Origin of the sequence: Mesorhizobium sp. M0761, assembly GCF_040320205.1 — a bacterium.
Classification (GTDB): domain Bacteria; phylum Pseudomonadota; class Alphaproteobacteria; order Rhizobiales; family Rhizobiaceae; genus Mesorhizobium.
The window spans coordinates 1-56398 of record NZ_JAMYPF010000024.1 but is presented as its reverse complement, the minus strand read 5'-3'; the positions used below and the strand labels follow the sequence as shown (position 1 = coordinate 56398).

51 protein-coding genes and 1 tRNA gene (1 of these 52 cut by a window edge) are annotated in these 56398 nt (G+C 63.5%); 27 read left to right on the top strand and 25 right to left on the bottom strand.

The window, feature by feature from the left end:
* Positions 1-493, bottom strand: partial view of a CobW family GTP-binding protein gene (locus NKI32_RS28035; RefSeq protein WP_023694718.1) — the 5' end (the start) only. Its footprint begins 563 nt before the window's first position; only the first 493 of its 1056 coding nucleotides appear in the window; the start codon lies at positions 491-493; the stop codon falls past the left edge of the window.
* A gap of 419 nt (positions 494-912) precedes the next feature.
* Between NKI32_RS28035 and NKI32_RS28030 the strand changes: the two genes are divergently transcribed.
* Positions 913-1383 (top strand): MarR family winged helix-turn-helix transcriptional regulator, encoded by a 471-nt coding sequence (locus NKI32_RS28030; RefSeq protein ID WP_023694717.1) that lies wholly within the window; start codon positions 913-915, stop codon positions 1381-1383.
* 26 nt (positions 1384-1409) lie between these two features.
* Here the strand turns inward: NKI32_RS28030 and NKI32_RS28025 are convergent, their stop codons facing one another.
* Positions 1410-2273 (bottom strand): AraC family transcriptional regulator, encoded by an 864-nt coding sequence (locus NKI32_RS28025; protein ID WP_023694716.1) that lies wholly within the window; start codon positions 2271-2273, stop codon positions 1410-1412.
* 44 nt (positions 2274-2317) lie between these two features.
* Here NKI32_RS28025 and NKI32_RS28020 point away from each other — a divergent pair, with 44 nt between their 5' ends.
* Complete coding sequence (locus NKI32_RS28020; protein WP_023808229.1) at positions 2318-2728, top strand: DUF2000 family protein; 411 nt, start codon at positions 2318-2320, stop codon at positions 2726-2728.
* On the opposite strand, the gene NKI32_RS28015 is transcribed toward NKI32_RS28020, so the two are convergent.
* Positions 2725-3513, bottom strand: a complete 789-nt coding sequence (locus NKI32_RS28015) for an alpha/beta fold hydrolase (protein ID WP_023689240.1) — start codon at positions 3511-3513, stop codon at positions 2725-2727. The two genes, NKI32_RS28020 and NKI32_RS28015, sit on opposite strands and share 4 nt — an antisense overlap.
* Positions 3514-3641: 128 nt before the next feature.
* Between NKI32_RS28015 and NKI32_RS28010 the strand changes: the two genes are divergently transcribed.
* The 5 genes from NKI32_RS28010 to NKI32_RS27990 all read left to right on the top strand — a co-directional run bounded on the left by NKI32_RS28010 (position 3642) and on the right by NKI32_RS27990 (position 8211).
* Entirely contained in the window at positions 3642-4607 is a 966-nt protein-coding gene (locus NKI32_RS28010; RefSeq protein ID WP_023689239.1) for a LysR family transcriptional regulator, read from the top strand.
* Positions 4608-4817: 210 nt separating this feature from the next.
* Entirely contained in the window at positions 4818-5648 is an 831-nt protein-coding gene (locus NKI32_RS28005) for a DMT family transporter (protein ID WP_502898007.1), read from the top strand.
* Between the two features lie 67 nt (positions 5649-5715).
* Positions 5716-6738 carry a LacI family DNA-binding transcriptional regulator gene (locus tag NKI32_RS28000; protein WP_023671355.1) on the top strand — a complete coding sequence of 341 codons (1023 nt, stop codon included), beginning with the start codon at positions 5716-5718 and terminating at the stop codon, positions 6736-6738.
* The gene (locus NKI32_RS27995) at positions 6735-7718 is read left to right on the top strand and encodes a 2-hydroxyacid dehydrogenase (protein ID WP_023671354.1); all 984 of its coding nucleotides are present in this window, start codon (positions 6735-6737) and stop codon (positions 7716-7718) included. Before NKI32_RS28000 ends, NKI32_RS27995 begins: the two co-directional genes overlap by 4 nt.
* 82 nt (positions 7719-7800) lie before the next feature.
* The gene (locus tag NKI32_RS27990; RefSeq protein WP_023683514.1) at positions 7801-8211 is read left to right on the top strand and encodes a hypothetical protein; all 411 of its coding nucleotides are present in this window, start codon (positions 7801-7803) and stop codon (positions 8209-8211) included.
* Positions 8212-8221: 10 nt separating this feature from the next.
* Here the strand turns inward: NKI32_RS27990 and NKI32_RS27985 are convergent, their stop codons facing one another.
* The gene (locus NKI32_RS27985; RefSeq protein WP_023703661.1) at positions 8222-8995 is read right to left on the bottom strand and encodes a gamma-glutamyl-gamma-aminobutyrate hydrolase family protein; all 774 of its coding nucleotides are present in this window, start codon (positions 8993-8995) and stop codon (positions 8222-8224) included.
* A 294-nt stretch (positions 8996-9289) separates the two neighbouring features.
* Between NKI32_RS27985 and NKI32_RS27980 the strand changes: the two genes are divergently transcribed.
* Complete coding sequence (locus NKI32_RS27980; RefSeq protein WP_023671351.1) at positions 9290-10399, top strand: TRAP transporter substrate-binding protein; 1110 nt, start codon at positions 9290-9292, stop codon at positions 10397-10399.
* A 251-nt stretch (positions 10400-10650) separates the two neighbouring features.
* Here the strand turns inward: NKI32_RS27980 and NKI32_RS27975 are convergent, their stop codons facing one another.
* From NKI32_RS27975 to NKI32_RS27960, 4 genes are all read right to left on the bottom strand, one after another.
* Positions 10651-11679 (bottom strand): zinc-dependent alcohol dehydrogenase family protein, encoded by a 1029-nt coding sequence (locus tag NKI32_RS27975; RefSeq protein ID WP_023694709.1) that lies wholly within the window; start codon positions 11677-11679, stop codon positions 10651-10653.
* Between the two features lie 33 nt (positions 11680-11712).
* Complete coding sequence (locus NKI32_RS27970; RefSeq protein WP_023815966.1) at positions 11713-13491, bottom strand: TRAP transporter large permease; 1779 nt, start codon at positions 13489-13491, stop codon at positions 11713-11715.
* A complete protein-coding gene (locus NKI32_RS27965; RefSeq protein WP_352510591.1) occupies positions 13488-14093 on the bottom strand; it encodes a TRAP transporter small permease subunit in 606 nt (201 codons plus the stop codon). The genes NKI32_RS27970 and NKI32_RS27965 overlap by 4 nt, the downstream gene beginning before the upstream one ends.
* Positions 14094-14290: 197 nt before the next feature.
* Positions 14291-15196, bottom strand: a complete 906-nt coding sequence (locus tag NKI32_RS27960; protein WP_023683518.1) for a branched-chain amino acid ABC transporter permease — start codon at positions 15194-15196, stop codon at positions 14291-14293.
* A gap of 89 nt (positions 15197-15285) precedes the next feature.
* Here NKI32_RS27960 and NKI32_RS27955 point away from each other — a divergent pair, with 89 nt between their 5' ends.
* The 10 genes from NKI32_RS27955 to NKI32_RS27910 all read left to right on the top strand — a co-directional run bounded on the left by NKI32_RS27955 (position 15286) and on the right by NKI32_RS27910 (position 27302).
* On the top strand, positions 15286-15897 hold the full coding sequence (locus NKI32_RS27955) for a CGNR zinc finger domain-containing protein (protein ID WP_353004593.1): 612 nt from the start codon (positions 15286-15288) through the stop codon (positions 15895-15897).
* Positions 15890-16420, top strand: a complete 531-nt coding sequence (locus tag NKI32_RS27950) for a hypothetical protein (RefSeq protein WP_023729725.1) — start codon at positions 15890-15892, stop codon at positions 16418-16420. The genes NKI32_RS27955 and NKI32_RS27950 overlap by 8 nt, the downstream gene beginning before the upstream one ends.
* Positions 16421-16640: 220 nt before the next feature.
* Positions 16641-20111 (top strand): indolepyruvate ferredoxin oxidoreductase family protein, encoded by a 3471-nt coding sequence (locus NKI32_RS27945; protein ID WP_353004591.1) that lies wholly within the window; start codon positions 16641-16643, stop codon positions 20109-20111.
* 91 nt (positions 20112-20202) lie between these two features.
* A complete protein-coding gene (locus tag NKI32_RS27940; RefSeq protein WP_023714564.1) occupies positions 20203-22518 on the top strand; it encodes a putative bifunctional diguanylate cyclase/phosphodiesterase in 2316 nt (771 codons plus the stop codon).
* Positions 22519-22685: 167 nt separating this feature from the next.
* A complete protein-coding gene (locus NKI32_RS27935; RefSeq protein WP_023683521.1) occupies positions 22686-23456 on the top strand; it encodes an N-acyl amino acid synthase FeeM domain-containing protein in 771 nt (256 codons plus the stop codon).
* 99 nt (positions 23457-23555) lie between these two features.
* Positions 23556-23705, top strand: coding sequence for a DUF3096 domain-containing protein (locus NKI32_RS27930; RefSeq protein ID WP_023671341.1), 150 nt, complete (start codon positions 23556-23558; stop codon positions 23703-23705).
* A gap of 164 nt (positions 23706-23869) precedes the next feature.
* Positions 23870-24094, top strand: a complete 225-nt coding sequence (locus NKI32_RS27925; RefSeq protein WP_023671340.1) for an aa3-type cytochrome c oxidase subunit IV — start codon at positions 23870-23872, stop codon at positions 24092-24094.
* 101 nt (positions 24095-24195) lie between these two features.
* Complete coding sequence (locus NKI32_RS27920) at positions 24196-25473, top strand: Re/Si-specific NAD(P)(+) transhydrogenase subunit alpha (protein ID WP_023689229.1); 1278 nt, start codon at positions 24196-24198, stop codon at positions 25471-25473.
* On the top strand, positions 25473-25898 hold the full coding sequence (locus tag NKI32_RS27915; RefSeq protein WP_032885960.1) for a proton-translocating transhydrogenase family protein: 426 nt from the start codon (positions 25473-25475) through the stop codon (positions 25896-25898). Before NKI32_RS27920 ends, NKI32_RS27915 begins: the two co-directional genes overlap by 1 nt.
* 6 nt (positions 25899-25904) lie before the next feature.
* Positions 25905-27302 carry an NAD(P)(+) transhydrogenase (Re/Si-specific) subunit beta gene (locus NKI32_RS27910; RefSeq protein ID WP_023671337.1) on the top strand — a complete coding sequence of 466 codons (1398 nt, stop codon included), beginning with the start codon at positions 25905-25907 and terminating at the stop codon, positions 27300-27302.
* A 92-nt stretch (positions 27303-27394) separates the two neighbouring features.
* Here NKI32_RS27910 and NKI32_RS27905 read toward each other — a convergent pair whose 3' ends face one another.
* A complete protein-coding gene (locus tag NKI32_RS27905) occupies positions 27395-28312 on the bottom strand; it encodes a membrane protein (RefSeq protein WP_023729730.1) in 918 nt (305 codons plus the stop codon).
* Between the two features lie 331 nt (positions 28313-28643).
* Between NKI32_RS27905 and NKI32_RS27900 the strand changes: the two genes are divergently transcribed.
* On the top strand, positions 28644-30089 hold the full coding sequence (locus tag NKI32_RS27900) for a hypothetical protein (RefSeq protein WP_031215118.1): 1446 nt from the start codon (positions 28644-28646) through the stop codon (positions 30087-30089).
* Positions 30090-30125: 36 nt separating this feature from the next.
* Here the strand turns inward: NKI32_RS27900 and gyrB are convergent, their stop codons facing one another.
* The 3 genes from gyrB to NKI32_RS27885 form a co-directional block, all read right to left on the bottom strand.
* Positions 30126-32597, bottom strand: a complete 2472-nt coding sequence (gyrB, locus tag NKI32_RS27895) for a DNA topoisomerase (ATP-hydrolyzing) subunit B (protein ID WP_023671333.1) — start codon at positions 32595-32597, stop codon at positions 30126-30128.
* 145 nt (positions 32598-32742) lie between these two features.
* A complete protein-coding gene (locus NKI32_RS27890) occupies positions 32743-35373 on the bottom strand; it encodes a caspase family protein (protein WP_353004588.1) in 2631 nt (876 codons plus the stop codon).
* A 76-nt stretch (positions 35374-35449) separates the two neighbouring features.
* The gene (locus tag NKI32_RS27885) at positions 35450-36019 is read right to left on the bottom strand and encodes an NADPH-dependent FMN reductase (RefSeq protein WP_023683526.1); all 570 of its coding nucleotides are present in this window, start codon (positions 36017-36019) and stop codon (positions 35450-35452) included.
* A 217-nt stretch (positions 36020-36236) separates the two neighbouring features.
* Between NKI32_RS27885 and NKI32_RS27880 the strand changes: the two genes are divergently transcribed.
* Positions 36237-37607, top strand: a complete 1371-nt coding sequence (locus tag NKI32_RS27880) for a cytochrome P450 (RefSeq protein ID WP_023671330.1) — start codon at positions 36237-36239, stop codon at positions 37605-37607.
* Positions 37608-37622: 15 nt separating this feature from the next.
* Here NKI32_RS27880 and NKI32_RS27875 read toward each other — a convergent pair whose 3' ends face one another.
* The 9 genes from NKI32_RS27875 to NKI32_RS27835 form a co-directional block, all read right to left on the bottom strand.
* Positions 37623-38603, bottom strand: coding sequence for a complex I NDUFA9 subunit family protein (locus tag NKI32_RS27875; protein WP_023695927.1), 981 nt, complete (start codon positions 38601-38603; stop codon positions 37623-37625).
* A gap of 104 nt (positions 38604-38707) precedes the next feature.
* Positions 38708-39160, bottom strand: a complete 453-nt coding sequence (locus NKI32_RS27870; RefSeq protein WP_023671328.1) for a DoxX family protein — start codon at positions 39158-39160, stop codon at positions 38708-38710.
* 197 nt (positions 39161-39357) lie between these two features.
* Positions 39358-39639 (bottom strand): hypothetical protein, encoded by a 282-nt coding sequence (locus NKI32_RS27865; RefSeq protein ID WP_023671327.1) that lies wholly within the window; start codon positions 39637-39639, stop codon positions 39358-39360.
* A 237-nt stretch (positions 39640-39876) separates the two neighbouring features.
* Entirely contained in the window at positions 39877-40878 is a 1002-nt protein-coding gene (locus NKI32_RS27860; protein WP_023695926.1) for an Ldh family oxidoreductase, read from the bottom strand.
* Between the two features lie 114 nt (positions 40879-40992).
* Entirely contained in the window at positions 40993-41802 is an 810-nt protein-coding gene (locus NKI32_RS27855; protein ID WP_023689221.1) for an ABC transporter permease, read from the bottom strand.
* Positions 41802-42515, bottom strand: a complete 714-nt coding sequence (locus NKI32_RS27850) for an ABC transporter permease (RefSeq protein ID WP_196813869.1) — start codon at positions 42513-42515, stop codon at positions 41802-41804. Before NKI32_RS27850 ends, NKI32_RS27855 begins: the two co-directional genes overlap by 1 nt.
* A gap of 161 nt (positions 42516-42676) precedes the next feature.
* On the bottom strand, positions 42677-43477 hold the full coding sequence (locus NKI32_RS27845; RefSeq protein ID WP_023671323.1) for a transporter substrate-binding domain-containing protein: 801 nt from the start codon (positions 43475-43477) through the stop codon (positions 42677-42679).
* Between the two features lie 54 nt (positions 43478-43531).
* On the bottom strand, positions 43532-44347 hold the full coding sequence (locus tag NKI32_RS27840; protein WP_023671322.1) for an ABC transporter ATP-binding protein: 816 nt from the start codon (positions 44345-44347) through the stop codon (positions 43532-43534).
* Between the two features lie 144 nt (positions 44348-44491).
* Positions 44492-44647, bottom strand: coding sequence for a hypothetical protein (locus NKI32_RS27835; RefSeq protein ID WP_353004615.1), 156 nt, complete (start codon positions 44645-44647; stop codon positions 44492-44494).
* On the opposite strand from NKI32_RS27835, the gene NKI32_RS27830 reads away from it, so the two are divergent.
* The 4 genes from NKI32_RS27830 to NKI32_RS27815 all read left to right on the top strand — a co-directional run bounded on the left by NKI32_RS27830 (position 44574) and on the right by NKI32_RS27815 (position 48556).
* A complete protein-coding gene (locus tag NKI32_RS27830; RefSeq protein ID WP_353004584.1) occupies positions 44574-45446 on the top strand; it encodes a dimethylarginine dimethylaminohydrolase family protein in 873 nt (290 codons plus the stop codon). The two genes, NKI32_RS27835 and NKI32_RS27830, sit on opposite strands and share 74 nt — an antisense overlap.
* Positions 45416-46084 carry a TetR family transcriptional regulator C-terminal domain-containing protein gene (locus NKI32_RS27825; RefSeq protein WP_352626383.1) on the top strand — a complete coding sequence of 223 codons (669 nt, stop codon included), beginning with the start codon at positions 45416-45418 and terminating at the stop codon, positions 46082-46084. The genes NKI32_RS27830 and NKI32_RS27825 overlap by 31 nt, the downstream gene beginning before the upstream one ends.
* Entirely contained in the window at positions 46081-47661 is a 1581-nt protein-coding gene (locus tag NKI32_RS27820; protein WP_023695923.1) for a 5-guanidino-2-oxopentanoate decarboxylase, read from the top strand. The genes NKI32_RS27825 and NKI32_RS27820 overlap by 4 nt, the downstream gene beginning before the upstream one ends.
* A gap of 187 nt (positions 47662-47848) precedes the next feature.
* On the top strand, positions 47849-48556 hold the full coding sequence (locus tag NKI32_RS27815) for an SDR family NAD(P)-dependent oxidoreductase (protein ID WP_023732645.1): 708 nt from the start codon (positions 47849-47851) through the stop codon (positions 48554-48556).
* Between the two features lie 137 nt (positions 48557-48693).
* On the opposite strand, the gene NKI32_RS27810 is transcribed toward NKI32_RS27815, so the two are convergent.
* From NKI32_RS27810 to aroA, 4 genes are all read right to left on the bottom strand, one after another.
* Positions 48694-49515, bottom strand: a complete 822-nt coding sequence (locus NKI32_RS27810) for an MOSC domain-containing protein (protein ID WP_353004581.1) — start codon at positions 49513-49515, stop codon at positions 48694-48696.
* Between the two features lie 248 nt (positions 49516-49763).
* A complete protein-coding gene (rpsA, locus tag NKI32_RS27805; protein ID WP_023671316.1) occupies positions 49764-51461 on the bottom strand; it encodes a 30S ribosomal protein S1 in 1698 nt (565 codons plus the stop codon).
* Between the two features lie 205 nt (positions 51462-51666).
* On the bottom strand, positions 51667-52311 hold the full coding sequence (cmk, locus tag NKI32_RS27800) for a (d)CMP kinase (protein WP_352626387.1): 645 nt from the start codon (positions 52309-52311) through the stop codon (positions 51667-51669).
* 240 nt (positions 52312-52551) lie between these two features.
* On the bottom strand, positions 52552-53910 hold the full coding sequence (aroA, locus tag NKI32_RS27795; protein ID WP_023695918.1) for a 3-phosphoshikimate 1-carboxyvinyltransferase: 1359 nt from the start codon (positions 53908-53910) through the stop codon (positions 52552-52554).
* Positions 53911-54116: 206 nt separating this feature from the next.
* On the opposite strand from aroA, the gene NKI32_RS27790 reads away from it, so the two are divergent.
* The 3 genes from NKI32_RS27790 to NKI32_RS27780 all read left to right on the top strand — a co-directional run bounded on the left by NKI32_RS27790 (position 54117) and on the right by NKI32_RS27780 (position 55611).
* Complete coding sequence (locus NKI32_RS27790) at positions 54117-54509, top strand: TIGR02300 family protein (RefSeq protein ID WP_023683538.1); 393 nt, start codon at positions 54117-54119, stop codon at positions 54507-54509.
* 173 nt (positions 54510-54682) lie between these two features.
* Positions 54683-54758, top strand: a tRNA-Ala gene (locus NKI32_RS27785).
* A 196-nt stretch (positions 54759-54954) separates the two neighbouring features.
* On the top strand, positions 54955-55611 hold the full coding sequence (locus NKI32_RS27780) for an outer membrane protein (protein WP_023688264.1): 657 nt from the start codon (positions 54955-54957) through the stop codon (positions 55609-55611).
* Positions 55612-56398 lie beyond the last annotated feature (787 nt).

Here is a 56398-nt window from a genome sequence, read left to right as displayed (position 1 = left end):
GCGTCACCAGGTCGGTCTTGTTGAGCACGACGACATCGGCGAAGGCGATCTGGTCCTCGGCTTCCTTGGAATCCTTCAACCGGAGCGGCAGGTGCTTGGCGTCGACCAGGGCCACGACAGCGTCGAGCCTGGTCTTGGAGCGCACGTCGTCGTCCATGAAGAAGGTCTGCGCCACCGGCACCGGATCGGCAAGGCCGGTGGTCTCGACGACGATGGCGTCGAAGCGGCCCGGGCGGCGCATCAGGCCTTCGACGACGCGGATCAGGTCGCCGCGCACCGTGCAACAGACGCAGCCATTGTTCATTTCGTAGATTTCCTCGTCGGATTCCACGATCAAATCATTGTCGATGCCGATCTCGCCGAATTCATTGACGATGACGGCATAACGCTTGCCATGGTTTTCCGACAGGATGCGGTTGAGCAGCGTCGTCTTGCCGGCGCCGAGATAGCCGGTGAGAACGGTCACGGGGATTTGCGTCTGTGCTTCGCTCATATCTTGCCTCGAAATGGCTGGGCCACGGAATTGCGGGCCGCAAGAAGGGATTGTTGGCCTGATATAGGATGTGTGCCGGCCTTTTGCACGAGGCAAACCGCCTGGGTGTTTGACCCAGGTTGACGAAGCGGGTGGGTAGACCGAGAGGCCGAGTGCGAGGGATGCCGACCATCAACGTGTCGCCGGAAACGCCTCTTCGTTGACCTGTGCTGAGCCGCGCCGCGTCAAACCGTTGCAATCGCCTTGGCGGAAACTCGTTTGTCATCTAACTGAAATAAACATCTGGCATCACCATTTCGAGCACCACAAATGCTTGCCGGCAAAGCTGTTTCGAAAGCCGGAATCTTTTGGATCGTCGATTGCCAACCGGCCGGCTGCGTCTATGCTGCACGCACCGGTACGGCCGAAGAGGGATCACCATGGCCAAGGCGGACAAGACTGCAACGATGAGCCGGCTGCATTCGGCGGCAAGGCTGGCAAGGACCGCGCTGGCGGCGCGGCTTCTGGCGCATGGCTTCTATGCCGGCCAGGACCAGATCATGCTGACGCTCGACCGCGAGGACGGCCAGACGCCCGGCAATCTCGCCGGCCGCCTCGGCGTGCGCCCGCCGACCATCACCAAGACCATAAACCGGCTGCAGGCCCAGGGCTTTTTGGAAAAGCGCGCCTCTTCCGCGGATGCACGCCAGGCGCATATCTTTCTCACCGACACCGGCCGCGAGATCATCCACGCCATCGAGAAGTCGGTTAAGAAGACCGAGAAGCAGGCGTTGAAGGGCCTCGACAAGAAAGAACAGAAGACGCTGTTCAAGCTGCTCGCCCGCATCGAGGCCAATTTGTCGAACGAGGAGCTGGTGCTCGTCGACGACGACGCCGACATCGACGACTGACCGGCACGGCGGCCGCGTGTCTTGAGCTAGGCCGCCACCGAAGGGCCGCGCACCAGCGCCGACCAGCGGCCGGGCGTCAGGCCGAATGCTTTCTTGAAATGTCTGTTGAAATGGCTCTGGTCGCTGAAGCCGGCGCCGACGGCAATCTCGGCCAGCGGTTCGCCGATCTCGATCATCCGTCTTGCCTTTTGCAGCCGGCGCATCAGCAGGAAACGATGCGGGCTGGTGGAATAGGTCGCGCGAAAATGGCGTGACAGCGCATAGCGGTCGAGCCCGGTGACGGCTTCCAGCTCATCGGAACGAACGGACCGCTCGGCATTCTCCTCGAGATAGCCGCGCGCCAGCGCTGCCGCACGCGAGGCCGACTTCCCCATCGGCTTTGCCTTCTGTCCCGCATGACGCCCCAGATGCCGCGCCAGCTCCGCAACGAAATCGGCGACGAACAGCTCGTTCAGTTCCTCATCGAGCGGCGACAGGGCCGAAAGCAGCGTGCCACGCAAGGCGGGATCGCTGACCACAGCATCCCTGACGAAAGGCAGCGGCGCGCCGTCGAGGCAGTCGAGCAGCAGAGACGGTTCCAGATAGAGGATCCGGTAGCGCAGACCATCCTCGGTCCCGGCGCCGCCATCGTGCACTTCGTCGGGATGCAGCACGATAACCTGGCCGGGCAGGCTGTGGTTGACAGTGCCCCTGTAGTGGAAGCGCTGCACACCGGAAAGCGTCACGCCGACGGCAAGTGTATCATGACGGTGCAGGTCGAAGGCGTTGCCATGGAAATGCGCCTCGATGCGCTCGATGCCAGCGGTAACAGGCGCCGACACGATCCGGTCCTCATCCGCGCACGAACGTTCAAGACCCTGCGTCGCCTCACCGTCTAGATCGTGCGTCATCACCTATCCCTGCCCCTTCATGGGCGTGCTCCGGAGTCCTCATTTTGGTATTCGATACGAAATTTGCAATCGTGCTGCGGGACGATCTCGCCGTCTGGCAAAAGCTCAACGTCACGGCCTTCCTGACCAGCGGCGTCGTCGCGCAATTCCCCGACATTATCGGCGAACCCTACCGCGACCGCGCCGGCAACCTTTACAATCCTCTGTCGATCCAGCCGGTCATCGTGCTTTCGGCCGATGGGCCGACGCTCAACTCCATCCACCGGAAGGCGCTGGAGCGGGGCGTGACGGCGTCAGCCTATGTCGAGGAGATGTTTGCCACCGGCTTCGATGCGGCCAACCGCGCCGTCTTCGCCGAGTTCGGCCCTGAGGACGCCAAGATCGTCGGCATCGCGCTGCGTGCCGACAAGAAACTCGTCGACAAGATCACCAAGGGCGCCCGCATGCACGCCTAATTCAGCAGGAAGCGTGTAACGGCGCTCATGAATTCAGTCGGCCGCTCGACGTTCAGCATATGGACGCCCGGAAGCAGTGTAAGCGTGGCGCCGGGGATGCTGGCTGCGATCGCCTCGCTGTGGCTTGCCAGCGTTACCTTGTCGTCTTCTCCACCGATCACCAGAGTGGGGGCGGTAATGAGGGAGACAGTCCGGCGCAGATCGCAATCGCGTACGGCGGCGAAGCATCCCGCGAGACCTTGGGGCGGCGTCGCCAGGACCATCGCGCGGAACGCGTCGACGGTTTCGTTTGGGCCGGCAAGCATCGAGGCGGGAAACCAGTTGTGCATGAACATGTCCGCGGCGGCCGACATGTTGCTCGCAGCAAGGACAGTACGGATCTGCTCGTCAAAGTAAGAAGCCGGCCCGAGATGTGGCGAGGTGTTGGAAAGGATGAGACGCTCGATGCGGTCCGGGGCATGGATACCCAGCCACTGCCCTACGAAGCCGCCCAGCGACAGCCCGCAGAAATGCACGCGGGCGATCTGAAGCGCATCCAGCAACTCAAGGACGTCGCGGCCCAGCCGATCGAGCGAATAGGCTCCGGCCGGAGCATCGGAACTGCCGTGGCCGCGCAGATCATAGCGCAGCACCCGGAAAGATCCGGCAAATTCCGCAAGCTGCCGGTCCCACATATGCAGGTTCGTCGCAATGGAATTCGAGAGCACAAGCACAGGGCCGGCCCCCGCCAGCTGATAGGCGATCCGGCAGCCGTCGCCCGTCGTAAAATAAAGCGTGTCAGTCATCTGGTCCTCATCTCACCCTGGCGAAAGGAGTTCGATGCTCCCGCCGCCCTTTGAATGAGCCACCCTAGGCCTCGTAATTATCCAGGAAAATTACTATGATTGGACAATCTCAGTAGGTTTTGGCGATAATGAATGGTCTGAAACTCCACGACCTACGGTGCTTTGACGCCGTGGCAAGCGAGGGCAGCTTCCAGGCGGCCGCCCTTGCCTTGAACCGATCGCATCCATCCGTCTTCGCCGCTGTCGCACGCCTCGAGCAGTTGCTCGGGCTCACACTTCTCGACCGCAGCGGATATCGGGTGGGGCTGACGGAGGCGGGCCGCGAGTTTCACGCGCGAGCGCAGCTGACATTGCGCGAGCTCGACCATCTGCGAACCTATGCGGGCCAGTTGGCGAGTGGCGAGGAGACGGTCCTGCGTGTCGTGATGGGTGATCTCTGCCCGCGACCGCAAATCCTGCGTATGCTCAGCGGCTTCTTTGCCGAACGCACCGGGACACGCCTGCACCTGGAGTACGAGGCGGTCGGCGGTCCGCTCGAACGGTTGATGGAAGGCTCGGCTGACCTCATCTTCCATCGCGCGGATCCTTCCGATCCGCATCTCGAGCGGATCGATCTCTGCGCGGTGCCCCTCGTGCCGGTGGTGGCGCCTGGGTTCCTTCCGTTCGCGCCTGGCCGCGAGATTGCGCCGGAGCAGATGCGGCCCTTCACCCAGTGCGTGATCCGCGACACGGCGCGGCGGCCAGCGCCGGAGAGCTATTTCCTCATCGACGGTGCGCATCAGTGCTCGGCGCCGGATCATCTGATGAAGAAGGAACTGATCCTTCACGGACTGGCCTGGGGCCATCTGCCGGCATGGCTGATCGAGGACGAACTGCGGGATAGGAGGCTGATCTCGATCGCTGGTGCACATCTGCCCGGCCGGACGGAGATCCTGGCGGCGGTGCGCCGGCGCGACCGACCGCATGGACCCGTCGCCGAGGCGTTGTGGCTTCATCTCCAGGCGCAAGTGGCATCCGACGGCAAAGCACCGGATGTCAGAACGTCGCAGCGGAACGCAAAGCGCCTTAGCTGGCATCGGATCGGCCTGCGCTGAACCTGTCTCAGACGCCTGTTGTGCCAGTCGCTTTTGGCTTGCCGGGCGCAGGCGATTGCCGCAAAGGTTAAGCGTTGATCCTCCCTGCCCGGCCTGACATTTGAACGTTCCCGCAAAATCAGACGAAAGCGCAACGCCGCCCGCGGCGATGCTGTTCATGCTTCGACCTATGTCTTTTTCACCTTTCTCGACACCTCGAGCAAATATCTGGTGCTGGCCGGCGTCTCGGCGCTGATCGTCGCCTGGGCCCGCTTCACCGTCCATGTCCTGCTTGTCGGCGTCTTCCTGCGCGGCTGGCGCGAGCCGTCGCGCTTCCGCGCCAACAATTTGCCGGCCCACATCCTGCGCGGCGGTCTGCTGTTCGGCTCGACCATGTGCAACGTCATGGCGCTCAAAACGCTTCAACTGGCCGAGACCACCTCGATCTACTTCTTCGGGCCGATGGTGATCACCGCCCTTGCCGGACCGCTGCTTGGTGAATGGGCCGGCTGGCGGCGCTGGCTGGCAATCCTGTCGGGCTTTGTCGGCGTGCTCGTCATTACAAGGCCGGGCATCGGCGTGTTCGGCATCGGCCATCTTTTCGCGCTCGGCTCGATGCTGTCGAACAGTTTTTACGTCATCATGACGCGGCGGATGTCAGCCAGCGAAACCTCGGAAAGCCTGATCCTGTTTTCGGCGCTGGCGCCGGCCGTGCTGCTTCTGCCGATGCTGCCGTTCTCGCATGGGCTGCCGCAGGATGGCTGGCACTGGTTCATACTGGTGATGCTGGGCGTGTTCGGCGCCGGCGGCCACTGGCTGCTGGTGCAGGCCTACCGCCTGGCGACTACCACGGCGCTGGCGCCGTACCCCTATTCGCAGATGGTCTGGATGATCCTGTCCGGCTGGATCATCTTCCACCAGTTCCCCGACCGCTGGACGCTGGTGGGTGCTGCCATCATCGTCGCCAGCGGCCTTTACATCATCCATCGCGAGCACCGTTTGCGGCTGCGCAATCGCACGACCGTCGATGCCGAGGCGGAGGCGCTGGCGAAAAAACTTTGATTTGCTCCGAATCCGATGGCATAACGCCGCATTTAAAAAATTTTAAAAAAACTCGGGGAGCGAAGGGCTGGCACAAAAGATCAAGCTTTCGACGATCGCGGATGCGCTTGGCGTGTCCACGGCCACGGTCTCCCTCGCCTTGCGCGACAGCCCGCTGGTCGCCGGCGCCACGCGTGACCGCATCAAGGAACATGCGCGGGCCATCGGTTATATCTACAACCGCCGCGCCGCCTCACTGCGCACCTCGCGCTCGGGCATTGTCGGCGTCGTCGTGCATGACATCATGAACCCGTTCTTCGCCGAGATCCTGCGCTCGATCGAGAGCGAACTCGATCGCAGCCGGCAGACCTTCATCCTGTCCAATCACTACGACCAGCTGGAAAAGCAACGCACCTTCATCGACACGCTGCTGCAGCTCGGCGCCGACGGCGTCATCATGTCCCCGGCCATCGGCACGCCGGCCTCCGACATCGTCATGGCCGAGGAAAACGGCCTGCCGGCGGTGCTGATCGCACGCAGCGTGGAAGGCGCCGACGTGCCGGTGTTTCGCGGCGACGATGCCTATGGCACGGCACTTGCCACCAATCATCTGATCTCGCTCGGGCACAAGCGCATCGCCATGATCGGCGGCACCGACCAGACCTCGACCGGGCGCGACCGCTACCAGGGCTATCTCAACGCCATGGAGGCCGCCGGGCTTGAGGTCAGGCCATCCTGGCGCATCGCCGGGCCGCGCACCAAGCAGGGCGGATTCGAGGCGGCTGGACAGTTTTTGGCGCTTAAAGACAAGCCAACCGCCGCTTGCTGCTGGAATGATCTGGTCGCCATCGGCCTGATGAACGGCATTGCCCGCGCCGGCCTGGTGCCGGGCGCCGACATCTCGGTCACCGGCTATGACGATCTCGAGGAGGCGGCAATCGCGACACCGGCGCTCACCACGGTCTGGAATGGCCAGCGCGAGGTCGGCCGCCGTGCCGCCAGCGCGCTGCTCGACAAGCTGAACGGACAGGCGGTACGGCCGTCACAGGAACTGATCAAGCCGGAACTGCATGTGCGCCAGTCGACCGGCAAGCCGGTGGAGCGTGCATGACCAAGACTGATGCGTTGCAGACCGTCGCCGTTCTGGTGCCAGGACATTTCAACGACCATGCGGTCGAGCGCATCGACCGCACCTTCAAGCGGGTCAAGATAGAGCGAGCCGATCCCGCCCTGGTCACCGAGGAGATGCGCCATGACGTGCGCGCCATTGCGTCCTTTGCCGGCGTCAATGCGGCATTGATGGATGCATTGCCCAACCTCGAACTCATCGCCTCCTTCGGCGTCGGCTATGATTCGGTCGATGCCGGCCATGCGGCCAAGAAAAACATCATGGTCACCAACACCCCCGATGTTTTGACCGAGGAGGTCGCCGACACCACGATCGGCCTTTTGCTCAACACCGTGCGTGAACTTTACAACGCCGAGAAATGGCTGCGCGACGGCAGTTGGGTGAAGAAGGGCAACTATCCCCTGAGCCGGCTGACCTTGCGCGGTCGGCATGTCGGCATTTTCGGCATGGGCCGCATCGGCCTTGCCATTGCGCGCCGGCTGGAAGCGTTCGGGCTGCCGGTGGCCTACCACAACAGGCGCAAGGTCGAAGGTCTGGCTTATGAATACCACCCGACGCTGAAGGGCCTTGCCGAAGCGGTCGATACGCTGATTTCCGTAGTGCCGGGCGGCGCTTCCACGGAGAAGGCGGTCAATGCCGAAATCCTGGCGGCGCTTGGCGCCAACGGCGTTTTCGTCAACATCGGCCGTGGCAGCACGGTCGACGAGGCAGACCTCGCCGCAGCGCTTGCCAACGGCACCATCGCCGCGGCCGGGCTCGATGTTTTCGCCGATGAACCGAATGTGCCCAAGGCTTTGCTGGAGGCGCCCAACACCTCGCTTTTGCCCCATGTCGGTTCGGCCTCGCACCACACGCGCCGCGCCATGGCGGATCTGTGCGTCGACAATCTGGTATCCTGGTTCAGCGAGCGCCGGCCACTGACCCCGGTGCCGGAGACGGCGCAAGTCAAGCCACGAAGCTGAGCGGCTGTCTGCCACACTCGTTAACGTCGGCTTAACGCTTTGGAATCATTCTGCATCTGCGCCGGGGGGCGCGGAGTGCAAGATGACGAAACTTCCGGCATTGATTGCGGCAGCGGCACTTTTCGCCGGCTTTCAGCTGTTTCACGGCGGCAGCAGTGAAAGTTCGGCCAATGAAGCAAGGCCGGCAACCACCTTCAGGCTGGTCGCCAATGGCGACGAAGGCGACTGCGCGGTTAGCCGCGGCGCCGCGATTGACGATGGCCTGTCGCTGTTGACCGTGGCGCCGAACTGCCGCGGGCTGCTGCCGGGGATCGAGCGGGCAAAATTCTGGCGAGAGGGCGAGGACGGCACGATCGCGTTCAGCGCCGACGGCACCGACCCGATCGTCACCTTCTCGGTTGCGGATGGCGACGGCTACGAATCCTACGCTCCGGCCACGCCGCTGCTTTCGCTGGCGACAACCGGCGAACGGGATCAATCCGCCGGCAATTGATCGTCGGGATTTATTCCGCCGCCGCCCGCGCGCCGGCCTTCGCCGCCGCATGCAGGCGCACCGCATCGCCGAAGGCGCGGAAGATCTTGGCCGAGTTGCCGTCCGACTTGACCCAGTATTCGGGGTGCCATTGCACGCCGACGGCGAAGGCGCGGGCGTCCTTCACCGAAACTGCCTCCACCGTGCCGTCGCCGGCAACCGCCTCGACCTGCAGCTTCGAGCCGAGCCGGTCGATGCCTTGGCGGTGCAGCGAGTTGACCTTGATGTCGCCGGCGCCAAACACGCCGGCCAGGCAGCTGCCCGGCTTGATCGAAATGGTCTGGTGAATGGCGAAGCGTTCGTCCTGGTTGTCGCTCACCGGCGCGCGATGGTCGAGCGAGCCTTCGCGCTCCTGGATCTCGGTGCCAAGCGTGCCGCCCAGCGCAACGTTCAACTCCTGGATGCCGCGGCAGATGGCAAGCAGCGGCACGCCGCGCTCGATCGCCTTGCGGATTAGCGGCAGCGTGGTGGAATCGCGCGCCGGGTCGTAGGGGCCGTTGGCTTCGCTGGCGTCGCCGCCATAGAGCGATGGATGCACGTTGGACTTCGAGCCAGTGACCATGACACCGTCGACCGAAGACAACAGCTCGTCGAAGTCGAGCCGGTCACCGAATGACGGCACCAAAAGCGGGAACACGCCGGCGCCGGAAAGTGCTGCCTCGATATATTGCTGCGGGACGGCATGCCAGGTGTAGTTGTCGAACTGACGGACGTCGGTTGATATGGCGACGAGCGGCTGGTGCATTTTGGGTCCGGATTCCATTTGGCGCGAAGCGAATAGCTATTGTGCCTGCAAAATAGGCGATCCGAAGGCGCTTTTCCATGGCAAGTTTCGCCATCTCGCATGGGCCACGCGGCGAACGTTAGACTATAGTTGCAGGCTGGCCGGCCGGCCCGCGGATTTGTCGCCAGCGCCGCCGTCAAATCCCGCCACCATGCTGGACTCGACCTTTTGCCCGTGTATTGTTTCGGGCAAATCGATACCGGACGTGAGGAGATGTCCCTGATATCGGTTGTTGGTCCAATAGGGAGGAACTGCATGGATCGTCGTTCATTCATCCGCAAGGCCGGGGTCACCGGCGTGGGCGCAGCGGCGGCTGCCGCTACGCTAGCCGCACCGGCAATCGCCCAGTCCAATCCGAAAGTGACGTGGCGGTTGGCGTCATCCTTTCCCAAGTCACTCGATACGATCTATGGCGGCGCCGAAGTCTTCTCCAAGATGCTGTCTGAGGCGACGGACGGCAATTTCCAGGTCCAGGTCTTCGCCTCCGGCGAACTCGTGCCCGGCCTGCAGGCCGCCGACGCCACCACTGCCGGCACCGTCGAGGCCTGCCACACGGTGTCATACTATTATTGGGGCAAGGACCCGACATGGGCGCTCGGTGCGGCGGTGCCGTTCTCGCTCAACGCGCGCGGCATGAACGCCTGGCACTATCATGGCGGCGGCATCGACCTGTTCAACGAGTTTCTTGCCACGCAGGGTCTTTTCGGCCTGCCCGGCGGCAACACCGGCGTGCAGATGGGCGGCTGGTTCCGCAAGGAGATCAACACCGTCGCCGACCTGTCCGGCCTCAAGATGCGCATCGGCGGCTTTGCCGGCAAAGTGGTGCAGAAGCTCGGCGTCGTGCCGCAGCAGATCGCCGGTGGCGACATCTATCCGGCGCTGGAAAAAGGCACGATCGACGCCGCCGAATGGGTCGGCCCCTATGACGACGAGAAGCTCGGCTTCTACAAGGTCGCGCCCTACTACTATTATCCCGGCTGGTGGGAAGGCGGCCCGACCGTCCATCTCTTGTTCAACAAGGCCAAGTACGAGGAGCTGTCGCCCGCCTACAAGTCGCTTGTGCACACCGCCGCGCAGGCGGCGGACGCCAACATGCTGCAGAAATACGATTTTCTCAATCCTGCGGCGGTGAAGCGGCTGGTGGCCGGCGGCGCGAAATTGCGCCCGTTCAGCCAGGACATCATGGCCGCCTGTTTCGAGAAGGCCAATGAGGTCTACACCGAAATGGAAGCCACCAACGCACCGTTCAAGAAGATCTGGGACTCGATCAAGGGCTTCCGCAAGGAGCACTATCTGTGGGCGCAGGTGGCCGAGTACAATTACGACACCTTCATGATGGTCCAGCAGCGCAACGGCAAACTGTAGGCTGGGATCTGTCCCTTCTCCCCGTCACTATACGGGGAGAAGGTCCCGGCAGGTGGATGAGGGGCGGCGCAAACTTCGGCGATCGATCGCCTTGGGCTTGGTAGCCGCCCCGAAATTATAGCTTATTTTTCCGAGCGTTGACGCTACCCCTCACCTGCCTGCCGGCATCCTGTCCCCGTATAGTGACGGGGAGAGGGGCGCGGTCATCGCCGTTTCGCCAATCGCCAACGCCGCAGGATTGAGGCTGCCCTTCATTCCATGCCCGGCACCACCAACACCTTGACCTCGCCGGGCGCTGCCGGATTGGCGATCACCGAGGCGGCTTCCTCCAGGCCGACCTGCCTTGAGATGAGCTTGTCGATCTCGATTGCGCCGGACGCGACAAGGTCCGCCGCCCGCCTGTGGGTGAAGGGGTTGATGAACGAGCCGAGAACCTTCAGTTCGCGAAACAGGATGTCGAACGGTTCGAAGGGCACTTTCACGCCTTGCGGCATCACGCCGACGATCACCACCGAGCCGCCGGACTTCGCCAGCCGCATCGATTGTTCGACGGTATCGGGGACACCGGCGCATTCGAGCACCACGTCGGCCCCGCCGGGCACAAGACCGGCTGGGCCGGCGATCGCCTCGATCGGGTCGACCGCGTTTGGGTCGACCGTCGCCGTTGCACCGAGTTCTTCAGCGAGCGCCCGGCGGGAGGCCTGCCGCGTCGACAGGATGATGGTCGCCGCTCCTGCGAGCCTCGCCAATTGCACGGTAAGCAGGCCGATGACGCCGCCACCAAGCACCACCACGGCAGCGCCGGGTCTGATTCCGGCGAGGTCGACAGCGTGCAGGCAGCAGGCCAGCGGCTCGCAGAAGGCGCCATGCGTTGGCTTGAGGTTCGCAGGCAGAAGAAAGGCCTGGCTCTGCGGCATCACGACGTAGTCGGCGAAGCCGCCGTCGCGATGGATGCCGATGGCCCTGAGATTGCTGCACAAATTGACCCGGCCAGCCCGACAATGACTGCAGCGTCCGCAGAAGATGTTGGGATCGCCGGTAACACGGTCACCGATGGCGATGCCGGAAACCGCATCACCGACAGCCTCCACGATGCCGCAGAATTCGTGACCAAGCGTCACCGGCGGGCTCGAAGGGAATTCGCCGTGGAGGAGGTGACGGTCGGTGCCGCAAACGCCGCAGGCTTCGACGCGCACCAGAACGTCCTGCGGTCCCGCAACAGGCTTGTCGACCTCCCGTAGCGCAATGCTGCCCACGGCTTCCAGGCGCACGGCTCTCATGACATCCTCACTCAGGTTCTCAGTGTTCACACATCAGTTGAAGTTCGGCGGCTGCGACAGGTCGGTCGCCGGCGCCGCCGGCTTGGCGGGCGGCGTCTCGCCGAAATTCGGCGGCTGCGAGAGATCGTTCGACGGTGGCGCCGCGGGTGATGGGCCACCGTTGGCTGGTGGTGGTGTGCCGAGAGGCGCAAGGCCTGGCATATCAGGCAAGTTGATCTCGATCGTTCCCGGATCGACGGCCGCACCCTTGTAGCGCATGACCATTTGCGGGAAGGCGATGGTCAGCCCGATCATGATCACCTGGATGCAGACGAAGGGCACGGCGCCCCAATAGATCTGGCCGGTGGTCACCGGCGCGATCTGCTTGCCGGTGAGGCGATCGAGATAGGGCACGCGCGCGGCGACCGAGCGCAGGTAGAACAGCGCAAAGCCGAAAGGCGGGTGCATGAAGGAGGTCTGCATGTTGACGCCGAGCAGCACGCCGAACCAGATCAGGTCGATGCCGAGCTTATCGGCTGCCGGCGCCAAAAGCGGCACGATGATGAAGGCGAGCTCGAAGAAATCGAGGAAGAAGGCGAGCACGAAGACCAGGATGTTGACGCCGATCAGGAAGCCGACTTCGCCGCCCGGCAGCGACGTCAACAAATGCTCGACCCAGACGTGGCCGTTGACGCCGTAGAAGGTCAGCGAGAACACCCGCGCGCCGATCAGGATGAACAGCACGAAGGAGGAAAGCCTGGTCGTCGAAGCCAGCGCCTGCTTGATGACCTCCAGCGACAACCGCCCCTTCATTGCCGCCATCGCCAGGGCGCCAACCGCGCCCATGGCGCCGCCCTCCGTCGGGGTTGCGATGCCGAGGAAGATGGTGCCCAGCACCAGGAAGATCAGTGCCAGAGGCGGGATCAAAACGATGATCACCTGCTGCGCCAGCCTGGACATCATGTTGATGTTCAGGCCCTTGTCGGCGATCGCCACGATATAGATCAGGATCACGCCGATGCTGGCGCCAAGGATATCGGCATTGTCGCCATGCGCCGGCGCAAGGTAGCGATAGGCCGCATAGGAAGCCGCGACTGCCACCAGCAGTGCCGCGAGCAGCGACAGCACGCCGTGGCCAAGCGTGCGGGCCGCCAGCGGCAACGCCGGCATCGAGTTCGGCCGGACGACCGACATGATCAGGATGTAGAGCGTGTAAAGGCCGGTCAGCACCAGGCCGGGGATCAGCGCGCCGGCATACATGTCGCCGACCGAACGGCCGAGCTGGTCGGCCAGAACGATCAGCACCAGCGACGGCGGGATGATCTGGGCGAGTGTGCCGGATGCCGCGATGACGCCCGACGCCAGTCGTCGGTCATAGCCGTAGCGCAGCATGATCGGCAGCGAGATCAGGCCCATGGCGATGACCGAAGCCGCGACCACGCCCGTGGTCGCGGCAAGCAGCGCGCCGACGAAAATCACCGCATAGGCAAGGCCGCCGCGAACCGGGCCGAACAGCTGGCCGATCGTGTCGAGCAGGTCCTCGGCCATGCCCGATCGTTCCAGCACGATGCCCATGAAGGTGAAGAACGGGATTGCCAAGAGCGTGTCGTTCGACATCACCCGGCTGCCGTAGAAATTGTCGGGCAGCGCATGCAGCAGCGGCCACGCCAGGTTGATCGAGCCGCCCGAATAGGGCGACAGCACGACGCCGATGAAGAAGAACATCAGGCCGTTTGCGGCGAGTGAAAAAGCGACGGGATAGCCGATCAGCAGGAAGATGATCAGCGAAGCGAACATGATCGGCGCCATGTTCTGGGCGATGAACTCGATCATGGGCGCGCCTCCTGGGCGAGCGCCTTGGCCTCTTCAGCAAGGGCTTTAGCCTCGAGCTCGGCCTGTTCGTGCACCGAGATGAACGGATTGGGATCGTCCATGTCGCCGCGCATGATGGCGATCTTCTTGATGATCTCGGAGATGCCTTGCAGCGCCAGCAGGAAGAAGCCGACGAGCAGGATTGCCTTGGCCGGCCAGATGATCAGGCCGCCGGAATTGTTCGACATTTCGCCGCTGCGGAACGACAGCGACACGTAGGGGACAAAATAGATCACCATCAGCGTCACGAACGGCATCAGGAACAAGACATGACCGAGCAGGTCGATCCAGTGCTGCACGCGGCGCGACCACATGCCGTAGACGATGTCGATGCGGATATGGTCGTTCTGTTTCAGCGTGTAGGCGGCGGCCAGCATGAAGGCGGCGCCGAACAGATACCACTGCAGTTCCAGCCAGGCGTTCGACGAGACGTCGAAGACCTTGCGGATGATGGCATTGGCGGCGCTGACCAGGATTGCCAGCAGGATCAGCCACGATATCCACCGGCCGATGAACTCGTTCATACGGTCGATCGTTCTGGATAGAGCGAGCAGCCCTGCCATGCATTTCCTCCCTGAGGTCGAAGGCGCGCCGTCTCCCCTATTTTCCGTCGCGCCGCTGTGGCCCAACGGTATGCCGTGCGTGGTTCGGCGGGTCAACATGGCATGGGCGCGATCAACGCCGTCGTGACGGGAGGCAGGGGATAAGTGCCGACCGGCTGCTGCGTCATGCAACCAAAGTCTGACAGCGGATGCGGCGATCAGGCGATCTTCTGCTGGTCGCGGCCGGGACCGATCAGCACAAGTGCCGCGACCAGGAACAGATACATCCAGCCATCGCGCCATTCGATCGGGAAATAGCCGGCCCATAGCGACTCCGTCATGCCGAAGGCGGCCGCACCGAGCGCGGCCCGAGGCGGAGAGAGATAGCCGCCCACCGCCGTCACGAACAGGATTTTCAGCCCGTAGACGAGGCCGGAGCCGAAGCTGACATTGCCGTAGTAAAGGGCGGCCATGATTCCGGCCAGCGCGGCGCAGAAACCGCCGAACAGCACCGCATGCCGGAACACTGCGCGCACGTCCACGCCGCACATGGCAGCCGCTTTGGGATCGTCGGAGACGGCGCGCCAACGGCGACCGAAGCCCGAGCGGGCAAACGCCCATGCAGCGAGCATGATGGCCGCCAGAACCACCGCGCAATCGATGAGCTGGATCAGCGTCAGCGTCGCCTGGAAGCCGGCATCCTGAGCGAAGACAATGGGTTGCGCCAGCATCGGCGGCAGCCACCAATCATGCGTGTCGGCGGCGATACGGCTTGCTTCCGACAGCACCAGCAGGATGCCGAGCGTCGTCACCACAATGGCATTGGGCGTGCGGTCGGCCAGCGGTTCGAAGACGCTGCGCGACAGCACGTGGCCGATCAGCGCGGCATAAAGGAAAGCCGTGACGACGCCGAGCACCACTGCCGCCAGCAAGGTCAGCCACAATACCTGATAGCCGAAGGCCACGGTCAGGATCATCGTCTGGCCGCAAAAGGCGAACAGCGCGCCATAGGCGAGATTGGTCCGGTGCAGGATGCCGTTGGTCAGCACGTAGCCGAAGGCAAGCAGCGCATAGAGCGCGCCGGAATGCAGCCCGTTCAGCACCTGCTGGAAGAAATAGAGCATAGACAGCTTTCCGGGCGCCGGAGCCCGCGCCAAGGTTTGCATCGTAGAATCTAACTTGTCAAATGCGTTTTATGGGTTAGATTTCTGATATGACAGTATCTTGGACCCCACATCGCTTCACCGGCGGCATTCTTGCGCTCGATACGGCCAACACCGTGGTGTTGCGCAACGATCCGGAAAAGACCTTCGACCGTTTTGACGATCCGGCCGAGATCGCGCGCTTCGCCGATGCCGCAAGCGGCTTTCGCGGTGCCGAGCTTGGCGGCAGACCGCTGGAGGCGACCTCGCCGGACAGGATCGCCCCGGTGGTGCTGGCGATCCGCGAGACGACCGACTGCCTGTTTCGCGGCGCGGTGTCGAAAGGTGCGCTTGCCGCCGGCGACCTCGCCGCTTTTCTCAAGGCCTGCGCCAACGGCTTCGACCGGAGCCTGGCCGAAATCGGCGCACCGGGTAGACCGTTCGGCGACCCATCGACGCCGATCGCGTTCGAGGCGGCGCTGGCGGTTTCGGCCTTGTCGCTGCTGCGCGACGACACGGTCGCCAGGCTCAGGATCTGTCCCAATTGCAGCTGGCTGTTCGTCGACAGGAGCCGCAATTCCAGCCGCCTTTGGTGCGATATGGCTGTGTGCGGCAACCGCCAGAAAGCAAGCCGTCACTATCGCCGCCGCCGCACGGCGCCCCATGAGGTCAACAATGCCTAGGGTTGTTTTTCGTTCGATCCTTGTCGGTGCAGCGCTCATTGCAGCCGTTGCGCTTGGCGCCTGCCGCGACACCGGCGGCGACGGCAAGCTGTTCGAGGTTTCCGGCAAGGTCGTCGTCTTCAACTACCGTCTCGCCCGGGCGACCTATGTCGTGACGCTGCGGCCCCTGCAGCCGATGGGCGAAGGCCAGGTTGCGGTCGCCAGTTTCCAGAATCCGGCCGGCGGCCCTCCCCTGGTAGTCGAGCAGAAGGTCTGGCCGAAGCTCGACAAGGTCAGCCTGGAGAGCCCGGCGCTCACCTGCATCGTCAAGGACAAACCCTATGCGATCTCCATCAGCATCAGGGGTCCTGACGGCACGTTCCTGCAGAAGATCGACACGACGCTGATGTCGAGCGAGGACCAGTCGATCCTTCCCGACCGGCCGCTGGTGGTCGACCAGCTCTATACGGCCAATCCCGATCTTGCCGGCCATCCCGACGGCAAGCTGCCGGGTGAGCCGAAGCCGGATTGCTCGAAAGGCTGACGCGTCTTTGCCGGGCGCGACTGCGTGGAAATTTTCGGTCGCCGGACAACCGCCGCGACCGATTTCGTGCCGGATACGCGACGGCAGCGGATCGTTCGTTGCGCTTTGCCTGGCACTTTCGATTTCGTTTGACCTGCCTTGCAAGCGGAGAAAGACTGCGCCATCTCACTCCTACGTTGGCTGCGCGCCCCCGGTGCTGTCTCCGCAGAGGAAATGCCTGATGACGCTGCACGACGTCGCGCTCGACGACAAGTTCGATCTTGGTAAGGAGCGCATCTTCCTGTCCGGCGCACAGGCGGTCATCCGCATGCTTTTGATGCAACGCGAGCGCGACCGCCGGGCCGGCCTCAACACGGCCGGCTTCGTGTCCGGTTATCGCGGCTCGCCGCTCGGCGGCCTCGATATGCAGCTGTGGCGGGCGAAAAAGCAGCTGGCGCAGGCCGACATCGTCTTCCAGCCCGGCCTCAACGAGGAGCTTGCCGCCACCGCCTGCTGGGGCTCTCAGCAGACGGAATTAATGGGCGAAGGCAAGCATGACGGGGTGTTTTCGGTCTGGTACGGCAAGGGACCGGGCGTCGACCGCTCCGGCGACGTTTTCCGCCACGCCAACCTCGCGGGATCGTCGAAGCATGGCGGCGTGCTTGCGCTGATGGGCGACGACCATATGGCCGAATCCTCGACCAATGCGCACGCCACCGAATTCCTGTTCGTCGACACCATGGTGCCGATCCTCAACCCGGCCGGCGTTCAGGAGATCATCGACTACGGCCTCTACGGCTTTGCCATGTCGCGCTTCGCCGGCACCTGGGCGGCTATCAAATGCGTCAAGGACAACATCGAATCGACGGCCTCGGTCGATGCCGCGCTCGAGCGCCTGAACATCGTCGTGCCGGAGTTCGATATGCCGCCCGGCGGCCTCAACATCCGCGATGAGATCGACATGCTCGGCCAGGAGGAGCGGCTGCATGAATACAAGCGCGCCGCTGCGTCCGCCTTCATCCATGCCAACGGCCTGAACCGTATCGTCTATTCGGGCGGCCGCGCGCCGAAGCTCGGTATCATCACGCTGGGCAAGAGCTATCTCGATGTCCGCCAGGCGCTGGAAGACATCGGCATCGACGAGGCCGCCGCCAATCGCATCGGCATCCGCCTGTTCAAGGTCGGTTGCCCTTGGCCGCTCGACCTGCAGCATATCTCAGAATTCGCCCGCGGCCTCGACACCATCGTCGTCGTCGAGGAGAAGCGCTCGCTGATCGAGGTGCAGCTGCGCGAAAACCTCTACGGCACCGCCACCCAGCCGGCGATCGTCGGCAAGAAGGACGAGCGCGGCGACTGGCTGTTCCCGGCCAAGGGCGCGCTTGACCCCAACGAGATCGCCATTGCGCTGGGCGAGCGCATCCTGCGCACAATCGGCCCTTCGGAAGAGATCACTGCCAAGGTGGCAAAGCTGCGCCAGTTCCAGGCGATGCTTGCCGACACCAGCGACATCGGTTCGCGTACGCCGTTCTTCTGCTCCGGCTGCCCGCACAATTCCTCGACCAAGGTGCCGGACGGCTCGATCGCCGCCGCCGGTATCGGCTGCCATTTCATGGCGCTGTGGATGGACCGCAACACGGTCGGCTTCACCGCCATGGGCGGCGAGGGCGCACAATGGGTCGGCCAGGCGCCATTTTCGAAGCGTGGCCACATTTTCCAGAATCTTGGCGACGGCACCTACAATCACTCCGGCACGCTGGCGATCCGCTTCGCGCTGTCGACCGATGCCAACATCACCTACAAGATCCTCTACAACGACGCCGTCGCCATGACCGGCGGCCAGCCGCATGAAGGCGGCCTGACTGTCGACATGATCGCCAGGCAGGTGCGCGCCGAAGGCGTCGAGCGCATCGCCATCGTCACCGACGAGCCGGACAAATATGCAGGAAAGGCCGAATTCCCCTCTGGCGCCACCATCCACCACCGCGACGACCTCGACCTCGTCCAGCGCGAGCTGCGCGACGTCAAGGGCGTCTCGGTGCTGCTCTACGACCAGACCTGCGCCGCCGAAAAGCGCCGCCGCCGCAAGCGTGGCACCTTCCCGGATCCCGACAAGCGGGTCTTCATCAACGAACTGGTCTGCGAGGGCTGCGGCGATTGCGGCGTGCAATCGAACTGCGTCTCGATCCAGCCGGTCGAAACCGAGTTCGGCCGCAAGCGCAGAATAGACCAGTCGAGCTGCAACAAGGATTTCTCCTGCGTCAACGGCTTCTGCCCGTCCTTCGTCACCGTGCACGGCGCCAAGATCAGGAAGGCCGAAGGCATTGCCGGGCGCTCCGACCCGCTTGACGGCGTGCCGGTGCCGGCCGAATTCCCGCTCGGTAGCGAGGGTTGGGCGGCGATCATCGACGGCGTCGGCGGCACCGGCGTCGTCACCATAGGTGCTGTGCTCGGCATGGCAGCCCATCTGGAGGACAAGGGCTGCGGCATGATCGACATGGCCGGTCTCGCCCAGAAGGGCGGTTCGGTGTTCACCCATGTCCGCATCGCCCGCACCCCGGACGACATCCACGCGATCCGCGTTTCGGCCGGCAAGGCCGACCTGGTACTCGGCTGCGACCTCGTCGTCTCGGGCGCCAAGAAGGTGCTGGCCGCAGTGCGCGAGGGCCATACCATCTTCGTCGCCAACACCGCCGAGATCATGCCCGGCGAATTCGCCCGCTCGGCCGATTTCTCGCTGCCGATCGAGCGCCTGAAGAAGGCGATCCGTGCTGCTGCCGGCGACCACAAGACGCATTTCTTCGACGCCACGCGCACCGCCACCCAATTGTTCGGCAACTCGCTCGGCGCCAACATGTTCATGCTCGGCTTCGCCTTCCAGCATGGCGGCCTGCCGCTGTCGGCGCAAGCTGTTGAAAAGGCGATCGAATTGAACGGCGAGGCGGTGGCGATGAACATCGCGGCGTTCCGCTGGGGCCGGCGCGCCGCGCATCAGCCGGAGTTTGTGCGCGGCCTCGTCGCCCAGCCGGGCAAGGCCACTGAGATCGCCAAGACGCTGGACGATATCATCGCCCGCCGCGTCGCTTTCCTCTCTGCCTATCAGAATGCCGCCTATGGCAGGCGCTATGCCGAGAAGCTGGCGGTTTTGCGTGCTGCCGAGGCCAAGGCCCTGCCTGGCTCGACCGCGGTGACCGAGGCCGCCGCCAGAAACCTGTTCAAGCTGATGGCGATCAAGGACGAATATGAGGTGGCGCGGCTATACACCGACGGCTCCTTCGCTATGGAGCTCTCAAAACAGTTCCAGAGCTACGACAAACTCGAATTTCATCTGGCGCCACCGATCATGGGCAGGCGCGGCAATGACGGCAAGCCGAGGAAATCGAGCTTCGGCCCGTGGATGATGAAGGGATTTCGCCTGCTGGCGGCGCTGAAAGGCCTGCGCGGCACGGCCTTCGACGTGTTCGGCTACAGCACTGAGCGGCGCATCGAGCGGCAGCTTCTGGCCCGCTATGAGGCCGATCTGGAGCTTGTCGCCAAGGCCCTTGCGCCAGGCAGGATCGAGGCCGCCATCGCCCTTGCCTCGGTGCCGGCGCTCATTCGCGGCTACGGCCATGTGAGGCAAGCCAGCGCCGAAAAGGCGGCGGATGAACGAAATCGCCTTCTTGAACGATTCAAGTTGCCGGTGCAGCCAAGCGCATTACAAGCCGCTGAGTAGCCAAAAGGGCCGGAAAAACAGGCCCTTCAGCGCGAGCTAAAGGTTTTTTAATGGGACTATGCCAAGGCTGTGGTTCAGTTGGGCGCCAGTAATGGGCAGAACAAAGACCGATAACATCCCTGTGGATGTTTATATCCAGTTTGTGCGCTCGTTGTTCGACAACGCGCATATGCTGGTCATTGGCGCGCTTTGCCACGCAACCGCCAGCCTTATGGTCTATTGGCGCAACGGCCAGCCTGTCTTCCTGGTTCTTGCCGGAGCACTGCTTGGCATCGGCGTTTGGCGGTATTTCAGCTTGCGGCGGTTCCATCGCCTGGGTGGTTCCATCCACGATGCCTTGGATGCGACACGATGGGAGCGCGAATATATCCTGAACGGCAGCATCCAGGGGCTGATGCTGGGCCTGTTCTGCTTCATTTCGATCTATGTCTACTCGGATGCGTATGCCGAGATCGCAGCGCTCGCCATAACGCTTGGCTCTCTGGTCACGGTCGTAGGCCGAAACTACGGCTCGCCCCGCATGGTCACGATCTTCGCGGTAACCTTCGTCGGGCCGATCGCAGCAGCCCTTATCCTCAGGTTTGACATCCCCAGTGTCGTGCTTGGGCTGCTCATCATCCCGTTCATGTTCATCATCAAGGGCAGTGCCGACCATGTGCGCAACGTGCTGTTCTCGGCCGTGGTCGGGCATAAGCAGGCGAGGCAAATCGCGCAGCGCTTCAACCGCGCACTCAACACCATGTCGCATGGCCTGGTCATGCTCGGACCCGACGGCAAGGTCGTGGTCGGCAATGCCGAAGCCGCGCATCTGATGTCGCTGCGCTCTCCCGACCAGCTGCTCGGGCGGTCGATCCATTCGCTGCTCCTGCGCGGCGTTGCGGGCGGCATGCTGGCGCCGAAAGACTGCCGCTATGTCGAAGCGCAGCTGACGCGCGCGTTGCGCGAAGGCCGTGACCGCAAGGTGCTGGTCTCCTTCTCCAATGGCCAGCACTACGAGTTCTCGGCCCGCGAGGGCAATCAGGACCTCGGCGTCATCACCTTCGAGGACGTCACCGCCCGCGTCGAGTCCGAAGAAAAGATCCGCTTCATGGCGCGCTATGACAGCCTCACCGGCCTGCCGAACCGCGCCTATTTCCATGAGCTCGTCGGCGAGGCCATGGCGTCGGGCAGCCGCGACCGGCTGTGCGCCCTGGCGGTGCTCGATCTCGACGATTTCAAGAGCGTCAACGACACACTTGGCCATCCGGTCGGCGATGGGCTGATCTATGCCGTTGCCGAGCGACTGGCGGCCGTCGCCGGGCAAGGCGTCAATGTCAGCCGCTTCGGCGGCGACGAGTTCATGATCTTCTTCGACCGCGTCGAGGATGAAAGCCATCTGACCGGCCTGCTCGACCAGATCTTTGCCGATCTGCAGGGCGAAGTCGATGTCGCTGGTCACAGCCTGCGCATCCAGGCAAGCGCGGGCGCCGTGCTGTCCAGGGTCGAGGACACCGATGTCGACGCCATGATCGTCAAGGCGGATCTGGCGCTCTACAAGGCCAAGGAACTCGGCAAGAACAACTGGCGACTGTTCGAGGCGGCGATGGATGCGGCGTTCCGCAACCGCCAGATGATGAAGGCCGACCTGCGCACGGCGGTCGAAGGCAAGGCCTTGCGGGTGGTCTATCAGCCCATCGTGGCGATGAACACCATGCGCATCGCCAGCTGCGAGGCGCTGTGCCGCTGGGATCATCCCGACCTTGGGCCGGTTTCGCCCAGCGTCTTCATTCCGCTGGCCGAAGAAATGGGCATCATTTCCGAGATCAGCACCTTCGTGCTCGCGGCGGCCTGCGCCGAATGCGCCAAATGGCCCGCACAGACCAGCGTCTCGGTCAACCTTTCGGCCAAGGATTTCCGCAGCCGCGACGTCGTCCAGAAGGTTCGCGACGCGCTTGCCACTTCGGGGCTCGCCGCCGGCCGCCTCGAGATCGAAGTCACCGAAACCGCGCTGCTCGACGACAAATCGCTGACGCGCCAGTATATCGAGGAACTGAAGCAGCTTGGCGTGCGCATCGCGCTCGACGATTTCGGCACCGGCTATTCAAGCCTGAGCTACCTCCACAAGCTGCCGCTCGACAAGATCAAGATCGACCGTTCGTTCCTGATGGACGTGACCCAGAACAAGCGTTCGCTCGACTTGTTGAAGGGCATCGTCGACCTGACCCGCGTGCTCGGGCTGACCGTCACCATCGAAGGTGTGGAAACGTTCGAACAGCTGAAGATCCTGGTGCATTCGGTGAAACCCGACCTCGTCCAGGGCTTCCTCTTCGGCGCAGCTCTCAGCGCGTCCGGCATCGAAACGATGTCCAATGTGACCTGGCCCTTCGCCGCGGAATTGCGGCCCGTCGCCAAACTCGCGACCACATGAAGCCCAACCTTTAAATCGCGCTTGAAAGCCGTCAAAAAAGCTGTGAATTGCCAAAACGTTAACCTATTGTTAACGTTAATATTCGGTAAACACAGACGATTAGAGTTTCATCTTCTTGTTCATTCGGTCGTCCGGTATGGTTTAGTTGCGACGGCACGAGGGTAACAATGGAAACTCAGCTAGCAGGTATGCCTCTGGTGGCTTCTAGGGCCACCGCTCAGTCTCCTTCGGTGTTTTCTCGTCATATCATGGACGTCCTGGAGCACGTCGAGTATCGCCTTTGCGACGGTGCCGAGGATTTGGAAGCCATCTATCGACTTCGCTACAAATCCTACCTTCATGCTGGCATGGTGAAGCCCGATGCCTCGCGTATGGTAAAGGACGACTTCGACGATCTGCGCAATTCCTACCGATTTGGCGTGTTCTTCGATGGTGTTCTGGTCAGCACCATCAGAATCCACTACGCCTGCGCGAAATACCCTGTTTCCCCCAGCACCGCCGTGTTCGGCGACACGCTGGCGCGGCGGCTGGCAGTTGGCGAGACGTTCGTCGATCCAAGCCGTTTCGCTGCCGATATCGAGTGGTCGACCAGCCTGCGCGTGCTGCCCTACGTGACGCTCAGGCTTGCGGTCGTAGCTTGCAGCCACTTCAAACCGACATATTGCCTGACGGCGGTCAAGGAAGAGCATGCCGGCTTCTATCATCGCATCTTCCGTTCCGAGCAGGCGGTGCCCCCGCGCATCTATCCCGGTCTCACCGTTCCCGTGCATCTGTTCCAGTCGAAGTGCTCCGAAAACATGCAGGCGACGCTGGATCGCTTCCCGTTCTTCAACTCCACGGCGTTCGAGCAGCGCATGCTCTTCCAACGCCCCAAGAGCGGCGAACTCGCACCGCTAACCATCCTGCCCACCGCCAAGTTTTTCCGCGAAGCCGCCTGACACCACTGAAGCCTGCGTAATTCGGCACGCGAACTCTGGAGCTTTCCCGCCGCTTCCGCGTTCTGGATGACGCCGACGCGGCCATAGAAAGGAACCGACATGCATATTCCCGAGCTAGCACTGACCCCGCTGATCTCGCTGATTGCCGGCGTGCTGATCCTGGTGATGCCGCGGCTGCTCAACTACATCGTCGCGCTCTATCTGATCGTCATTGGGCTGCTCGGGCTGTTTCCGCATCTAGCCGGTTGAAACGCAAAACCCTCAACGTTCGACGTTAGGCCGGCGACAAGCCCTACTGCCGGCTTTCAACATTCCTTTGAGGCTGTTGTCACTGGTCGTGCGGCAATAGCGCCATTGCTCTTGGCCCGGCTTTTCGCTATGTGCCTCAAAGATGTCTTCGAAGGGGTATTCCTATGGCTGATCACACGCCGACCGGTCCTGTCGAACTGGGCGCGAAGATGGACTATGCCGAACATGACCGCACCTATCATGGCTTTCTGGCGCTGGCCAAATACGGCTCGCTGTTCTGCGGCGCCCTGCTGCTGGCCATGGCTTTCGGCTTCTTCGCAGGCGGCTTCTTCTCCGCGACCATCCTGTTCGTGCTGATCCTCGCCCTCGGCGCCTTCATTCTCCGATAGTCTCTTCAGACCCTTGCCAGGGGCGTAGCCGGACATCCGGCCGCACTCTTTCGCAAAGCCGCACTCTTGCGCAAACAGGTTCCAGCCGAAAGGATCATGCGGTGGGACAGACGGTTTTCATCCCTCGCGAGCTCGATGCCAGCGAGCCTCGTGTGGCGGCCTCGCCCGATACCGTGAAGCGGCTGGCGGCGCTGGGCTTCGACGTCACCGTCGAGACGGGCGCCGGCACCAGGTCGCGCATTCCAGATGAGGAGTTCGCCAAGGCGGGCGCCGCGATCGGCAAGGCTTCGGATGCGAGCCGGGCGGATGTGGTGCTGAAGGTGCGCCGGCCGACCGACGCCGAGCTGAAGGGCTACAAATCGGGTGCGGCGGTCATCGCCATCATGGATCCCTACGGCAATGACGCCGCGGTCGCGGCGCTTGCCGAGGCTGGGGTCACCGCCTTCTCGATGGAATTCATGCCGCGCATCACCCGCGCCCAGTCGATGGACGTGCTGTCGTCGCAGGCCAATCTCGCCGGCTACCAGGCCGTGATCGACGGCGCATCGGAGTATGACCGCGCGCTGCCGATGATGATGACGGCGGCCGGCACCGTGCCGGCGGCGAAGATCTTCATCATGGGCGTCGGCGTTGCCGGCCTGCAGGCGATCGCCACGGCGCGCCGTCTCGGCGCCGTCGTCACCGCCACCGACGTTCGTCCCGCCGCCAAGGAACAGGTGGCGTCGCTCGGCGCAAAGTTCCTCGCCGTCGAGGACGAGGAGTTCAAGGCGGCCGAGACCGCCGGCGGCTACGCCAAGGAAATGTCGAAGGAGTACCAGGCCAAGCAGGCAGCGCTCACCGCTGAGCACATCGCCAAGCAGGACATCGTCATCACCACGGCGCTGATCCCCGGCCGTCCGGCGCCGAAGCTGGTGTCGGCGGCGATGGTCGCCTCGATGAAGCCGGGCTCGGTGATCGTCGACCTCGCCGTCGAGCGCGGCGGCAATGTCGAAGGCGCAGTTGCAGGCCAGGTGGTGACCACGGCCAATGGCGTGAAAATCGTCGGCCACCTCAACGTGCCCGGCCGCGTCGCCGCATCGGCCTCGCTGCTCTACGCCAAGAACCTGTTCGCCTTCCTCGAGACGCTGGTCGACAAGACCAGCAAGACGCTCGCCATCAACCGCGAAGACGATCTGGTCAAGGCGACGATGCTGACCGACGCTGGCCGCGTGGTGCATCCGGCCTTCGCCAAGGCGGCGGAACAGCCCCATGTCGAACCGGCGGCCATTCCGGCCGAGACCATGGTGGCTGATGCCACGCCGAAGAAGGCTGCACAGAAAAAGGCGTCCGACAAAGCCACTGCCGGCAAGTCCGCCGCCAAGCCGAAGGGGATCGCGTGATGGATCAGACCTTGCAGAAAGCCCTCGATCAGCTCGACCAGGCAAGTGCCGCCGTCCGGCTGGCTGTGCAGAACCTGGCCAACGCGCCCGGTGGCGCCGATGCGGCGGGCGATGCCGCGCACGCACTGTCCGGCGGCGCCATCGATCCCTTCGTCTTCCGCTTCGCCATCTTCGTACTTGCGATATTCGTCGGATACTACGTCGTCTGGTCGGTGACGCCGGCGCTGCACACGCCGCTGATGGCGGTCACCAACGCCATCTCCTCGGTCATCGTCGTCGGCGCGCTGCTGGCCGTCGGCATCTCGGCCTCCGGCATTGCCACCGGCTTCGGCTTCGTCGCGCTGATGCTGGTCTCGGTCAACATCTTTGGCGGCTTCCTGGTCACCCAGCGCATGCTGGCCATGTACAAGAAGAAGGACCGGTAGAGAGCCATGAACGCCAACTTCGCGTCCTTCCTCTACCTCGTCTCCGGCGTCCTGTTCATCATGGCGCTGCGCGGCCTGTCGCATCCGACCACCAGCCGCCAAGGCAATCTCTACGGCATGATCGGCATGGGCATTGCCATTGCCACCACGCTGGCGCTGGCGACTCCGTCCGCCGGGCGCTTCGGCCTGATCGTGCTTGGTCTGGCCATCGGCGGCGGCGTCGGCGCCGTTACAGCGCGCCGCATCGCCATGACTTCGATGCCGCAGCTGGTCGCCGCCTTCCACTCGCTGGTCGGCCTTGCCGCCGTCATGGTGGCGGCAGCCGCCATCTACGCGCCGGAAAGTTTCGGCATCGGCACGAATGGCGACATCCACGCCCAGGCGCTGATCGAGATGAGCCTTGGCGTTGCCATCGGCGCCATCACTTTCACCGGCTCCGTCATCGCCTTCCTCAAGCTCGATGGCCGCATGTCGGGCAAGCCGATCATGATCGGCGGCCGTCACATCATCAACGCGGTCCTCGGCATCGCGCTGATCGTGCTGATCGTGCTTCTGGTCACCACCGAGGCCAAGCTGGTGTTCTGGCTGATCGTCGCGGCGTCGCTGGCGCTCGGCGTCCTCTTGATCATCCCGATCGGCGGCGCCGACATGCCGGTCGTCGTCTCGATGCTGAATTCTTATTCCGGCTGGGCCGCCGCGGCACTCGGCTTCACGCTTGGCAATCTGGCGTTGATCATCACCGGCGCGCTGGTCGGCTCGTCCGGCGCCATCCTGTCCTACATCATGTGCAAGGGCATGAACCGGTCGTTCATCTCGGTCATCCTCGGCGGCTTCGGCGGCGAGACCGCGGCGGTTGCCGATGACGGCATCGAACGCACGGTCAAACAGGGCTCGGCCGACGACGCCGCCTATCTGATGATGAACGCACAGAAGGTCATCATCGTGCCGGGTTACGGCATGGCGGTTGCCCAGGCCCAGCACGCGCTGCGCGAAATGGCCGACAAGCTGAAGGCCAATGGCGTCGACGTCAAATACGCCATCCACCCGGTCGCCGGCCGCATGCCCGGCCACATGAACGTGCTGCTCGCCGAAGCCAATGTTCCCTATGACGAAGTGTTCGAACTGGAAGACATCAACTCCGAGTTCGCGCAGGCCGATGTCGCCTATGTAATCGGCGCCAACGACGTCACCAATCCGTCCGCGCGCGACGACAAGTCGTCGCCGATCTACGGTATGCCGATCCTCGACGTCGACAAGGCCCGCACCTGCCTGTTCGTCAAGCGCTCGCTCGGCTCGGGCTACGCCGGCATCGACAACACGCTGTTCTACAAGGACGGCACCATGATGCTGCTCGGCGACGCCAAGAAGATGACCGAGGAAATCGTCAAGGCGATGGATCACTGATCCCGCCGCAACCTTCCACTGGAAGGTTGTCGGTCCATCATCGGAAACAAAAAAGCCCGGTTCGACCGGGCTTTTCTATGTTGAAGACCGGTTCAGCGGCTGGTCAGGAAAACCGCTTCCTCGTCGTCGCGCTGCCTGCCGCCCAGTGCTGCCGCAGCGCTGGCGATGAAGGCGCCGATAACCAGCGACAGGGCGCCAAGCAGTGCGAAGGTGGCGCTGCCTTTCCGGGCGGCGTCGGCGGCCTGCTTGGCCTTGACCTTGGCGTCCTCGACCCTGGCCACCAGGGCGTCGACACGCGCCTTGGCGTCAGCCTCGGAAAGCCCGGTGCGGGCGGCGACCAGCTGCGACAGATAGGTCTTGTCGTCAGCCGAAATTTCGCCTGCCGCCGCACTGGCGACGAGGATGCGCGAAGCCTGCCCGGCCGCAGCCGCATCGCTGTCCGGATTGGCCGCCGCGAGCCTGGCGGCATCAGCCGGACGGAACAGCGTATCCACAAGATAGGACGTTGCATTGTCGGCCGGTGCGCTGCCGGCATTGGCGGACGCGCCGGCCGAAGCACCCATGGCGGCGCCTGAGGCAACGGTAGAAGCCGCCTGCACGCCTGAACCAAGCACTGCCGACAGCGCCGACCCGAGAATGCCGACGACCAGCAATGTCGCCAGCGCCCAGGCGAGGAGGCCGTGCGCGGTGTCACGGAAATAGACCTCGTCGGTGTGGATGCCGACCCATTTGGTGCGCAGGCGTCCGGCAAGATAGCCACCGACCCCGGAGGACAGCCATTGCACGATGATGAGCCAGATCGCGCCGGACACCGCGAAGGTGGTCAGCGAGGCACTGGCGCCGGACCATGGCGAGACCATGGTCAGCCCCAGTCCTGAGCCGAGCAGCATGAGGATGAAGGTCAGCGTCGAGGCCGCGAAGGCGCCGGCGATGATCGGCCCCCAGCTGACGGCCGTGGCGGAGGATTCTGTTGAAGCAGATACGTCGACAGCCGATACGGTGGACTGCATCGACGCCTCCTACCGTACGAACAGCATGATGAGAATGATGATCGGGATCGGAATACCGAGCAACCAGAGCAAAATACCGCGTCCCATAAAGAGCCTCCCTGCGAGAAATTGATCGATGTCGTCACAATGTTCCTGAGCGATTTCCGTTCCGAGGAGCAATGAAATGATTTGCTTAGCGGGAACGGAACTATTTTCCGCGCGGCCCGAGGCACGACTGCGAAACTGTGGATTGGTTCACGGAGGTCCACATGGGCTGCCGTGTATTGTTGGCTCGGTGAGCCGGGGGTAGCATGAGCGATCCCGCCGTCGGATGTCGTCAACGGAGACGCTGATGCCCAAGACTGTCGCATCGCTGGCTTACAAAAAGGCGCAGCCCAGCCAGGCGGTGGTGATCGTGCATGGCATGGGCGAGCAGCGGCCGATGGGTACGCTGAGGGGATTCGTCCAGGCGGTCTGGAGCAGCGATCCCACCCGTGCTCCACCCTACGCCCAGATTCCCGATCCGGCCGTTTCCGGCGCCACGATCAACCAGAGCTGGATCACGCCCGACAGCCGGACCAAGTCACACGAGCTGCGCCGCATCACCACGCCCTACGACGTCGATGGCCGCCGTACCGATTTCTACGAGCTTTATTGGGCCGACATCACGCAAGGCACGACGCGCGGCCGGCTGGCCGCCTGGGTGACGAACCTGTTGTGGCGCAAGCCCGCCGACATTCCGCTCGACGCCCGCAAGCTTTACGTCGCCACACTTCTGATCGTTATCGTCATTCTGGGCGCAGCACTCGTGCTGGCAACATCGGTCTGGCAACAGGCCGTTACCTTGACGACCGGCCTGATGATCACCACCCTCGCTTCTTTTGTCATCTGGGCGGTGGATCAGTTCGCCCTGCCCTATTTCGGTGACGTCGCCGCTTATGTGCGCGCCGAGGCGGCGACGATCGAGAAGCGTGCGCTGATCCGCGACAGAGGCCTGACGTTGCTCAAGACGCTGATGAAGGACGATGCTTACGACCGCATCGTGCTGGTCTCGCACAGCCTTGGGTCGATCATCGCCTATGATTTGCTGCAGATCCTGTGGGCCGAGTTCCGGCCGCGAAGGCTGGAAGCGGTCCGCGACAAGGCCAAACTGGCGGCGGTCGAGGCCGTCGACAAGGCAACGCTCGGCTCTGATGGGTCAGCGTGGCCAAAGAACCTTGAAGACCTCGCCGGATTCCGGCGCGGTCAATGGGCGCTCTACCAGCAGCTTCGGACCAAGGACGCCGACCACCCGCTGCCCTGGAAGATCAGCGATTTCGTCACGCTTGGCAGTCCGCTCTCCCACAGCGAATTCCTGGTGACCTACAATCTCGCGGAATTCAGGCGTGGCCTTGCCGAGCGCCTGTTCTCGGCTTGCCCGCCGATTGCCGATGACGGGCGCCCCGGCGGCACCGTGCTTTACCGGGAAGGACACAGCCAAGGCAAGGCGCAGCGCGCGGTGCATCATGGCGCGGTGTTTGCGGCAACGCGCTGGACGAACGTCTACGACCGCGGCAATGGCTGGGCGACAGGCGATCCGATTTCCGGTCCGATGACGGAAAACTTCGGCCCCGGTGTGGAGAACATCCAGATCGAGCTTCGCAGCTCACTTGGCCGTATCTTCACCCACACGCTTTATTGGTCATCGACGGCAAACGGCGTCGAAATCGCCCTGCCGGCGGGCACCGCGCCGCGCTCGCATCTGCAAGTGCTGCGCGACGCGGTGGACCTTGGTCGGAAGCTGGAGCCAAAGGCCTGACCCGGAGTGGAGCTCCGGCGGCAAGGCCCCCAGCCCTCAAATGTCCAGATTGGCAACTGACAGCGCGTTGTCCTGGATGAATTCGCGCCGCGGTTCGACCTCGTCGCCCATCAGCCGCGAAAACAGCGAATCCGCATCGGTGGCGTCATTGACCTTGACCTGCAGCAGCGAACGCACATTCGGGTCGAGCGTGGTTTCCCAGAGCTGCTCGGCATTCATCTCGCCGAGGCCCTTGTAGCGCTGCATGGTCAGGCCCTTGCGGCCGGTCGCAAACACCGCGTTGAGCAGCGCCAGCGGCCCCGAAATGGTTTCGGAGACATCCTTGCGGCGCAGCACCGGCGGCTCGCCATAGACTTCCATGAGGCGCGGGGCATAGCGGTCGAGCTGGCGTGCGTCGGCCGAATTTATCAGCCCGGCATCGAGCTGCGCGAATTCCTTGACGCTGCGCACCGTGCGTTCGAACACATAGCCGCCGACGCCTTCATTGGAGGTCGACAGCCGGCCGGTCCAGCCGCGCTCGGTGTCCTCGGCAATGATGTCAAGGCGCTGGGCGACGCGTTCGGCCATGGCATTGGCGCGGCCGAGGTCGTTTAGCACATCGGCGTTGAGCGCGCCGGCGATCGCCGCCTGTTCGACCACGCCCCTGTTGTAGCGCGTGTGCAGCCCGTTGATGAGCTGGCGCACGGCCAGTGCATCATCGATCGAGCCGCGCAGATCCTGTCCGGCCCGCGCCTCGCCGGAGGCAAGCGTCAGCGACGCCTCCTCCAGCCCGGAGCCGATCAGGAACTCCTCGAAGGCGCTCTCGTCCTTGATGTATTGCGAGCTTTTTCCGCGCGTCACTTTGTAGAGCGGCGGCTGGGCGATGTAGAGATGGCCGCGCTCGATCAGCTCCGGCATCTGGCGGAAGAAGAAGGTGAGCAGCAAGGTCCTGATATGGGCGCCGTCGACGTCGGCGTCGGTCATCAGGATGATCTTGTGGTAGCGCAATTTGTCGGCGTTGAACTCGTCCTTGCCGATCGAGGTGCCGAGCGCGGTGATCAGCGTGCCGATCATCTCGGAGCCGAGCATGCGGTCGAAGCGCGCCCGCTCGACATTGAGTATCTTGCCGCGCAACGGCAGGATTGCCTGGTTCTGGCGCGAACGGCCGCCCTTGGCAGAGCCGCCGGCCGAGTCACCCTCGACGATGAAGATTTCGGATTTCGCCGGGTCGCGTTCCTGGCAGTCGGCAAGCTTGCCAGGCAGAGAGGTGACGCCGAGCGAGCTTTTGCGGGTGATGTCTCGGGCCTTGCGCGCGGCTTCGCGCGCCGCGGCCGCCTGGATCACCTTGTCGATGACCACCTTGCCCTCGGTCGGGTGTTCTTCCAGCCAGGTGCCAAGCGCCTCGTTGACCAGGCCTTCGACCACCGGGCGGACTTCCGACGAGACCAGCTTGTCCTTGGTCTGGGAGGAGAATTTCGGGTCGGGAACCTTGACCGACAGCACCGCCGTCAGGCCTTCGCGGCAGTCGTCGCCGATCAGCGCCACCTTTTCCTTCTTGGTCAGGCCCGACGATTCGCCATAGCCGGTGATCTGGCGCGTCAGCGCGCCACGGAAGCCGGCCAGATGGGTGCCGCCATCGCGCTGCGGGATGTTGTTGGTGAAGGCCAGCACGTTCTCGTGGTAGCTGTCGTTCCACCACATCGCCACTTCGACGGTGATGCCGTCGCGCTCGGCCTTGATGGCGATCGGCTTGTCGATCAGCGGTTTCTTGACCCGGTCGAGATATTTGACGAACTCTTCCAGGCCGCCATCATAGTGCAACTCGTGGCGCACGAGATCGGCATGGCGGGCATCGGTCAAAATGATGCGCACGCCGGAATTCAGGAAGGCGAGCTCGCGCAGCCGGTGCTCCAGCGTGCCGAAGTCGAACTCGACCATGGTGAAGGTTTCGGACGACGGAAAGAAGGTGATCTCGGAACCGCTGCGGCCCTCATAGGTGCCGGGCTGCTTGTTCTGCTCATAGCTGCCGGTCGCCTTGAGCGGCGCATCGGCATTGCCATGCGTGAAGCTCATCTCGAAAATCTGGCCGTTGCGGCGGATTTTCAGCTTCAGCCAGGCCGACAACGCGTTGACCACCGAGACGCCGACGCCGTGCAGGCCGCCAGACACCTTGTAGGAATTCTGGTCGAATTTGCCGCCGGCATGCAGCTGCGTCATGATCACTTCGGCCGCCGAAATGCCTTCGCCAGTGTGAATATCGGTCGGAATCCCGCGGCCATTGTCGATAACGGTGACCGAACCGTCGGGATTGAGCGTCACCGTGACCAGATCGGCATGGCCGGCCAGCGCCTCGTCGATGGCGTTGTCGACCACCTCATAGACCATGTGATGCAGGCCCGAGCCGTCGTCGGTGTCGCCGATATACATGCCCGGCCGCTTGCGGACAGCGTCCAACCCCTTCAAAACCTTGATGGAATCGGCGCCGTATTCGGCCTCAGCGCCGTTGGCGTTGTCGCTTTGATCGCTCATGAAAACCTGTCTGATTGATGCCGCATGCTCAGCGCGAAAAAATGGCTTCGAATCACGCCGCTTTGATGTCCTAGATATAGGCGCAAAAGGCGGTTTTTCCAAGGTTTGCGGGCATTTCAGGGCTGAATCCCGAGCTGGCAGCCGGCTATTTTTTCGCGGCTTTCAATTTGGCCAGAAGACGGCGCAGATATTTGATCGTGGGTTTGTCCCTCGGCGCCAGTTTGCCTGTGCGGTCAAGCTCCAGCGTCAGGTCTAGCGCCTGCGACAACACAGCCTTCGGATTCTTCGCCACATAGGCATAGTTGATATAGGCCTGTACCAGATCGAATTGCCAGATCGCATTGTCCGGATCGGACAGGGCCAACCGCTGGCGGATGGCCAGGCTGGCTTCGAAGGCCTTCTTCGAGCCCTCATAGTGGCGCTGCTTGGTCTCCAGCAGGCCTATTTCCTCGAACGTGATCGACAGGTCGCGCTGCCAGTCGGAATTGCCCGGGTCGAGATTTGCCAACCGGTCGGCAATGACGAGACTGTCCTGGTAGTTCTGCAAAGCACCGGCGATATCGCCCTGGGCATCAAACACGCCGGCAATTTTTTCCAGACAGACCGACAGGTCGCGCTGCCAATCGGTGTTGCCTGGGTCGCTGGCGGCAAGGTCTCGCGCCGTGGCCAGCGCCTGCTGGTAGGCCTCCAACGCGAATGGCCAGTCCTTCTGGTCGCCGTAAGCATTGCCGATCTTGGCGTAACCGACCGACAGGTCGCGCTTCAAATCGGTGTCGTTTGAGTCGCGGCGCACCAGCGCTTCGGCGATTATTTGGCTCTTGTTGTAGGCGTCGAGCGCGCCCGCAGCGTCGCCACGCTCGCGCAGGACGTCGCCGATCCTGGTGTAGCTGACGGAGACGGCGCGCTGATGCCTGGGGTCGTCGGGGTTGTTCTGCGCCAGCGCCAGCCGAATTCTCAGGCTCTCTTCGAATGCAGTCTGGGCGCCATCCAGCTGGCCGGCGGTACGGGCAAGACCGCCGATTTCGTCGTAGGTAATGGTCAGGTCGCGCAGCAGATAGACGCTGTTCGGCTCGGCATCGGCCAATTGCTGCTTGATGGACAGGCTTTGCTGGTAGGCCTGGGCTGCCGCACCCAGGTCGCCTTGCGTGGCCAGCACATTGCCGATCTTGTCATTGGCCATGGCGAGATCGCCGAGCCAGTCCTTCTTGTCCGGCACGTCTGTGGTCAGGCCCTGCAACATGTCCCTGGCCGCCTCATAGTTTTGCAGGGAGGCCGGCAGATCGCCTTGCGCCATCTTGATGTTGGCGAACTTGATATGGCCGATGGCGAGGTCGCGCTTGACGCTCGGATCGGTTTCCTGGCGCGCTCGCTGCTCAAGATTGGCGACCAGCGCCGCAAAGGCGCGGCCGGCGGCGTCGGTGTTGCCGACCATTGTGTAGAGGATGCCGAGCTCTTCCAGCGTGCGGCTTTGGCGGTCGGCCTGTTCCAGGCTGAGCGAGGTCTGCCCGGCTTCGCCATAGAGCGCCAGCACCGTTTCATAGTCCTTGATGGCGGTTGCATAGTCCAGGGTGGCACGCGCCGCGCCGCCCGAGAGAAATCGCGTCGCGGCTTCGGACAGGGTGCGGCTGGCGAAATTGGCCTTCAACGCCTGGCGCGAGACATTGTCGACGTCGGCGGCCTTGGCGAGGATCACGCGTGCACCATCGAAAGCGCCGAGCGCCAACTGTTCCTCGGCCTGGCGGCGCAGTTCGGTCACCTGCGGGTCGTCGGCGGCCAGCGTCTTCATCTCGCCGCGCACCTTGACGAAGGCGTCGGCCGCCTCGCGCAGCTTGGCGTCCAGGCTTTCGCCGGAGAGATGGCTGGTGTCGGAACTGATCAGCGCGCCATAGAGCGGCGCCAGCGGCATGTCGGCATCGCTGGCGACCCGTTCGACCGCGCCGCGCATTTCCGGCGTCACATCGGCCATGGCAAGCAACAGCCGCTCGCGCTCCGGCAGTTGTTCCTTGGCCGCCGAGGCGAAGAACAGCTTCGGCAGCCCGCTCTCGACGTAGGGCAGCTGTTTTCCGCGCGAAAGGTCGTAGACCTCCTGCTGCACCAGCGTCAGCACCGAGCGGATTTCGAGCCCGTCGGTGCCGAGGTATTTGATCAGCGCCGCTGTAAAGGGCGAATTCGCACCGGTACCGTCGGCAGCCGTCTCGCCGGGCGCCGCCGAAAAGGCGAACAGGATGTTTTCCGCCTTGCCGACGCGTCCGAGGCCCGGCTTGATCTTGTCCACCAGGTCCTTGATCAGCGATGTGGCGCCACGCCCGTCGCCGTTGCCGCCTGTGAACGGATCGCTGCGGCAGGCGTCGAGCACGATCAGCCCGACCTTCGCCGTGGCGGCAACCGCATCGCGCACTTCCTCCAACGGCAGGCTGGTCTTCTCCAGCTGGTCGAGCGAGGAGGCATCGGCATCGACCGGCAGAAGACGGTTGTCGCCGGAGATTTCGACGCCATGGCCGGAGAAATACACCAGCGCCACGTCGGCGCCCATGGCGTCCTCGCGAAAATCGTCGAGAGCCCGGCGCATGCGCCTGAGATCACGATTGGTCTCGACCACGACCTCGAAGCCGAGCTTCTTCAGCGCCACTTCCATCACCTCGCCGTCATTGACAGGATTGGCCAGCGGCCGCACCAGCCGGTAGTCGTCCTCGGCAATGACCAACGCCACGCGCCGCTCCGCCACCGCTGTGGCGGTGGTCGCAAGCATCAACAGCAAGGCAAACAACAGGCGCAAATCGAACCGCCCCCGGCTCAGTCACCTGCCGACCATTCCACCTCTTTATGGCATGAGCAAGCCGGGGCCGGCTGCGTTACGTAGCCCGCATCGGCTTCAGCGCCCCGCTCCAGCGCGAGAGCTCGTCCAGCATGGTCTTGGTCCCACCCTCTACCTGCTCACTAGCCTGGAAGGAGCCGTCGCTCTCCAGCAGTTTCTGATACATCGGCAGCGCGACGCCTTCCGAGATGGGCATGACGCCCACCGCGGTCAGCAGCGGCTTCAGCGCCTGCGCGGCGCGCAGGCCTCCGGAAATGCCGCCATAGCTGAAGATGGCGGCTGGCTTGTATTTCCATTCGCGCGCAAGGTAGTCGATGGCGTTGACGATCGCAGGCGCCACGAAATAATTGTACTCCGGCGCCACGAACACGAAGGCGTCGGCGGCATCAATGACCTTCGACCAGGCTTTGGTGTGGTCGTTCTGGTAATTGCCGAGCCTGGGGTGATGCGGCTCGTCCAGAACCGGCAGATGGAACGTGGCAATGTCGGTCAGCACCGGTTCGAATTTGCCGTGCTCGCGGGCAAAATCCTCCAGCCAGTGGGCGAAGACCGGCCCGGCGCGGCCCGGCCGCGTGCTGCCGATTATGATGTTCAGCTTGTGCTTCAAGCGGACTCTCCTGGGCGATTGGCAGTAGCTGTTGGTAACTGTCACCTATGGCAGAGTGTCCAACCGGACAAGCCGCAACCGTTTCACCGGCGGTCACGATCCGATGAACACACCGTCTGTCGGGCACACCGGGCGCTGCAGCGTTTCAGTTTGCCGTTCGGTCACATGGACGCCCGGATTGCCAGCCACTACATCTGAGCTATCAGCGGAGCACCTCATGGACACGCAGCCCGTCCCCTTCGTGCCGCCGGCGCCCAGGCCGCGCACGACGCCGCCTTCGACGCTGGAGATGATGCGGATCGTCTACCGCAATCCGCTCGAACTGTGGGGCGAGCACACCTACAACGAGCCCTGGATTTCGGCGAATGGCGTCGGCGGGCATCTGATCGTCGCCAACGATCCCGGCCTTATCCGCCACGTGCTGATCGACAACGCCAAGAACTACAAGATGGCGACGGTGCGCCAGATGATCCTGCGACCGATCTTGCGCGACGGGCTGTTGACCGCCGAAGGCGAGGTGTGGAAGCGCTCGCGCAAGGCGATGGCGCCGGTGTTCACGCCGCGGCATATCTTCGGCTTCGCCGAGCCGATGCTGCGCCGCACGATGCAGTTCGTCGCCCGCTATGACGAAGGCGGCATGACCGATGTCGCCCATGACATGACGCTGCTCACCTACGATATCCTGGCCGAGACGCTGTTTTCGGGCGAGATTGCGGGCGAGCCCGGCAGTTTCGCGCAGGAGATCGACCGCCTGTTCGAGACCATGGGCCGCGTCGATCCGCTCGACCTGTTGCGCGCGCCCGAATGGCTGCCGCGGCTGACCCGCATCCGCGGCCGCAAGACCATGGCCTATTTCCGCAAGATCGTCACCGATACGGTCAAGATGCGCGAGGAGCGGCTGAAGCGCGACCCCGACACCGCGCCGCAGGATTTCCTGACGCTTCTGCTGCGCGCCGAAGGCCCCGACGGGCTGACGCGGGCGGAAGTCGAGGACAACATCATCACCTTCATCGGCGCCGGCCACGAGACCACCGCGCGGGCACTGGGCTGGACGATCTACTGCCTCGCCGAAGCGCCGTGGGAGCGCGAAAAGGTCGAGCGCGAGATCGAGGCCGTGCTGGCGCGCGAACCCGACCCAACGAAATGGCTCGAGGCAATGCCGTTCACCCGCGCCGCCTTCGAGGAGGCGCTGCGGCTTTATCCGCCGGCGCCGTCGATCAACCGCGAGCCGATCGAGACGGAGACCTGGAACGATCTGGTGCTCCCCAAGCGCGCGGCCGTACTGGTGATGCCTTGGGTCGTCCACCGCCACAGAAAACTGTGGGACATGCCCGACGCCTTCATGCCCGAACGCTTCCATCCGGGAAACCGCGAGAAGATCGACCGCTTCCAGTATCTGCCGTTCGGCGCCGGTCCGCGCATCTGCATCGGCGCCAGCTTCGCCATGCAGGAGGCGATCATTGCGCTGGCCATCATGCTGTCGCGCTTCCGCTTCGATGTGACCGCCGAGACCAAGCCGTGGCCGGTGCAGAAACTGACGACACAGCCGCAGGGCGGCCTGCCGATGCAGGTCACGCGGCGCGTTTAACGGCGCAACGCCTTGTTACGCGATACCGGCGGGCTTGCGCTGGAACTGGCCTGCGGCGCGGAAGCGCCAGAGATAGCTGGGCAGGATGGTGCCGATAGACTGCGGCTGGATGTCGAGGCCGGCAAGGTTCCGGTTGGCCTTGTTGGCCTCCTCCGACACGATGTTGGGCTGGCGCAGCAGCAGCACCTGGTCCTTGGTCAGCAACGGGTTGGGCAGCAGGCCGAGGATCGAGGCCTGCAGATTGGCCATCCACCACGGCACCGGTACCAGGAGCCGCTTGCGCTCGATGACGGTCAGCAGCTCTTCCATGCACTGCTTGAAGGTGAGCACTTGCGGCCCGCCGAGTTCATAGATCTGGCCACCCTTGACCTTGCCCTCGACCGAACGCGCCACGGCTTCGGCGACATCGCCGACATAGACCGGCTGGAACTTGGTCTGGCCGCCGCCGATCAGCGGCAGCACCGGCGAATAGCGCGCCATGTCGGCGAAGCGATTGAAGAAACTGTCCTCCGGTCCGAAATTGATCGCCGGACGGAAGATGACGGCGTCCGGGATCGTCTCCAGGACGGCCTTTTCGCCGAGCGCCTTGGTGCGGGCATAGTCGGATTCGGCGTTGAGGTCGGCGCCCAGCGCCGAGATGTGGGTGAGCCCTGCGCCGACCGAGCGTGCGGCTTCGGCGACGGCGCGGGCGCCGAATTCGTGCACGGTGTTGAATTTCTGCCGGCCGCTTTCATGCGGGATGGCGACCAGATTGATGACATGGTCGGCGCCCTGCACGGCGCGGTCGACCGACCAGCGCACGCGCACATTGGCCTGCACCGGCTGGATCTGGCCGACATTGCCGAGCGGCTGCAGATGTCCCGCCAGATCGGGCCGGCGCACCGCCACCCTGATGCGGTAGCCGCGCTTGGCCAGCGCCCGCACGATGTGGCGGCCGACGAAGCCGGAGCCGCCGAAGACGACCACGAGCTTGGGGATCTGCAGGATTTCGGTCATGGCTGGCTCCGGCGCTCGAAAGCTTGGCTGAAGCCGTTTCATAGTCCGTTTTGGGCCAAAGGCAAAGGGTGACGCGTCGTCGCTGCCACCCTCTTATAGACCCTTCAGAACGCCTTGCCGAGGCGCGCGTCGACCGACTGGCGGTTGCCGCCGCGGATAACGAAGAACAGCAGGATCGCCGCCCATAGAAGCGACTTTTCAGCGCCGGAAAAGCCCTGGCCGACAGTGATCCAGTGGAACCAGACGGTGACCAGCAGCACGATCATGCCGGCAAAGGCGGCGGGCCGAGTCAACAGGCCGATGGCGATCAGAATGCCGCCGAAGAATTCGGTGCAGGACAAAAGCAACGACCAGAACGCGCCGGGATAGAAGCCGAGGCCTTCGACCATCTCGGCGGCGCCGAAAGGGTTGGTGATCTTCTGCGAGCCGTGAATGGTGAGAAACCCGCCGGCGACGACGCGCAGAAGGGTTTCGGCGCCGTCATGCAGCGACGAGTACAGGCGGCCAAACACCGGAATGATCAGTCTGCCGCGGGAGGCGTCGGTGGTTGCGGACATCGTAGCTCCTGTTGTTGTGATGACCTCTCGCAAACGCCCGATGGTCCCATCAAGTCAAGTTAACAAAAGTTAACTTTCACCGTCATGTTTATTGCTCACGGAGGGATGAAACGCAGAAAACCCCGCCGAAGCGGGGTTTTCCGGGCAGCATCAGGACGAAGCCAGGGGCCGACGGAGCGGCCTGACCTGAGACGGTATCAGGAGGGCGTGAAGCAAGTACGCCCACCCCAGCCCTGGACATCCGACATGGTGCCGCCGACCTGCTTGCAGGCCGCGATGAAGTCGGCGCTGCAATTGGCAAATTTGGCGTGGCCGTTCTTGCAGTAATGGTCCTCGGTTGCACCGCCGCTCGGAGCCGTGATGACGCCGGCCGAAGATGGCTTGACCGGCGCGGCCTTCAGGGAGGCCGCCTGGGTGGCGCCCATGAAAGAACCGAGCAGAAGGACTGCTATCAGCAGGGTGGTCTTGGTGTTGGTCATGATGATTTCCTTTGATTGCGGTTGATGTTTCCGGAGCGCAAAGGGCACACCCTTCGCGTGAAGCAGGCTTTCGATTTGGTTGGGTGTTTCCTCCGGTCTGGTTCGGGCAAGCTCACCTTGCCCTGGACAAGGATGGGTCGCCGCAAGACGCAAGAAGGTTCAGCAGGCGGCGCAAATGCGCGCCTGCCCGTCGCCAACCGGAAGGTCAGTTTAAATTGTTTGATAAAGAAGGATTCTTCAGCCCGAATAGCGCTCGGCGAATTCGGAAATGCGCTGCACCACGGCTTTGGGGGCGTTGATGCCGCGCGCCTGCGCCTTCTCCGCCGCTTCGGCCCGCGCCCGGCCCGGCACGTGCACGCCAAAGCGCCGGCGCAGCCGGTCGAGCTGGTCCTTCATGCGCTGCTCAAAATCCGGGTCGAGCAGCTTGGGCTCGACGGCGAGCACGAACAGGCCGGTTCCCGGGCTGTCCGGTCCGCCGGAGAACCAGGGCGCGTCGAGCGACCAGTTGGCGCCCGACAGGCCAGCCGCCAGCACTTCGACCATCAGCGCGATGTTGGCGCCGCGCTGGCCGCCGAAGGCCAGCATGGCGCCCTTCATGGCCGCGGCCGGATCGGTGGTCGGGTTGCCGCTGGCGTCCAGCGCCCAGCCTTCGGGGATCTTCTTGCCGTCCTCGGCCGCCTTGCGGATGTTGACGAAGGCGGTGGCGCTCGACGACTGGTCGATGACCAGCGGCGCGCCATCAGCGGCGGGTGCCGCAAACGACATCGGGTTGGTGCAATAGACCGGCTTGACCGAGCCCGAGCCTGCCAGCACCGCCGGCCCGTTGGTGGCGGCGAAGGAGACCAATCCCAATTGCGCCAGACGCCCGGTGAAATAGCCTAGTGCGCCGCAGGTATAAGCGTTCTTCTGCGAGAAGATGGCGACGCCGAACAGCCTTGCCGCCTTGGCGAGGTCGTCGATGGTGCGGTCGAAGCCGGTATGGGCGAGGCCGCCACGCGCATCGGAGAGATAGACGGCGAGCGCCGGCCTGGTGATCACGGGATCGGCATTGCCGTCGATGCGGCCGGCTTCCAGCGCTTCGAGGTAATCGATGAAATGGGTCAGCCCGACGGTCGAAAGCCCTTCCGCCTCGGCGGCAATGATCGAGGCGGTGAGCGACCTCGCCGCCTCCTCATTGGCGCCGGCGCCGAGCGCCGCCATCCGGCACAGCCCTGTTGCCTGGTCGAGAGAGAGTTGCATGGTGCGGACCCGATTGGTGGTGAGAGTGAGTAGGGAGTAGTCAGTAGGGAGTAGCGAAAGCAAGCGGTTTCCCGGTCATATGCTGACTACTCACTACTGCCTGCTCACTGTTCCCTAGCCCACCTTGTTCGGTATGCGCGCCTCGATCTTGCTGAATGCAAACACCAGTATGCCGGTGATGATCATGTAGATCAGCGCCAAAAGCAGCAAGGGTTCGTAGGTGAGGTAGGTGTCCTGCCGGACCTTGGACGAGACTGCGAAGATGTCGATGACGCTGATCGTCGCCACCAGCGGCGTCGACTTCAGCTGCAGCACGGTTTCGCCGGTCAGCGTCGGCAGCGCCCGGTAGATGGCCTGCGGCAGCCAGATGCGGCGGAAAATCTTCCAGCGGCTCATGCCGAAGGCGCGGGCTGCCTCGAGCTGCCCCTTGGGCACGCCGGCAAAGGCGCCGCGCATCACTTCGCCCTCATAGCCGGCGAATGACAAGGTCAACGCCAGCACGCCATAGGGCCAGGCTTGCCTGAGATACGGCCACATCCAGGATTCGCGAATCCACGGATATTGCGGAAACAGCGAGCCCAGCCCGTAATAGAGCAGCCACAGCTGGATCAGCAGCGGCGTGCCCCTGATGACGGTGCAGAATGTCCTGGCTGGAGCGGAAAGCCAGAACGGGCCGGCGGCCTGCGCCAGCCCGAGCGGCACGGCGAGCAGGAAGCCGAGAAAGCAGGTGACGGCCAGGATCCACAGCGACCGCCAGATGCCGAGAAGCCCCATTTCGTAATATTGCGGCAGCCAATCCCAGCGCATGAAGAAGGCTGCGCCGAAAACCAGCGCGATCGCGACCAGGATCAGCACGATGCGATGCGGCTGCAGCCACAGCGACGTGCGCGCGGCAGCGTTGATGATGGTCGCTTCTCCGGCCATCAGCGCGCATCCTTGAGCGACGGCATACCGCGCCGCGACCAGGCCTCGAGGCGGCCGATGAGCAGGTTGGAGACCAGCGACAAGATGAGATAGAGCACGCCCGCGGCGAAAAAGAAGGTGAAATAGGCTTTGGTGACGCCCGCCGCCTGCCGCGTCGCCAGCGCCAGTTCGTAAAAGCCGACGACCGCCAGAAGGGCCGTATCCTTGGTGGCGATCAGCCACAGATTGGCGAGCCCGGGTATGGCGAAGGGCAGCATTGCCGGCAAGGTGATGCGCCGCAGCATGAGCCCGGGTGACATGCCATAGGCGCGGGCGGCTTCGATCTGGCCCTGCGGTATGGCCAGGATGGCGCCGCGGATCACTTCGGTCGAATAGGCGCCCTGGACAAAGCCGAGCACGGCGATGCCCGCGGCAAGGCCGCTGATGTCGACGCGCTGGTAGCCCATAGCGGTCAGCGCCTGGTTGATCAGGTCTGTTCCGGCATAATAGAGCAGCAGGATCAGCACCAGTTCGGGCACGGCGCGCACGATGGTGGTGTAAACCGCCAGCAGGTCGCGCACGACAGGACCGCCATAGAGCTTGCCAAAGGCGCCACCGGTGCCGATCAGAAGACCGAGGACCGTGGCGCCGAGCGCGATCTCGATCGAATGGAGCAGCCCAAGCAACAGCGTGCCGCCCCAGCCCGGCGGATTGGGCGAGAGAAGTTCTATGATGCCGGCCGCCGAGGCCGAAAGAAGTGCGTCGATCAGCGTCGCCCCCGGATTGCTGGGTCCAACCACCGCCGACGGCAGCGCCGGCGGCAAGCATGTCTGGGAAAGGTCGGGCAGGAGGGGCATGGCGTTGGCGCCATGCCCCTCAGCTCATGCGAGGATCGTCAGTTCGACTGCGCGCCGCCACCACCGTAAATGTCGAAATCGAAGTATTTCTTCGATATCTCGTCATATTTGCCGTTCGAGCGGATCGCCTTGATGCCGGCGTTGATCTTGGCCTTAAGGTCGGTGTCTTCCTTGCGCACGCCGGCGCCCACGCCCGGTCCGAGCACTTCATCGTCCGGAGCCACCATGCCCTTCAGATCGCAGCAGGCCTTGCCCTGGTCCGACTTCAGAAATGCGTCGAGCGCGATCGAATCCGCCTGGACGGCGTCGAGGCGGCCTGCGGCCAGATCGTTGTTGGCTTCGTCCTGCGTCTGGTATTCCTTGATCTCGGCGGCCGTGGGCCCGAAATGCTTCTTGGCATAGGCCGAATGGGTGGTCGACACCTGCACGCCGAGCACTTTGCCCTTGAGATCGTCGGGCGTGGCGCCGAATTTCTGGTCCTTCGGCCCGATGATGGCGGTCGGCGTGTTGTAGTACTTATCCGAGAAGTCGATGGTCTTCTCGCGTTCGGCGGTGATCGACATCGAACTGGCGATGACGTCGATCTTCTTGGTCGTCAGCGCCGGGATGATGCCGTCCCAGGCGACAGGCGTGATGACGCAGTCGAGCTTCTCCTCGGCGCAGACGGCGTCGATGAACTCGATTTCCCAGCCAACCCATTTGCCGGAAGCGTCCGGCGAGGTGAAGGGCGGATAGGGCTCGGCGGCGACACCGATCTTGACCGGATCGGCCTTGGCCACGCCCATGGCGGCAACGCCGAGCAGCAGCGCTGCGGCGAATGTTTTCAGAACAGTCTTCATGTCACGACTCCCAGTTTGTTGTTGGTTCCCGGTTTTCTTCCGTCCCGGCTTGTCCTAGCCGATGTTGCGGATGAACTGCTTCAGCCTTTCGGATTTCGGTGCGCCGAATATCTGCTCCGGCGGCCCCTCTTCCTCGACCAGCCCGTTGCAGAGGTAGACGACATGGGTCGCGACCTCGCGGGCGAATTTCATTTCATGCGTGACCAGCACCATGGTGCGGCCCTCGCGCGCCAGGTCGCCGATCACCTTCAGCACCTCGCCGACCAGCTCCGGGTCGAGCGCCGAGGTCGGCTCGTCGAACAGCATGACGCGCGGGTTGATGGCCAGGGCGCGGGCGATCGCCGCGCGCTGCTGCTGGCCGCCCGAGAGATAGGCCGGATAGACGTCGCGCTTTTCGGCCAGGCCGACGCGCGCCAAAAGCTTTTCGGCTTCCCTGATCGCCACGTCGCGCCTGACGCCCAGAACATGCACCGGAACCTCGATGACGTTCTCGATCAGCGTCATGTGGCTCCACAGGTTGAAGTTCTGGAACACCATGCCGAGCTTGGCGCGGATGCGTTCGATCTGCCGGCGGTCGGCGGGCACGGTGTGGCCGTGGCTGTCGGCCTTGAGTTTGATCTCCTCGCCATTGACGCGGATGATGCCGCTGGTCGGGTTTTCCAGGCAGTTGATGCAGCGCAGCAGCGTCGACTTGCCGGAACCCGAGCCGCCGATAATGGCGATCACCTCGCCGTCGCGCGCCGACAGCGAAACGCCTTTCAGCACATGCAGATGGCCGAATTTCTTGTGCAGGTTCTCGACATGGATGGCTTCGGCGGCGCCGTCCTGCGCCTTGCCGGATTGGACTGCGGCGGTTCCCGCCGCGCTCACCGGGGAACCTCTGCCACAGGGTCCACGGCAGATCGTCGAACGTCTATCCGGCTAATCAACATACGCTGTAATGCCCACTCCAGACTTCAGCATGGACCCAACAGCGCGAGCCCGTCAATCCCGCTCATTACGGCACTTGCGGCCTTATTGTGCAAGTGTATAAATAGCCTCTGATGAAATTTCTTCCATTTTTTTCACCCTGAACACGGCATCGAAAAGGGCACCGATGAGCGCTTTCGGATCACAGTCCATGGCGGCGCCGTTGCGGCGCGTGCTGATGCGGTCGGCGGCCAATGCCATGCGCGGTGCCGACCGGGCTATCTGGCACTATGGCCCGGGTTTCGACCCGGCGAAAGCGGCGGCGCAGCACGCGGCTCTCGCTGAGCTGGTGACGGCGTCCGGCGCCGAAATCGAATGGATCGATGACAAGGCCGACGGGCTGTCGGATTCCGTATTCACCCATGACCCGTCGCTGATGACCGACCGCGGCGCGCTGATCCTGTCCATGGGCAAGCCATTGCGCGCCCGGGAGCCATCGCTGCATGAGGAAACCTACTCACGCCTGGGTATTCCTATCCTCGGCCGCGTCGAGGCTCCCGGCCAGGTCGAAGGCGGCGATTGCGTATGGCTGGATAAAAACACGCTGGTAATCGGGCGCGGGGTGCGCTCCAACCAGGAAGGCATACAGCAGGTTTCCAACCTGCTGACGCCGCTCGGCATTTCCGTCTACGGCTTCGATCTGCCGCTGTGGCAGGGCGAGGAGGCGTGCCTGCATCTGATGTCGGTGATCAGCCCGCTGGCCGACGACCTGGCCCTGGTCTATTCACCGCTTTTGCCGGCGCCGTTCTACCAGTTGCTGAAGGCGCGCGGCATCCGGCTGGTGGAAGGCGACGCCGAAGAGTTTGCCGCGTCCAACGGCCTCAGCCTGAACGTGCTGCCGACCAGCCCGCATAAAGTCATTGCCGTCGCCGGCTTTCCCAAGACCAGGGCCGCGATGGAAGCCGCCGGCTGCACGGTTCAAATCTTCGAGGCGGATGCCCTCTGCATCGCCTGCGAAGGTGGGCCGACATGCCTGACGCGGCCCATCCTGCGGCAATGAATGAGCGCCGCAAGTTCCGCCGCGAGGGCGAGGAGCGGCGGCGGCAGGATCTGATCGACGCGACCCTGGACAGCGTGGCCGAACATGGGCTGGAGGGCGCCAGCCTGCGCACCATCGCACTGCGCGCCGGCGTCACCGCGGGGCTGATCCGGCACTATTTCCCCGGCAAGGAAGACTTGCTGCAGGAAGCGTACGCGGCGCTGATGGGCCGTATGACCGAGCAGGCGAAGGCGGCATTGCTCATGGAAGACGCCGCGCCGCGCCAGCGCCTTGCGGCCTTCGTTACCGCCAACCTCAACGCCCCGATCATCGATGCACGCGTGTTTTCGCTCTGGGCAACCTTCATCGGCCGCGCCGGCGCGGATCCGAGCCTGGCTCGCGCCCACCGCGAAGGCTATCTTGGCTTTCGCAACGAGGTGGAAGCAGTCGTTGCCGAAGTGCTCGGCGCCGAGCAGCGCAGGCCAAACGCAAATGAACTGCGCCGCCATGCCATTGCCATCAACGCGATCATCGACGGGCTCTGGATCGAAGGCTGTCTGGCCGCAGAGATGTTCTCGCCTGGCGAATTGGCGGCGATCGGCGTCAAAGCCATAGAGGCCGAGCTCGGCCTCGCGCCGCAAAAGGGAGAGAACCTATGACCACCATCGGCGAAGCGCTGATCACGCTGCTCGAAGCGCATGGCGTCGACACCGTTTTCGGCATTCCTGGCGTCCACACTGTCGAGCTTTACCGCGGGCTGGCGCGTTCAAAGATACGCCATGTCACGCCGCGTCACGAACAGGGCGCCGGCTTCATGGCCGACGGCTATGCCCGTGCCAGCGGCCGGCCGGGCGTTGCCTTTGTCATCACCGGACCGGGGCTGACCAACACCATCACCGCAATGGGCCAGGCGCGCGCCGATTCGGTGCCGATGCTGGTGATTTCGGGCGTCAACGCGATGCCGACGCTGGGAAAGGGGCTGGGCTTCCTGCACGAACTGCCGGACCAGCGCGGCATGATGGAGAAGGTGGCGCTGTTTTCGCAGCGTGTCACCGAGGCCAGCGAATTGCCTGGCGCTTTGGCGCGGGCCTTCGCGCTGTTTTCGTCGTCGCGGCCGGGCCCCGTCCATATCGAGATCCCGACCGACGTCATGGTCAAACCGGCCGACGGCATCGCTGCTTCGCTCACCAATGCAGCGCCGCGGGCGCCGGATGGCGCGGCCATTGCCGAGGCAGCCAGGCTGATCGCAGCCGCGCGCCGGCCGCTGATCCTTGCCGGTGGCGGCGCCAAGCGCGCCGAACAGCCATTGCAGCTTTTGGCCGAGCGGCTCGGCGCGCCTGTCGCCCAGACCGCCAATGCGCGCGGTCTGCTGCATGCACATCCGCTTTGCGTGCCGGCCAGCCCCAGCCTGAAGGCGGTGCGTGCGCTGATGGCAGACGCCGATCTGGTCATCGCCGCCGGCACCGAATTCGGCCCGACCGACTATGACGGTTACAGCGATGGCGGCTTCGTGCTGCCCGCCAATCTGATCCGCATCGATATCGGCGCCGACCAGCTCGCCCGCCGCCCGGTGAGCGTCGGCATCCAGGCCGATTGCGCGGAGGCGCTTGGCGCACTGCTTGGCGCGCTCCACCCTGATCATGCCGCGGCGAAGGACGGCGAGAGCCGCGCAGCCGCGTCGAGAAAGGCGGCCTTTGCCGAGCTCAGCCCGGCCTATGCCGCGCAGGTGCGTGCGGTGGAAACCATTCGCGACGCGCTGCCGGGCGCCATCATCGTCGGCGATTCCACCCAGCCGATCTACGCCGCCAACCTTTACTACGACCATGACCGGCCAGGCGGCTGGTTCAATGCCGCCACCGGTTTCGGCGCGCTCGGCTACGGACCACCGGCGGCGATCGGCGCAGCCCTTGCCATGCCCGGCGTGCCGGTGGTCTGCCTCACCGGCGACGGCGGCTTCCAGTTCACCTTGCCGGAGCTGGGCGCGGCGCTCGATGCACCCGCACCGGTCATCTTCGTCGTCTGGAACAACAGAGGCTATCGCGAGATCGAAACGTCGATGCTCGATGTCGGCGTCGAGCCGGTCGGCGTGTCGCCGGCGCCGCCGGATTTCTGCAAGCTGGCCGAGGCCTACGGCATATCAGCCGAACGGCTTGCCGGTACTGCCGGTCTCGCCGATGCGCTCAAACGCGCACGCGCAACGGGCATGCCTCACGTCGTCGAAATCACCATCGACTGACGCTTGACCGCGCGCTTTACGTCAATGCGCGGGTCAGAAGGGGGCGGTCGGCGACTTCGAGCGATGCAAAGACGCAACAACTGCCATGTCGAGATGTCGGTTGAGTGATCGTGCAAAAGGCGCGACGCTCTGCGTCGGCGCGGCACGACAAGCGACATAATCATAAGAAACGACAGGAGCGTCCAGGATGACGGAAACAGTTCAGGGCAAGCATATCGTGGTGACCGGTGGCACCGGGGCGCTGGGTGCCGCGGTCGTCGGCAAATTGCTGGGGGACGGCGCGATCTGCCATGTGCCGAATGCCCACGCGTCGGCCCCCTCGCATTTCCCCTTCGCGGCCCATGATCGCGTCCGGCTGGCGCACAATGTCGATCTCGCCGATCCTGCCAAGGTCGATGCCTTCTATGACAGCGTCCCCGAATTGTGGGCCTCCATCCATCTGGCCGGCGGCTTTGCCGCAGCCCCGGTCGAGAAGATCGAATCCGCATCCTTTGCCGAAATGATGGACACCAACGCCCGCACCGCCTTTCTGTGCTGCCGCGCTGCGGTGCGCTCCATGCTGGGCTCGAACACAGCGGGCCGCATCGTCAATGTCACGGCACGCGCCGGGCTCGATCCGCGCCGAGGCGCCGGCATGGTCGCCTATACCGCCAGCAAAGCGGCGGTGGCGGCGATGACCGTGGCGATGGCGGAAGAGCTGAAGCACAAAGGCATACTGGTCAACGCGGTGGCGCCCTCGACGCTCGATACGCCAGCCAACCGCGCCGACATGCCGGACGCCGATTTCGGCAGATGGGTCAGCCTCGAAGCCGCCGCCGAGGCAATCGCCTATCTGGCATCACCGGCCAATCTGGCAATGAGCGGAACGCTGGCGCCGCTCTACGGCCGCGCCTGAAGTTCCGCCGCGCAGAGCGGCTCATTTGGTTTGGCTTCCGATGGCGGCCTTTGCCGATCTCGCCTGATCTACAGCGGAGGTTGGCCATTCAATCATGGCGACCCGCCGACGCCTCCACGGCATTAGAAGGGCTGCGACTACGTCAGGTTCGAGACGCCCGCTTCCACGACCTCGACTGCGTCGCCGATGGCGATCGTGCCGGCGTTGTTGGGAATGGCATTCTGGCCGAAAATGATGCCGCCCTTGGCGGAGCGGTGGAGTTTGCCAAGCGTCTGCAACGGCTCGCGCGGGTCCGGCTGCTCGCCGCTCAACGGATCTCGGGTGGTGATGACGCAGCGCGAGCAGGGCTTTGCGATGCGAAACTCCACCGTGCCGATGCGGATCGTCTTCCAGCTGTCTTCAGGCCATGCGCCGTCTGCGTCGACGACGATGTTTGGCCGGAACCGCGCCATCTCGATGGGCCTGGCAAGATGGCTGTTCAGATGGTTCAGCGAGCCTGTCGTGGCGATCAGCAGCGGAAAACCGTCGGCAAAGCCGACGAAATCGCCGGGCTGGCCGAATTCCGCATCGACCGGCCGGTTTTGCGGATCGTCGAAATAGACGAGATCGACAGGCCGGCCAAGAATAGCCGAGAGATAGGCGCCGGCGGCCGGATCGCCCGGCCGCGCGGCAGCCATATCCTTCCAGATCTTGACTTGCCGGAGCGCGGTGCCGGGAGCCGGAGCCTCGACGAAGTGCGAGCCATGCCTGTCATGTTTCAACAGGATGCCCGTTCCGCGATGCTCGACGTCGATCGTCGTCATATCAGGTATCTGGCGAATGGTGAGGAACTGCCCATCCTTGTCGACGACCATCCAGCGGCGGTCGCCTTCCATGCCCATTGTCTCGATGTCGGCGCTCGGCACGGCATGGCCGCGCAGGCTCTTGACCGGATAGCGATAGAGTTCGACGACCTTCATCGCGCATGCTTCTCCGTTGCTCGAAGGGCCGGACTTCCGTGTTTACGTCTGCAACGACAGCCGAGCCTACAGCCGCGCATGCGGAATTGAAGGGGTTCCGCCGGCTTTGTCTTGTGCCAACCGCGTCGCCGAGCATGAAAAAACCCGCGAGCCTTGCGGCCCGCGGGTCTTCTTGTTCAAGCCGCGCGTGAGGCGCAGCCGAGGTTTACGCTTGCGCGAAGCGACTTACGCGCTGCGCGCCAAGCGGCTTAGCTGCCCTGCTTCTTCAGCGCGGCGCCAAGGATGTCGCCCAGCGAAGCGCCGGAGTCGGTCGAGCCGTACTGTGCGACGGCTTCCTTCTCTTCGGCGATTTCCAGCGCCTTGATCGAGACCTGCAGCTTGCGGGTCTTCTTGTCGAAGGCGATGACGCGGGCGTCCAGCTTCTGGCCGACCGAGAAGCGCTCGGGGCGCTGCTCGTCACGGTCACGGCTGAGGTCGTTGCGCTTGATGAAGGTCTCGATGCCGCTGTCGACCAGCCGCACTTCCAGACCGCCATCCTTGATGCCGGTGACTTCGCAGGTGACCACCGCGTTCTTGCGCAGTTCGCCTGAAGTCGCGGCTTCGCCGACCGTATCCTTGGCCAGTTGCTTGATGCCGAGCGAGATGCGCTCCTTGTCGATGTCGACGTCGAGCACCTGCGCCTTGACCATGTCGCCGCGATTGTACTCTTCGATGACCTGCTCGCCCGGACGGGTCCAGTCGAGGTCGGAAAGGTGCACCATGCCGTCCACGTCACCTTCGAGGCCGATGAACAGGCCGAACTCGGTCTTGTTCTTGACCTCGCCCTCGACCTGGCTGCCGACCGGATGGCTCGCGGCGAAAGCCTGCCACGGGTTTTCCAGCGTCTGCTTGAGGCCGAGCGAGATGCGGCGCTTAGCCGGATCGACCTCGAGCACGACAACGTCGACTTCCTGCGTCGTCGACAGGATCTTGCCGGGATGCACGTTCTTCTTGGTCCACGACATTTCCGAAACGTGGATGAGGCCTTCGATGCCCGGCTCCAGCTCGACGAACGCGCCGTAGTCGGTGATGTTGGTGACGGTACCCTTGATCTTCTTGCCGATCGGGAACTTGGTGCCGATCTCGGACCACGGATCGCTCTCGAGCTGCTTCATGCCGAGCGAGATACGGTGGGTTTCCTGGTTGATGCGGATGATCTGCACCTTGACCGTCTGACCGATGTTGAGGATTTCGGTCGGATGGTTGACGCGGCGCCATGCCATGTCGGTGACATGCAGCAGGCCGTCGATGCCGCCGAGGTCGACGAACGCACCGTAATCGGTGATGTTCTTGACGACGCCTTCGACAACCTGGCCTTCTTCGAGGTTCTGCACGATTTCCGAACGCTGTTCGGCGCGGCTTTCCTCGAGCACGGTGCGGCGCGACACAACGATGTTGCCGCGGCGGCGATCCATCTTGAGGATCTCGAAGGGCTGCGGGTTGTGCATCAGCGGGGAGACGTCGCGGATCGGGCGGATATCGACCTGGCTGCGCGGCAGGAACGCCACGGCGCCGTCGAGGTCGACGGTGAAGCCGCCCTTGACCTGGTTGAAGATGACGCCTTCGACGCGCTCACCCTTGGTGAACTTCTCTTCGAGCTTGACCCAGCTCTCTTCGCGGCGGGCTTTGTCGCGCGACAGGACGGCTTCGCCCAGCGCGTTTTCGATGCGCTCGACCATGACCTCGACCGTGTCGCCGACCTTGAGCGTCGAGTCCTTGCCCTTGACGCCGAATTCCTTCAGCGGCACGCGGCCTTCGACCTTGAGGCCGACATCGATGATGGCCATGTCTTTTTCGATCGCCAGGATCGTGCCCTTGACGACCTGACCTTCGCCGGAGTGACCGGTGGTAAATGATTCTTCGAGCAGGCTCGCGAAATCGTCGCGAGTGGGATTTGCAGCTGACATATTTTCTCCTGGAGTGCCCCGCATCTTAAGCGGGACGGGCGCCGTGGGTTAGCGTTGCGTTGGCCTGCCGGCGTTCCGGGCTACAAAAGCCCTGGGCCGCCTAAGCGGCAATTCCGGCGCATGAAGAATGCTGGCAGGCTGGTTCGTGCCCGATATGGGTATTTTCTTCGCTTCCGGCAATCGGTGGCAGCGGGAAAACCCTGGATCAGGCTTTATCTCTCTTGGCCAAGGCGTCGTCGATGATCGCTTTGGCCGCCAGAAACGCGGCCTCTATAGCCATTTCGGAGGTATCAAGCAAGTGCGCGTCGGCGGCGGGCTTCAGCGGCGAGTCGGCCCTGCCCATGTCGCGCTCGTCGCGGCGCATGATATCGGCAAGGATTTCGGCGAAATTGGCAGTGCCGCCGATGCTCTCGATTTCCGCCAGCCGGCGCTGCGCCCGGACCTGCGCACTCGCCGTCACATAGAGTTTTATGTCGGCGTCAGGGGACACGACCGTGCCGATGTCGCGCCCGTCGAGCACCGCGCCCGGCGGCGTTTTGGCGAAATCGCGCTGCTTTTCGACCAGGATGCGCCGAACGGTAGGGTAAACCGCTACCTTCGAAGCCGCTTCGCCGACAGCATGCGCCGACAGCACCGCACGGTCGAGCTTTGCCAGATCAACCTGGCGTGCGGCGGTTTCGGCCGCCGAGACATTGTCGAGCGGCAGCGCATACTGAAGCAGCGCATAGGCGACGGCGCGGTAGGTCAGGCCGGTGTCGAGCAGATTGAGGCGGTAGTGGTCGGCGAGCCGCCGGGCAAGCGTGCCTTTGCCGGCGCCGGCGGGACCGTCGATGGCGATGGTGAAGGTCATTGGCGGGCCAACACGAAAGACAGACGCCGCGATCCTTCGCGCCCCCCTCTGTCCTGCCGGACATCTCCCCCTCCAGGGGGGAGATCAGAAGCTTCTGCGCCCCACTCTTTCCTGCAATTTCGAAAACTGGCGAAAGCCGCTGTGACGGCCGATCTCCCCCCTTGCGGGGGAGATGTCCGGCAGGACAGAGGGGGGTGCTGTCCCGCCGACATCTCTGCTTGCTTTGCGCTTGACATCAACCTACCCGATCTCCGCACCGAGCCCCGTCATCAGCCCCATGAACTCCGGGAAGCTCGTCGCGATCATTGCGGCGTCGTCGATGGTTACCGGCTTTTCCGTTGCCAGCCCCATCACCAGGAAGCTCATGGCGATACGATGGTCGAGATGCGTCTGCACCGTCGTGTCCTGGCTATTGGGATGGCCGCCCAGCCCCTTGCCGCCGGGCTTTCCGCGCACCGCGAGCGAAGCTTCGCCTTCGGTGCAGTCGACGCCGTTGAGCTTCAGCCCATTGGCAACCGCTGCCAGTCGGTCGGATTCCTTCACCCGCAGCTCTTCCAGCCCCTGCATCAACGTCTCGCCCTCGGCGAAGCTCGCGGCAACCGCCAGCACCGGATATTCGTCGATCATCGACGGCGCCCGCTCGGGCGGCACGGTGACGCCCTTGAGCTCGGAGTAGCGCACGCGCAGATCGGCAACATCCTCGCCGCCGGCATTGCGCGGGTTCAAGATGTCGATCTGGCCGCCCATTTCCTGCAACGTTAGAAGCAGGCCGGTGCGGGTGGGGTTCATCAGCACGTTCTCGATGACGATGTCCGAACCCGGCACGATCAGTGCCGCGACCAGCGGGAAGCCGGCCGAGGAGGGGTCGCCGGGCACGGCGATGGTCTGCCCCGTCAATTTGCCCTGGCCCTCGATGAAGATGTGGCGCACGCCGCGCTCGTCGGTCTCGACCGAGAGATTGGCGCCAAATCCCCTAAGCATCTTTTCGGTATGATCGCGCGTCATCACCGGTTCGATCACGGTGGTGATGCCGGGCGTGTTGAGGCCTGCCAGCAGCACGGCCGACTTCACCTGCGCCGAGGCCATCGGCACGCGGTAGGTAATGGGTGCGGCGTGTTTCGGCCCATGCAGCGTGATCGGCATGCGGTCGCCCGGCGTCGCCTTCAGCACCTGCACGCCCATCTGGCGCAAGGGTTCGAGCACGCGGCCCATCGGCCGTCCCGACAGCGATGCGTCGCCGATGAAGGTGGTTTCCATGTCGTAAGTGCCGACAAGGCCCATTGTGAGGCGGGAGCCGGTGCCGGCATTGCCGAAATCGAGCGGGCCTTCCGGCTGCAGCAGCGCGCCATTGCCGGTGCCGCGGATCACCCACTCGGCGCCGCGCTTCTCGATATGCGCGCCCATCGCCTTCATGGCGGCAGCCGTGCGCATCACATCCTCGCCTTCGAGCAGGCCGGTGACGCGGGTTTCGCCGGACGCGAGCCCGCCGAACATCATGGAACGGTGCGAAATCGACTTGTCGCCCGGCACCCGCGCGGTGCCGGAAAGGGCAGATGATTTGCGGGCGGTGGCCGGCTTGGCAGCGGCGGCGTGAGACATGGAATTTCCCTGGACGGAATGCCGGCGCACCGGCGCTTTTCATTTGTTGCGGCGGTCTCGTATCACGGCGGGCACGAATGGTCATCCCCATGGTCGTCGCTTGGCGCGAGGCCTTTCAGTGCTTGGTTTTGTGACGCCGGCTTTTCGCTTTGACAGCGCGGTAAACTGTGGTTAAGGGGACCACTCTTTTACTGACGAGGCTTGACGTGGCAAAAAACGAACTTGGCACAAAGCGTGTCGACCCTGAAACGGGCCGAAAATTCTACGACCTGAACAAGGACCCTATCGTCTCGCCCTATACGGGCAAGACGTATCCGCGTTCCTATTTCGAGGACGGCAAGATCGCCGCCCTCGAAGAGGAAGAGGAAGTGGCCGAGAAGGAAGTGGACGCCGAGGAAGAAGAAGGCGTTGAAGTCGTCTCGCTTGAAGAGGCCGACGAAGACGTCAAGGCCGGCGACGAGCTTCCCGATCTGGGCGACGACGAGGACGATGTCGATCTAGGCGACGATGAGGACGATACTTTCCTTGCCGACGAAGAGGAAGAAGACGACGACGTCGCCGACATGATCGGCGTCGGCGACGACGACGACGAAGTCTAAGAACGCTTCGAACGCATGCATTTAGCGGCGTTGACGGGCTATGACGAAAAAGCGGCCCTCGAAGGCTTGATCTTCAGGGAAGGCGGGGTTAGAAGCCGCCTGCACTAAACGGCGCGGTCCTGAAACCCGCGCCGGACCTCTCGCCGGCAACGGCGACGGCTGACTGCCGGAGTGGGGCCATAGCTCAGTTGGGAGAGCGCTTGAATGGCATTCAAGAGGTCGTCGGTTCGATCCCGATTGGCTCCACCAAACAGTCTGCAATGTTTCCATGCATTTAGCATCGCGGCTGGCTTAACGCTGTTACTGTGATTAGTTCCGGGGCACCGCAGTGTTTCACGTCGACGGATTCCACTGCGGGCACTTTGCCGACAGGTGTGGCTTCCTAGCTACATACAAAGTTGCAGGCATATTCTACTAGTTGCCTGACATTGTGCTGGGGATTCCGATGAAAGCCTTTCTTTTCGCTTCACTTATCGCGCTTTCGGTGACCGCGCCGGCAATCGCCGCCGACACCATTACTGCTCCTGTGGACACCCCTGAATGGACCTGGCAAGGACCTTACGCTGGTATCTTCGGCGCGGGAACGCTGGAGCACTACAAGATCCATGAGCCGAACATTGGCGCCGGAGCTACCCACAGCCCCGGCTCGGCAACAATCGGCGGCTTTGCGGGCTATAACTTCCAGTCGGGCAAGATTGTCTACGGCGTCGAAGGCGAGCTTGGATATCGCTTCAAGAAGAACACCTTCAACGACATTCCTGGCCCAGGCGTCCTCGACGCTTCCACCGGGTTGTTTGGCTCTGTAAAGGGTCGAGTCGGAATGGACATGGGAGCGTACATGCCGTTCGTCACGGCGGGGGTAACCGCCGCAAAGTTGAAGACGTTCTATCCAGGTGGTGACGCGGAGCGCGATGCCACCTTGGTAGGCGGCATCGTTGGAGCAGGTTTAGACGTCGCACTCACCCACAACGTGTTTTTGCGCGGAGAGTATGATTTCTCCTTCTTTGGCAAGAAATCGCTAGAATATTGCGGTGGCGGGTGCACACTCGAACACACGGTTCAGACGCACGACTTCCGCGTCGGCGTCGCGATGAAATTCTAGCTGTTAGCAGCACGAGCCTTGCTGAACTGGTCGCGTGTGCGACTTGCCGCAAAGGTCGACCTTAGCGGAATGGCGATCAGCGGTCTCGAGAACGGATTCAGGAAATCGCGTCCTCACGATATCGCGGCAGTCCGCAAAGCGTTTGAAGAGGCCGGAATCGTCTTCACCGTCGAAGGCACTCCCTCGCTAGCCCGCTCAGAAGGTGATAGCGGCCTCGCCACCGACAACAGACAGTGGCGCCGGCGGCAGAGAAAATAATAAGGGCGAAAAGCACGGGCGACCGATGAAGAACGTCCGGGTGCGACTGAACATCCTCGCTCCAAGGATGTTCTTGGGCCGCACGAAAAAGCCCGCCAGCTTGAGCTGGGGGCAATCGGTCTGGAGTAGCTGGAATGAGCCAGCATAGACGAACGAGCGGCGGGTTGGATGGTCCCTTTACCTGCCTGGCTTACCAGCCACCGCTCTCCAAGGCTCCCATAGACCTACGCCTGCTAAGTCGTCACGTCGAGCGCGTGAGTGGCCGTCACCTTGCCAACCTTGGCAATTGTCACGCAGATCGCCCGGACCAGGCTCGGTAGCGCAAGATAACACGAAATGCCGCCGGTGGCGCGAACGCGAAGGCCAAACCCGATCCGCTCGCTGTCGAATACAGAAGTCCGTGCCGTTCGGCTTCGTAGCGCCCACCACGCGCTTTGTGATTTTGGGTAGTGTGCTGAGAGTTCTGCAAATTCGCTGAGAGAGGGCGGTCATGGCAGGCTGGTGATGTTCAACGTCACCGATTCCCTGG

What these genes read in the sequence shown, in the direction of transcription:
- rpsA (WP_023671316.1), bottom strand. Translation starts at nt 51,461, where the DNA reads ATGTCAGCTGCAAATCCCACTCGCGACGATTTCGCGAGCCTGCTCGAA.
- NKI32_RS27980 (WP_023671351.1), top strand. Translation starts at nt 9,290, where the DNA reads ATGGATCGTCGTTCATTCATCCGCAAGGCCGGGGTCACCGGCGTGGGC.
- NKI32_RS27875 (WP_023695927.1), bottom strand. Translation starts at nt 38,603, where the DNA reads ATGACCGAAATCCTGCAGATCCCCAAGCTCGTGGTCGTCTTCGGCGGC.
- NKI32_RS27880 (WP_023671330.1), top strand. Translation starts at nt 36,237, where the DNA reads ATGGACACGCAGCCCGTCCCCTTCGTGCCGCCGGCGCCCAGGCCGCGC.
- NKI32_RS27830 (WP_353004584.1), top strand. Translation starts at nt 44,574, where the DNA reads ATGAGCGCTTTCGGATCACAGTCCATGGCGGCGCCGTTGCGGCGCGTG.
- NKI32_RS27910 (WP_023671337.1), top strand. Translation starts at nt 25,905, where the DNA reads ATGAACGCCAACTTCGCGTCCTTCCTCTACCTCGTCTCCGGCGTCCTG.
- NKI32_RS27905 (WP_023729730.1), bottom strand. Translation starts at nt 28,312, where the DNA reads ATGCAGTCCACCGTATCGGCTGTCGACGTATCTGCTTCAACAGAATCC.
- NKI32_RS27915 (WP_032885960.1), top strand. Translation starts at nt 25,473, where the DNA reads ATGGATCAGACCTTGCAGAAAGCCCTCGATCAGCTCGACCAGGCAAGT.
- NKI32_RS27820 (WP_023695923.1), top strand. Translation starts at nt 46,081, where the DNA reads ATGACCACCATCGGCGAAGCGCTGATCACGCTGCTCGAAGCGCATGGC.
- NKI32_RS27810 (WP_353004581.1), bottom strand. Translation starts at nt 49,515, where the DNA reads ATGAAGGTCGTCGAACTCTATCGCTATCCGGTCAAGAGCCTGCGCGGC.
- NKI32_RS27900 (WP_031215118.1), top strand. Translation starts at nt 28,644, where the DNA reads ATGCCCAAGACTGTCGCATCGCTGGCTTACAAAAAGGCGCAGCCCAGC.
- NKI32_RS28030 (WP_023694717.1), top strand. Translation starts at nt 913, where the DNA reads ATGGCCAAGGCGGACAAGACTGCAACGATGAGCCGGCTGCATTCGGCG.
- NKI32_RS28025 (WP_023694716.1), bottom strand. Translation starts at nt 2,273, where the DNA reads ATGACGCACGATCTAGACGGTGAGGCGACGCAGGGTCTTGAACGTTCG.
- cmk (WP_352626387.1), bottom strand. Translation starts at nt 52,311, where the DNA reads ATGACCTTCACCATCGCCATCGACGGTCCCGCCGGCGCCGGCAAAGGC.
- NKI32_RS27925 (WP_023671340.1), top strand. Translation starts at nt 23,870, where the DNA reads ATGGCTGATCACACGCCGACCGGTCCTGTCGAACTGGGCGCGAAGATG.
- aroA (WP_023695918.1), bottom strand. Translation starts at nt 53,910, where the DNA reads ATGTCTCACGCCGCCGCTGCCAAGCCGGCCACCGCCCGCAAATCATCT.
- NKI32_RS27860 (WP_023695926.1), bottom strand. Translation starts at nt 40,878, where the DNA reads ATGCAACTCTCTCTCGACCAGGCAACAGGGCTGTGCCGGATGGCGGCG.
- NKI32_RS27970 (WP_023815966.1), bottom strand. Translation starts at nt 13,491, where the DNA reads ATGATCGAGTTCATCGCCCAGAACATGGCGCCGATCATGTTCGCTTCG.
- NKI32_RS27975 (WP_023694709.1), bottom strand. Translation starts at nt 11,679, where the DNA reads ATGAGAGCCGTGCGCCTGGAAGCCGTGGGCAGCATTGCGCTACGGGAG.
- NKI32_RS27870 (WP_023671328.1), bottom strand. Translation starts at nt 39,160, where the DNA reads ATGTCCGCAACCACCGACGCCTCCCGCGGCAGACTGATCATTCCGGTG.
- NKI32_RS27845 (WP_023671323.1), bottom strand. Translation starts at nt 43,477, where the DNA reads ATGAAGACTGTTCTGAAAACATTCGCCGCAGCGCTGCTGCTCGGCGTT.
- NKI32_RS27780 (WP_023688264.1), top strand. Translation starts at nt 54,955, where the DNA reads ATGAAAGCCTTTCTTTTCGCTTCACTTATCGCGCTTTCGGTGACCGCG.
- NKI32_RS27990 (WP_023683514.1), top strand. Translation starts at nt 7,801, where the DNA reads ATGACGAAACTTCCGGCATTGATTGCGGCAGCGGCACTTTTCGCCGGC.
- NKI32_RS27995 (WP_023671354.1), top strand. Translation starts at nt 6,735, where the DNA reads ATGACCAAGACTGATGCGTTGCAGACCGTCGCCGTTCTGGTGCCAGGA.
- NKI32_RS27855 (WP_023689221.1), bottom strand. Translation starts at nt 41,802, where the DNA reads ATGGCCGGAGAAGCGACCATCATCAACGCTGCCGCGCGCACGTCGCTG.
- NKI32_RS27815 (WP_023732645.1), top strand. Translation starts at nt 47,849, where the DNA reads ATGACGGAAACAGTTCAGGGCAAGCATATCGTGGTGACCGGTGGCACC.
- NKI32_RS27960 (WP_023683518.1), bottom strand. Translation starts at nt 15,196, where the DNA reads ATGCTCTATTTCTTCCAGCAGGTGCTGAACGGGCTGCATTCCGGCGCG.
- NKI32_RS27835 (WP_353004615.1), bottom strand. Translation starts at nt 44,647, where the DNA reads ATGGCATTGGCCGCCGACCGCATCAGCACGCGCCGCAACGGCGCCGCC.
- gyrB (WP_023671333.1), bottom strand. Translation starts at nt 32,597, where the DNA reads ATGAGCGATCAAAGCGACAACGCCAACGGCGCTGAGGCCGAATACGGC.
- NKI32_RS27955 (WP_353004593.1), top strand. Translation starts at nt 15,286, where the DNA reads ATGACAGTATCTTGGACCCCACATCGCTTCACCGGCGGCATTCTTGCG.
- NKI32_RS27825 (WP_352626383.1), top strand. Translation starts at nt 45,416, where the DNA reads ATGCCTGACGCGGCCCATCCTGCGGCAATGAATGAGCGCCGCAAGTTC.
- NKI32_RS27950 (WP_023729725.1), top strand. Translation starts at nt 15,890, where the DNA reads ATGCCTAGGGTTGTTTTTCGTTCGATCCTTGTCGGTGCAGCGCTCATT.
- NKI32_RS27945 (WP_353004591.1), top strand. Translation starts at nt 16,641, where the DNA reads ATGACGCTGCACGACGTCGCGCTCGACGACAAGTTCGATCTTGGTAAG.
- NKI32_RS28015 (WP_023689240.1), bottom strand. Translation starts at nt 3,513, where the DNA reads ATGACTGACACGCTTTATTTTACGACGGGCGACGGCTGCCGGATCGCC.
- NKI32_RS27930 (WP_023671341.1), top strand. Translation starts at nt 23,556, where the DNA reads ATGCATATTCCCGAGCTAGCACTGACCCCGCTGATCTCGCTGATTGCC.
- NKI32_RS28010 (WP_023689239.1), top strand. Translation starts at nt 3,642, where the DNA reads ATGAATGGTCTGAAACTCCACGACCTACGGTGCTTTGACGCCGTGGCA.
- NKI32_RS27935 (WP_023683521.1), top strand. Translation starts at nt 22,686, where the DNA reads ATGGAAACTCAGCTAGCAGGTATGCCTCTGGTGGCTTCTAGGGCCACC.
- NKI32_RS27940 (WP_023714564.1), top strand. Translation starts at nt 20,203, where the DNA reads ATGGGCAGAACAAAGACCGATAACATCCCTGTGGATGTTTATATCCAG.
- NKI32_RS27865 (WP_023671327.1), bottom strand. Translation starts at nt 39,639, where the DNA reads ATGACCAACACCAAGACCACCCTGCTGATAGCAGTCCTTCTGCTCGGT.
- NKI32_RS27965 (WP_352510591.1), bottom strand. Translation starts at nt 14,093, where the DNA reads ATGGCAGGGCTGCTCGCTCTATCCAGAACGATCGACCGTATGAACGAG.
- NKI32_RS27985 (WP_023703661.1), bottom strand. Translation starts at nt 8,995, where the DNA reads ATGCACCAGCCGCTCGTCGCCATATCAACCGACGTCCGTCAGTTCGAC.